53 protein-coding genes, 7 tRNA genes and 1 pseudogene (1 of these 61 cut by a window edge) are annotated in these 56326 nt (G+C 71.7%); 15 read left to right on the top strand and 46 right to left on the bottom strand.

Annotation, left to right across the window (positions count from 1 at the left end; all coding sequences use genetic code 11):
* The 15 genes from aroB to ABZ899_RS03900 form a co-directional block, all read right to left on the bottom strand.
* Positions 1 to 528, bottom strand: the 5' end (the start) of a protein-coding gene (gene aroB / locus ABZ899_RS03970; protein WP_361340306.1) for a 3-dehydroquinate synthase. 564 nt of this gene lie to the left of the window's left edge; 528 of the gene's 1092 nt are visible here — the first part of the coding sequence; its start codon is at positions 526 to 528; its stop codon lies off the left edge, out of view.
* Positions 525 to 1043, bottom strand: a complete 519-nt coding sequence (locus tag ABZ899_RS03965; protein ID WP_361340304.1) for a shikimate kinase — start codon at positions 1041 to 1043, stop codon at positions 525 to 527. Before ABZ899_RS03965 ends, aroB begins: the two co-directional genes overlap by 4 nt.
* Positions 1040 to 2224 carry a chorismate synthase gene (aroC, locus tag ABZ899_RS03960; RefSeq protein ID WP_361340301.1) on the bottom strand — a complete coding sequence of 395 codons (1185 nt, stop codon included), beginning with the start codon at positions 2222 to 2224 and terminating at the stop codon, positions 1040 to 1042. Before aroC ends, ABZ899_RS03965 begins: the two co-directional genes overlap by 4 nt.
* Before the next feature lie 182 nt (positions 2225 to 2406).
* Positions 2407 to 2745: a hypothetical protein gene (locus ABZ899_RS03955; RefSeq protein WP_361340298.1), complete on the bottom strand. Its 339-nt coding sequence runs from the start codon at positions 2743 to 2745 to the stop codon at positions 2407 to 2409.
* A 55-nt stretch (positions 2746 to 2800) separates the two neighbouring features.
* Complete coding sequence (locus tag ABZ899_RS03950; RefSeq protein ID WP_361340295.1) at positions 2801 to 3637, bottom strand: shikimate dehydrogenase; 837 nt, start codon at positions 3635 to 3637, stop codon at positions 2801 to 2803.
* A 29-nt stretch (positions 3638 to 3666) separates the two neighbouring features.
* Entirely contained in the window at positions 3667 to 5403 is a 1737-nt protein-coding gene (gene mltG, locus ABZ899_RS03945) for an endolytic transglycosylase MltG (RefSeq protein WP_361340292.1), read from the bottom strand.
* Between the two features lie 544 nt (positions 5404 to 5947).
* Positions 5948 to 6412, bottom strand: coding sequence for a Holliday junction resolvase RuvX (ruvX, locus tag ABZ899_RS03940; protein WP_361340573.1), 465 nt, complete (start codon positions 6410 to 6412; stop codon positions 5948 to 5950).
* Positions 6413 to 6447: 35 nt separating this feature from the next.
* Positions 6448 to 9120 (bottom strand): alanine--tRNA ligase, encoded by a 2673-nt coding sequence (gene alaS / locus ABZ899_RS03935; RefSeq protein ID WP_361340289.1) that lies wholly within the window; start codon positions 9118 to 9120, stop codon positions 6448 to 6450.
* A complete protein-coding gene (locus ABZ899_RS03930; RefSeq protein WP_361340287.1) occupies positions 9120 to 9470 on the bottom strand; it encodes a hypothetical protein in 351 nt (116 codons plus the stop codon). The genes alaS and ABZ899_RS03930 overlap by 1 nt, the downstream gene beginning before the upstream one ends.
* Before the next feature lie 8 nt (positions 9471 to 9478).
* Positions 9479 to 9928 (bottom strand): DUF948 domain-containing protein, encoded by a 450-nt coding sequence (locus ABZ899_RS03925; protein WP_361340284.1) that lies wholly within the window; start codon positions 9926 to 9928, stop codon positions 9479 to 9481.
* A gap of 202 nt (positions 9929 to 10130) precedes the next feature.
* Complete coding sequence (gene rpsD / locus ABZ899_RS03920; protein ID WP_055623782.1) at positions 10131 to 10745, bottom strand: 30S ribosomal protein S4; 615 nt, start codon at positions 10743 to 10745, stop codon at positions 10131 to 10133.
* 300 nt (positions 10746 to 11045) lie between these two features.
* Positions 11046 to 12401 carry a replication-associated recombination protein A gene (locus ABZ899_RS03915; RefSeq protein WP_361340281.1) on the bottom strand — a complete coding sequence of 452 codons (1356 nt, stop codon included), beginning with the start codon at positions 12399 to 12401 and terminating at the stop codon, positions 11046 to 11048.
* A gap of 44 nt (positions 12402 to 12445) precedes the next feature.
* The gene (locus ABZ899_RS03910) at positions 12446 to 13102 is read right to left on the bottom strand and encodes a vitamin K epoxide reductase family protein (protein ID WP_361340278.1); all 657 of its coding nucleotides are present in this window, start codon (positions 13100 to 13102) and stop codon (positions 12446 to 12448) included.
* 198 nt (positions 13103 to 13300) lie between these two features.
* Positions 13301 to 14563 (bottom strand): histidine--tRNA ligase, encoded by a 1263-nt coding sequence (hisS, locus tag ABZ899_RS03905; protein WP_361340276.1) that lies wholly within the window; start codon positions 14561 to 14563, stop codon positions 13301 to 13303.
* Between the two features lie 10 nt (positions 14564 to 14573).
* Positions 14574 to 15281 carry an MBL fold metallo-hydrolase gene (locus ABZ899_RS03900; RefSeq protein WP_361340273.1) on the bottom strand — a complete coding sequence of 236 codons (708 nt, stop codon included), beginning with the start codon at positions 15279 to 15281 and terminating at the stop codon, positions 14574 to 14576.
* Between the two features lie 180 nt (positions 15282 to 15461).
* Here ABZ899_RS03900 and ABZ899_RS03895 point away from each other — a divergent pair, with 180 nt between their 5' ends.
* Both ABZ899_RS03895 and ABZ899_RS03890 read left to right on the top strand, forming a co-directional pair.
* Positions 15462 to 16286, top strand: a complete 825-nt coding sequence (locus tag ABZ899_RS03895; protein WP_361340271.1) for a peptidylprolyl isomerase — start codon at positions 15462 to 15464, stop codon at positions 16284 to 16286.
* Positions 16287 to 16422: 136 nt separating this feature from the next.
* Positions 16423 to 17652, top strand: coding sequence for a DUF349 domain-containing protein (locus ABZ899_RS03890; RefSeq protein WP_361340269.1), 1230 nt, complete (start codon positions 16423 to 16425; stop codon positions 17650 to 17652).
* Between the two features lie 76 nt (positions 17653 to 17728).
* Here the strand turns inward: ABZ899_RS03890 and relA are convergent, their stop codons facing one another.
* The 15 genes from relA to pgsA all read right to left on the bottom strand — a co-directional run bounded on the left by relA (position 17729) and on the right by pgsA (position 33483).
* Entirely contained in the window at positions 17729 to 20260 is a 2532-nt protein-coding gene (gene relA / locus ABZ899_RS03885) for a GTP pyrophosphokinase (RefSeq protein ID WP_361340267.1), read from the bottom strand.
* A 226-nt stretch (positions 20261 to 20486) separates the two neighbouring features.
* The gene (locus ABZ899_RS03880) at positions 20487 to 21026 is read right to left on the bottom strand and encodes an adenine phosphoribosyltransferase (RefSeq protein WP_361340264.1); all 540 of its coding nucleotides are present in this window, start codon (positions 21024 to 21026) and stop codon (positions 20487 to 20489) included.
* Positions 21023 to 22147 (bottom strand): protein translocase subunit SecF, encoded by a 1125-nt coding sequence (gene secF / locus ABZ899_RS03875; protein ID WP_361340262.1) that lies wholly within the window; start codon positions 22145 to 22147, stop codon positions 21023 to 21025. The genes ABZ899_RS03880 and secF overlap by 4 nt, the downstream gene beginning before the upstream one ends.
* Position 22148: 1 nt before the next feature.
* Positions 22149 to 23864, bottom strand: a complete 1716-nt coding sequence (gene secD, locus ABZ899_RS03870) for a protein translocase subunit SecD (protein WP_361340259.1) — start codon at positions 23862 to 23864, stop codon at positions 22149 to 22151.
* Positions 23865 to 23995: 131 nt separating this feature from the next.
* A complete protein-coding gene (gene yajC, locus ABZ899_RS03865) occupies positions 23996 to 24490 on the bottom strand; it encodes a preprotein translocase subunit YajC (RefSeq protein ID WP_361340256.1) in 495 nt (164 codons plus the stop codon).
* Positions 24491 to 24664: 174 nt separating this feature from the next.
* Positions 24665 to 25738: a Holliday junction branch migration DNA helicase RuvB gene (gene ruvB / locus ABZ899_RS03860; RefSeq protein WP_361340253.1), complete on the bottom strand. Its 1074-nt coding sequence runs from the start codon at positions 25736 to 25738 to the stop codon at positions 24665 to 24667.
* 73 nt (positions 25739 to 25811) lie between these two features.
* Positions 25812 to 26417 carry a Holliday junction branch migration protein RuvA gene (gene ruvA / locus ABZ899_RS03855; protein ID WP_361340250.1) on the bottom strand — a complete coding sequence of 202 codons (606 nt, stop codon included), beginning with the start codon at positions 26415 to 26417 and terminating at the stop codon, positions 25812 to 25814.
* Positions 26414 to 26953, bottom strand: coding sequence for a crossover junction endodeoxyribonuclease RuvC (gene ruvC / locus ABZ899_RS03850; protein ID WP_361340247.1), 540 nt, complete (start codon positions 26951 to 26953; stop codon positions 26414 to 26416). Before ruvC ends, ruvA begins: the two co-directional genes overlap by 4 nt.
* 112 nt (positions 26954 to 27065) lie before the next feature.
* Positions 27066 to 27818, bottom strand: coding sequence for a YebC/PmpR family DNA-binding transcriptional regulator (locus ABZ899_RS03845; RefSeq protein WP_361340244.1), 753 nt, complete (start codon positions 27816 to 27818; stop codon positions 27066 to 27068).
* A gap of 48 nt (positions 27819 to 27866) precedes the next feature.
* Positions 27867 to 28472, bottom strand: coding sequence for a pyridoxal 5'-phosphate synthase glutaminase subunit PdxT (gene pdxT, locus ABZ899_RS03840; RefSeq protein ID WP_361340243.1), 606 nt, complete (start codon positions 28470 to 28472; stop codon positions 27867 to 27869).
* Positions 28472 to 29377: a pyridoxal 5'-phosphate synthase lyase subunit PdxS gene (pdxS, locus tag ABZ899_RS03835; protein ID WP_062674254.1), complete on the bottom strand. Its 906-nt coding sequence runs from the start codon at positions 29375 to 29377 to the stop codon at positions 28472 to 28474. Before pdxS ends, pdxT begins: the two co-directional genes overlap by 1 nt.
* A gap of 126 nt (positions 29378 to 29503) precedes the next feature.
* A complete protein-coding gene (locus tag ABZ899_RS03830) occupies positions 29504 to 30046 on the bottom strand; it encodes a hypothetical protein (protein WP_361340240.1) in 543 nt (180 codons plus the stop codon).
* A gap of 670 nt (positions 30047 to 30716) precedes the next feature.
* Positions 30717 to 31895 carry a glycosyltransferase family 4 protein gene (locus ABZ899_RS03825; RefSeq protein WP_361340237.1) on the bottom strand — a complete coding sequence of 393 codons (1179 nt, stop codon included), beginning with the start codon at positions 31893 to 31895 and terminating at the stop codon, positions 30717 to 30719.
* Positions 31892 to 32800: a phosphatidylinositol mannoside acyltransferase gene (locus ABZ899_RS03820; protein ID WP_361340234.1), complete on the bottom strand. Its 909-nt coding sequence runs from the start codon at positions 32798 to 32800 to the stop codon at positions 31892 to 31894. Before ABZ899_RS03820 ends, ABZ899_RS03825 begins: the two co-directional genes overlap by 4 nt.
* A complete protein-coding gene (pgsA, locus tag ABZ899_RS03815; RefSeq protein WP_361340232.1) occupies positions 32797 to 33483 on the bottom strand; it encodes a phosphatidylinositol phosphate synthase in 687 nt (228 codons plus the stop codon). The genes ABZ899_RS03820 and pgsA overlap by 4 nt, the downstream gene beginning before the upstream one ends.
* Positions 33484 to 33787: 304 nt before the next feature.
* Here pgsA and ABZ899_RS03810 point away from each other — a divergent pair, with 304 nt between their 5' ends.
* Together ABZ899_RS03810 and ABZ899_RS03805 are read left to right on the top strand one after the other, a co-directional pair.
* A complete protein-coding gene (locus ABZ899_RS03810; protein WP_361340229.1) occupies positions 33788 to 35986 on the top strand; it encodes an elongation factor G-like protein EF-G2 in 2199 nt (732 codons plus the stop codon).
* A gap of 290 nt (positions 35987 to 36276) precedes the next feature.
* A complete protein-coding gene (locus tag ABZ899_RS03805; RefSeq protein ID WP_361340227.1) occupies positions 36277 to 37938 on the top strand; it encodes a hypothetical protein in 1662 nt (553 codons plus the stop codon).
* A gap of 56 nt (positions 37939 to 37994) precedes the next feature.
* Here the strand turns inward: ABZ899_RS03805 and ABZ899_RS03800 are convergent, their stop codons facing one another.
* A complete protein-coding gene (locus tag ABZ899_RS03800; RefSeq protein WP_361340225.1) occupies positions 37995 to 38543 on the bottom strand; it encodes an HIT domain-containing protein in 549 nt (182 codons plus the stop codon).
* A gap of 78 nt (positions 38544 to 38621) precedes the next feature.
* Here ABZ899_RS03800 and ABZ899_RS03795 point away from each other — a divergent pair, with 78 nt between their 5' ends.
* On the top strand, positions 38622 to 39281 hold the full coding sequence (locus ABZ899_RS03795; protein ID WP_361340223.1) for a potassium channel family protein: 660 nt from the start codon (positions 38622 to 38624) through the stop codon (positions 39279 to 39281).
* 29 nt (positions 39282 to 39310) lie between these two features.
* Here ABZ899_RS03795 and thrS read toward each other — a convergent pair whose 3' ends face one another.
* The 3 genes from thrS to ABZ899_RS03780 form a co-directional block, all read right to left on the bottom strand.
* Positions 39311 to 41287 carry a threonine--tRNA ligase gene (thrS, locus tag ABZ899_RS03790; RefSeq protein ID WP_361340220.1) on the bottom strand — a complete coding sequence of 659 codons (1977 nt, stop codon included), beginning with the start codon at positions 41285 to 41287 and terminating at the stop codon, positions 39311 to 39313.
* Between the two features lie 127 nt (positions 41288 to 41414).
* Entirely contained in the window at positions 41415 to 42644 is a 1230-nt protein-coding gene (locus ABZ899_RS03785; RefSeq protein WP_361340217.1) for a hypothetical protein, read from the bottom strand.
* On the bottom strand, positions 42641 to 43207 hold the full coding sequence (locus tag ABZ899_RS03780; protein ID WP_283289814.1) for a DUF4365 domain-containing protein: 567 nt from the start codon (positions 43205 to 43207) through the stop codon (positions 42641 to 42643). Before ABZ899_RS03780 ends, ABZ899_RS03785 begins: the two co-directional genes overlap by 4 nt.
* A 167-nt stretch (positions 43208 to 43374) precedes the next feature.
* Between ABZ899_RS03780 and ABZ899_RS03775 the strand changes: the two genes are divergently transcribed.
* Positions 43375 to 44100: a 3'-5' exonuclease gene (locus tag ABZ899_RS03775; RefSeq protein ID WP_361340570.1), complete on the top strand. Its 726-nt coding sequence runs from the start codon at positions 43375 to 43377 to the stop codon at positions 44098 to 44100.
* Positions 44101 to 44146: 46 nt separating this feature from the next.
* On the opposite strand, the gene ABZ899_RS03770 is transcribed toward ABZ899_RS03775, so the two are convergent.
* Positions 44147 to 44218 (bottom strand) — tRNA-Val (locus ABZ899_RS03770).
* A 39-nt stretch (positions 44219 to 44257) separates the two neighbouring features.
* Positions 44258 to 44716 (bottom strand): SRPBCC family protein, encoded by a 459-nt coding sequence (locus ABZ899_RS03765; protein ID WP_361340214.1) that lies wholly within the window; start codon positions 44714 to 44716, stop codon positions 44258 to 44260.
* A 104-nt stretch (positions 44717 to 44820) separates the two neighbouring features.
* On the opposite strand from ABZ899_RS03765, the gene ABZ899_RS03760 reads away from it, so the two are divergent.
* Positions 44821 to 47205, top strand: a complete 2385-nt coding sequence (locus ABZ899_RS03760) for a hypothetical protein (protein WP_361340211.1) — start codon at positions 44821 to 44823, stop codon at positions 47203 to 47205.
* Between the two features lie 49 nt (positions 47206 to 47254).
* Here the strand turns inward: ABZ899_RS03760 and ABZ899_RS03755 are convergent.
* From ABZ899_RS03755 to ABZ899_RS03745, 3 genes and pseudogenes are all read right to left on the bottom strand, one after another.
* Positions 47255 to 47651, bottom strand: a pseudogene (locus tag ABZ899_RS03755) (extracellular solute-binding protein); the annotation flags it as partial.
* Between the two features lie 249 nt (positions 47652 to 47900).
* Positions 47901 to 47972: transfer RNA gene (locus ABZ899_RS03750), tRNA-Val, on the bottom strand.
* 85 nt (positions 47973 to 48057) lie between these two features.
* A complete protein-coding gene (locus ABZ899_RS03745) occupies positions 48058 to 48516 on the bottom strand; it encodes a TIGR02611 family protein (protein WP_361340208.1) in 459 nt (152 codons plus the stop codon).
* Positions 48517 to 48707: 191 nt separating this feature from the next.
* Here ABZ899_RS03745 and ABZ899_RS03740 point away from each other — a divergent pair, with 191 nt between their 5' ends.
* The gene (locus ABZ899_RS03740) at positions 48708 to 49121 is read left to right on the top strand and encodes an SsgA family sporulation/cell division regulator (RefSeq protein ID WP_004002642.1); all 414 of its coding nucleotides are present in this window, start codon (positions 48708 to 48710) and stop codon (positions 49119 to 49121) included.
* 322 nt (positions 49122 to 49443) lie between these two features.
* Positions 49444 to 50004 (top strand): CGNR zinc finger domain-containing protein, encoded by a 561-nt coding sequence (locus tag ABZ899_RS03735; protein WP_361340205.1) that lies wholly within the window; start codon positions 49444 to 49446, stop codon positions 50002 to 50004.
* Positions 50005 to 50069: 65 nt separating this feature from the next.
* Here the strand turns inward: ABZ899_RS03735 and ABZ899_RS03730 are convergent, their stop codons facing one another.
* Both ABZ899_RS03730 and ABZ899_RS03725 read right to left on the bottom strand, forming a co-directional pair.
* On the bottom strand, positions 50070 to 50363 hold the full coding sequence (locus tag ABZ899_RS03730) for a hypothetical protein (RefSeq protein WP_361340584.1): 294 nt from the start codon (positions 50361 to 50363) through the stop codon (positions 50070 to 50072).
* 14 nt (positions 50364 to 50377) lie between these two features.
* Positions 50378 to 50821, bottom strand: coding sequence for a hypothetical protein (locus ABZ899_RS03725; RefSeq protein ID WP_361340202.1), 444 nt, complete (start codon positions 50819 to 50821; stop codon positions 50378 to 50380).
* 179 nt (positions 50822 to 51000) lie between these two features.
* On the opposite strand from ABZ899_RS03725, the gene ABZ899_RS03720 reads away from it, so the two are divergent.
* Complete coding sequence (locus ABZ899_RS03720) at positions 51001 to 51534, top strand: DsbA family protein (protein WP_361340199.1); 534 nt, start codon at positions 51001 to 51003, stop codon at positions 51532 to 51534.
* Here the strand turns inward: ABZ899_RS03720 and ABZ899_RS03715 are convergent.
* The 3 genes from ABZ899_RS03715 to ABZ899_RS03705 are packed head-to-tail and all read right to left on the bottom strand — an operon-like array spanning position 51531 to position 54269.
* Positions 51531 to 52355, bottom strand: coding sequence for a GNAT family N-acetyltransferase (locus ABZ899_RS03715; RefSeq protein WP_361340196.1), 825 nt, complete (start codon positions 52353 to 52355; stop codon positions 51531 to 51533). The genes ABZ899_RS03720 and ABZ899_RS03715 overlap by 4 nt on opposite strands.
* 49 nt (positions 52356 to 52404) lie before the next feature.
* On the bottom strand, positions 52405 to 53226 hold the full coding sequence (locus tag ABZ899_RS03710) for an aminodeoxychorismate lyase (RefSeq protein WP_151783093.1): 822 nt from the start codon (positions 53224 to 53226) through the stop codon (positions 52405 to 52407).
* Positions 53223 to 54269: a chorismate-binding protein gene (locus ABZ899_RS03705; protein WP_361340193.1), complete on the bottom strand. Its 1047-nt coding sequence runs from the start codon at positions 54267 to 54269 to the stop codon at positions 53223 to 53225. The genes ABZ899_RS03710 and ABZ899_RS03705 overlap by 4 nt, the downstream gene beginning before the upstream one ends.
* Before the next feature lie 179 nt (positions 54270 to 54448).
* On the opposite strand from ABZ899_RS03705, the gene ABZ899_RS03700 reads away from it, so the two are divergent.
* The 5 genes from ABZ899_RS03700 (at position 54449) to ABZ899_RS03680 (ending at position 54918) form a co-directional block, all read left to right on the top strand.
* Positions 54449 to 54521, top strand: a tRNA-Gly gene (locus ABZ899_RS03700).
* Positions 54522 to 54559: 38 nt separating this feature from the next.
* A tRNA-Cys gene (locus ABZ899_RS03695) sits at positions 54560 to 54633 on the top strand.
* Position 54634: 1 nt separating this feature from the next.
* Positions 54635 to 54706 (top strand) — tRNA-Val (locus tag ABZ899_RS03690).
* 34 nt (positions 54707 to 54740) lie between these two features.
* Positions 54741 to 54812 (top strand) — tRNA-Val (locus tag ABZ899_RS03685).
* Between the two features lie 34 nt (positions 54813 to 54846).
* Positions 54847 to 54918 (top strand) — tRNA-Val (locus tag ABZ899_RS03680).
* Between the two features lie 51 nt (positions 54919 to 54969).
* On the opposite strand, the gene ABZ899_RS03675 is transcribed toward ABZ899_RS03680, so the two are convergent.
* Both ABZ899_RS03675 and ABZ899_RS03670 read right to left on the bottom strand, forming a co-directional pair.
* Positions 54970 to 55260 (bottom strand): zf-TFIIB domain-containing protein, encoded by a 291-nt coding sequence (locus tag ABZ899_RS03675; RefSeq protein WP_361340190.1) that lies wholly within the window; start codon positions 55258 to 55260, stop codon positions 54970 to 54972.
* 81 nt (positions 55261 to 55341) lie between these two features.
* The gene (locus tag ABZ899_RS03670) at positions 55342 to 56286 is read right to left on the bottom strand and encodes an aminoglycoside phosphotransferase family protein (RefSeq protein WP_361340187.1); all 945 of its coding nucleotides are present in this window, start codon (positions 56284 to 56286) and stop codon (positions 55342 to 55344) included.
* Between the last annotated feature and the right edge of the window lie 40 nt (positions 56287 to 56326).

Raw genomic sequence — 56326 nt, 5'->3', positions numbered from 1 at the left:
GGACTCCAGCGCCGCCAGGTCGCACAGGACCCCGGCGGGCGGGTGGAAGGCGCCGACGAGGTTCTTGCCCTCGGCGGTGTTGATGCCGGTCTTGCCGCCGACCGCCGCGTCCACCATGGCCAGCACGGTGGTCGGGACGGCGATCCAGCGCACCCCGCGCAGCCAGGTGGCGGCCACGAAGCCGGCGAGGTCCGTGGTGGAGCCGCCGCCGACGCCGACGACGACGTCGGAGCGGGTGAAGCCGGACTGGCCGAGGGCCTTCCAGCAGTAGGCGGCGACCTCGACGGTCTTGGCCTCCTCCGCGTTCGGGACCTGGATGGCGACCGTCTCGAAGCCCTGGTCGGCCAGGTCGGCCCGCAGCGCCTCACCGGTCTCGGCCAGCGCCTCCGGGTGGATCACCGCGACCCGCTTGACCCGGTCGCCGATCAAGCCGCCCAGCTCGCCGAGGAGCTGACGGCCCACCAGGACCTCGTAGGGGTCACTGCCCGCGCTGCCGCCGACCTGGATCCGCGTCACTGCCTCGGTCATGCGTCCTTCAACTCCAGTGCGTCCAGCGCGGCTCGGGTCACTTCTTCGGGGGTACGGCCGTCGGTGGCCACGACGGCCGTCGCGACCTCCTCGTACAGGTGGCGGCGGGCCTCCATGAGCTCGCGCCACTGCTTGCGCGGGTTGACCGCGAGCAGCGGGCGGGCGGCGTTGAGGCCGGTGCGTTTCACGGCTTCCTCGACGTCCATCGAGAGGTAGACGACCCGCTGTCCGGCGAGCAGGGCCCGGGTGCCGGCGTCGAGGATCGCCCCGCCGCCTAGCGCCAGGACGCCGTCGTGCTCCCCGAGCGCGCGGCGGACGGCCTGCTTCTCGATCTCCCGGAAGGCGGCCTCGCCGTCGTCCACGAAGATCTCGGCGACGGTCCGGCCCTGCTCGGCCACGATGTCGTCATCGGTGTCGCGGTAGCCGACGCCGAGCCGCCCGGCCATCAGCTCGCCGACGGTGGACTTGCCCACACCCATTGGCCCGACCAGCACTACGACGGGCGCCCCGCTCATCGGATGGCCAGGTTGTCGAGGTACGAGCGGACGTTGCGGCGCGTCTCGGCGACCGAGTCGCCGCCGAACTTCTCCGCGACCGCGTCCGCGAGGACGAGGGCCACCATGGCCTCGGCGACGATGCCGGCGGCCGGGACCGCGGAGACGTCGGAGCGCTGGTGGTGGGCCTGGGCGGCCTCGCCGGTGGTGACGTCGACCGTCTTCAGGGCGCGCGGCACGGTGGCGATCGGCTTCATCGCGGCGCGGACCCGCAGCAGCTCACCGGTGGTGAGCCCGCCCTCGGTGCCGCCGGAGCGGCCGGAGGTGCGCCGGATGCCCTCGTCGGTCCGCACGATCTCGTCGTGGGCCTTGGAGCCCGGCACGCGGGCCAGCTCGAACCCGTCGCCGAGCTCGACGCCCTTGATGGCCTGGATGCCCATGAGGGCCCCGGCGAGACGGGCGTCCAGCTTGCGGTCCCAGTGCACGTGCGAGCCGAGGCCCACCGGCACGTCGTAGGCGAGCACCTCGACGACGCCACCGAGGGTGTCGCCGTCCTTGTGGGCCTGATCGACCTCCGCGACCATCGCCTTGGAGGTGTCGGCGTCCAGGCAGCGCAGCGGGTCGGCGTCCAGCCGCTCGACGTCGGCCGGGGTCGGGTAGACGCCCTGCGGGGCCTTCACCGCGCACAGCTCCACGACGTGCGAGACGATCTCGATGCCCGTCGTCTCCTTGAGGTACGACCGGGCCACCGCGCCGAGCGCCACACGGGCGGCCGTCTCCCGGGCCGAGGCCCGCTCCAGGATGGGCCGGGCCTCGTCGAAGCCGTACTTCTGCATCCCGGCGAGGTCGGCGTGGCCGGGGCGGGGCCGGGTCAGCGGGGCGTTGCGGGCGAGCCCGGCCAGGATCTCCGGGTCGACCGGGTCGGCCGCCATGACCTGCTCCCACTTGGGCCACTCGGTGTTGCCCACCATGATCGCGACCGGGGAGCCGAGCGTGAGGCCGTGCCGGACGCCGCCGAGGAAGGTGACCTCGTCACGCTCGAACTTCATGCGCGCACCGCGTCCATAGCCGAGGCGGCGCCGGGCCAGGTGGTCCGCCACCATCTCCGTGGTGATCGGCACGCCGGCGGGAAGGCCCTCCAGCGTCGCGACGAGTGCGGGGCCGTGGGACTCCCCCGCGGTCAGCCAGCGCAACCTGCTCAACGGTGCTCCTCGATGCTCGCGCCCTGGTACTGCACTGCGTGCACGCGTCAGCGCGTACCGCGTCGGCGGCCAGGTGCGCGGCCCGGGCCCGCCACCTCCGATCCTCCCACGTCCGGGCCCGGCCACCGGCCGCCGGTCCATCTGGCGGACGGCAGGTGGACGTCCTGCGGCCGGGGCGGGGCTCAGGAGGAGGGGTCGCCCTGGCCCCGCGGCGGGGCGTAGGAGCCGAGGAAGTCGGCGCCGCTCGGCTGCCCCGCGGGCTGCGGCGGCTGCTGCGGGGCGTAGGGGCCGAGGAAGTCGGCGCCCCTGGCCTGCGCCGGCTGGGGCGCGACGGTGGGCGTCCGGCCCTGGCGCCGCGCCCGCCGCTGGTCGAGCTTGCGCTTGGCCTTGTAGACCCAGGACCCCACCACGAGGAGCAGGATGAGGACCAGGACGGGAATCTGGATCCAGTCCGGCATGAACTGGAGGACGATCTCGAATATCTCGCTCTTGCCGGACGCGATCGGCACGCCTGTGGACACGGTGTCGTGCTCCCCCTGTGAAGACTGCTCCGCCCCCTGCGGAACTCAGCGGATCTTAGCGGTCCGCGAGGGCGCGCTCGCCCGCTTTTCGCATCGCCTCCAGCGGCGCCGGGGCGCGGCCGGTCATCTGCTCGACCTGCAGCACGGCCTGGTGCACGAGCAGGTCGAGGCCGCTCACGACGGCCCCGCCGAACATCGACCAGCGGGCCGCGAGCGCGGTGGGCCAGGGGTCGTAGAGCACGTCGAAGAGGGTGGCGGGCCGCTCGGGCACGGCGTGGGCGAGGGCGTCGGTGGTGCCCGCGGGGGTGGTCGCGATCACCAGCGGGGCGCGCAGCGCCTCGGCGGCGTCGGCCCAGTCCGCCGTACGGACGTCGATGCCGAGCCGTTCGCCCCACTGCCGCATCTCGGCGGCGCGCGCCTCGCTGCGGACGTACGCCACGACCTCGCCGGTGCAGACGCGGGCCAGCGCGGCCAGCGCCGAGGACGCGGTGGCGCCGGCGCCGAGCACGGCGGCCGAGCCGACCTCCTCGATGCCGCGCTCGCGCAGGGCGGCGACCATCCCGGGGATGTCGGTGTTGTCGCCGACGCGGCGGCCGTCCCCGGTGACGACGACGGTGTTGACGGCCTCGACCGAGGCGGCCGTCTCGCTGATCTCGTCGAGCAGCGGGATGACGGCCCGCTTCAGCGGCATGGTCAGCGACAGGCCGGCCCACTCGGGGCCGAGCTCGGCGAGGAAGCCGGGCAGGGCCGCCTCGTCGACGTCGAAGCGGTCGTACGACCAGTCGGTGAGCCCCAGTTCGGCGTAGGCGGCCCGGTGCAGCACCGGGGACAGCGAGTGCTGGATGGGGGAACCGAGCACCGCCGCCCGGCACCGCCTGTCCGTCGCGGCCATCGCGGAATCGTTCACTGCGTCCGTGGTCCCTAGCTCTTCTTCCTCGACGCGTTGAACTGCTCGACCAGCTTCTCGTGGTCCTTCAGCGTCTTGGTGAACTTGCTGGTCCTGCCGTCCAGCGAGATGAAGTAGTACCAGCCGTCCTTCGTCGGGTTCAGCGCGCCCTTGAGCGCTTCCTCACCCGGGTTGTCGATGGGGCCGGGCGGCAGGCCCTTGACGAAGTACGTGTTGTACGGGCTGTCGTAGCGCCGCAGCTCGGCGATGCTCAGGTCGATCTCGCTCTGGTTCTTGATGTAGTTGTACGTGGAGTCGAACTCCAGGGACCCGTAGGTCTCGGGGTTCCCGGGCTTGAGGCGGTTGTAGACGACCTCGGCCATCTTGCGGTAGTCGTCGTGGCTGGTGCCCTCGGCCTGGGCCAGGCTGGCCACGGTGAGCACCTCCCAGGGGCCGTCGAGACCGAGGCCGGCGGCCTTCTTCTCCAGCCCCATCTCCTCGTACTTCTCCGTGGCCCGGCCGACCATCTCCTTCAGCACGGCCGCCGGCTTCTGGCCCTTGCTGGCCGCGTAGCTGGACGGGTAGAGGAACCCTTCCAGCGGGTCCTTCACATTGGGGTGGTCCAGCGCCCAGTCGGGCAGGCCGAACTTCTTGTACTGCTTCTTCGCGACCTCGGCCGTGGTGCCGTCGGCGACGCCGAGGCGCTTGTCGATCAGCGCGTACACGGCGACGTTCCGGGAGCCCTCGGCGATGATCAGATTGGACCGGCTCTTGGGGCTGAGCATCAGCTCGACGGCGCTGGCCGCCGACATCTGCTTCTGCATCGTGTAGACGCCGTCCTGGATGGAGCGGCCGTCCGCGTTGTCGTTCTGCGCGGAGACGAACGCCTCGACGCTCTCGACGACCCCGGCCGCCTTGAGCTTCTGGCCGATGACCCAGCCGCCGGCGCCCTTGGGGATGACGACGGTGACCTGCTCGCCGTTGCCGTCGCCCGCGTAGTCGGGCGCCGGGCCGAAACGGTCCTGGTAGAACTGGTAGCCGAAGTAGCCGACGCCGCCGACCGCGCCCACGAAGATCAGGGTGAGAACCAGGCAGGCGGGTCCGCCGCGACGTTTCTTCGGTTTCTTGCCGCCGCGCCCCGACCGGTCGCCACGCTCGCCCGTGTCGTCGTCATCGTCCTGGTCGCCGCCCGCGAAGAAGGCGTGTTCGCCCTGGTCCGGGCCCGGGTCCCAGCCGGTGTCCGGCTCGGGCTCGGCGGCGCGCCGGGTGGGCGGCTCCGGGGGCGGATAGGAGTCCCGCGTGCCGTAGTAGTCGGGCTGCCCTCCCCCGTAGGCGGCCTGCTGCTGCCCGTATGGGTCCGCCGGGTCGCCGTACGGGGCCTGCTGGTGCCCGCCCGTGGCCCAGCCGCCGTCGTAGGGCTGCTGCCCGTGGTCCTGCTGCCGGCCGTGGCCCTGCTGCTGCCCCTGGTCCGCGTACTGCTGGGGGTGGTTCTGCTGCGGGTACTGCTGCTGGCCGTACCCGGTGTGCTGCCCGTCGTTCCACTCGCCGTACTGCTGCTGCGCCTGCTGGGCGTAGTACTGCTGGTCGGCGTACTGCTGCTGGTCGTACTGCTGCTGGTCGTACTGCTGGTGACCGTGCTGCTGGTGCTGCGGGTCGGCGTACTGCTGCTGCCCGTAGCCCTGCTGGTCCCGCTGGGCGTCCCATCCGCCGTCCCCGAGCAGCGGATCGTCCTGCCATCGATCGGAGCCGTCGCCCCGGCCATATTCAGTCATCGGAGCGGTCGGCACGCCGGAGTCCGCCGTGGGGGGCGAGGCCGTGCGTGCCTTCCTCCTCTCGGGTGAGGTGGCCGTAGCCGTCGGCCCGTCGCGGCAGATGGGTCCCGTGGTGTCGCCCGACGGTGGCGGGGCCTGGCCCCGTAGCACCGTTCATGACAGCCGTGTCCGTGCGCCCCGCGCGCTCGGGCACGGCTCGCCGCAGCATTGCCTGGTGGATGTGCGCCCCTAGAACTCGTGGTCCGACCGGCACCGGGCCATGCACGGGCAACGGGCCGGCCTGTCCGGCCCGGCCCGCATGGGTCCGTCCACGCACCTGAAGCGTGGTCACCGATCGCACCTCCTCCACGCGGTGACCGGGACCGGTCACCTCGTTTCCGCCGTCCGCGGCGGGTCCGGCCGGCAGGCCGGGGGCGGGTGACCGGTTCCCTGGAACCGCGAGACGGTCGGTCCCTGAGCGATCGGCTCAGATGCCGTCCGGTCTCCGTCAGTACAACGGCTGTTCGACTGCCGCCGTATCGCGCGGAACGTTACCGTATCGCGATCAGATAACCACTTCGACGCCCTCGCCGGGTGCTGTGCCTGACACCCGTTCGGATTCGAGCGCCTGTTGCAGGATGATCACCGCGGCGGCCTGGTCGATGACCGAACGGCCCTTCTTGGACTTCACGCCGGAGGCGCGCAGCCCCTGACTGGCCGTCACGGTCGTCATCCGCTCATCGACGAGTCTGACCGGAACGGGCGCGATCATGCGGGCGAGTTCCTGGGCGAAGCCCCGGACCTTCACCGCGGCCGGGCCCTCGCCGCCCTTGAGGGAGCGGGGCAGCCCGACGACGACCTCGATCGGCTCGTACTCCTCGACGAGCTGCCGGAGGCGGCGCTGCGCGGCCGGGACGTCCCGGCCCGGGACCGTCTCCACGGGGGTGGCGAGGATGCCGTCCGGGTCGCACGAGGCGACGCCGATCCGGGCGTCGCCCACGTCGACGGCGAGGCGGCGGCCGCGGCGCATGCCCCGGCCGTCACCGCTCGCTTGTGTGTCGGAACTCACTTGGCGGTGTCCGCCACGAGCCGCTCGACCGCGTTGACGGCCTCGCCGACGGCGGCCGGGTTCTGGCCGCCGCCCTGGGCCACGTCCGGCTTGCCGCCACCGCCGCCGCCGAGGGTCTTGGCAGCCGTACGGACCAGCTCACCGGCCTTGAGGCCCCGGTCGCGGGCGGCGTCGTTGGTGGCGATGACCGTCAGCGGCTTGCCGTTGGTCACGGCGAACAGGGCGACCACGGCGGCGCGTCCGCCCTGGATGCGGCCGCGGACGTCGAGGACGAGCTTGCGCAGGTCGTCGGGGGTGGTGCCGTCGGGGACCTGGCCGGTCACGACCGCGACGCCGCGGACGTCCTTGGCGGACTCGGCGAGCCCGCCGGCGGCCTGGAGCACCTTCTCGGCGCGGAACTTCTCGATCTCCTTCTCGGCGTCCTTCAGCTTGGCGAGCATGGCGGACACCTTCTCCGGGAGCTCCTCGGGACGTCCCTTGACCAGCTCCTGGAGCTGGGCGACGACCGTGTGCTCACGGGCCAGGAAGTTGTAGGCGTCGACGCCGACCAGGGCCTCGATCCGGCGGACGCCGGAGCCGATGGACGACTCGCCGAGCAGCTTGACCAGGCCGAGCTGGGCGGTGTTGTGGACGTGCGTGCCGCCGCACAGCTCCTTGGAGAAGTCCCCGATGGTCACCACGCGGACCCGATCGCCGTACTTCTCGCCGAACTCGGCGATGGCGCCCTGCTTCTTGGCCTCGTCGATGCCCATGATGTCGGCGCGCACGTCGAGGTCGCGGGCGAGCACCTCGTTGATCCTCTGCTCGACGTCGGTCATCACGGCCGTCGGGACGGCGGACGGCGCCCCGAAGTCGAAGCGGAAGCGGCCGGGCTGGTTCTCGGAGCCGGCCTGGGCGGCCGTCGGGCCGAGGGCGTCGCGCAGGGCCTGGTGGGTGAGGTGCGTGGCCGAGTGGGCGCGGGCGATGGCGGTACGGCGGCGGGCGTCGATGGAGGCGTGCGCGCGGGCGCCGACGGTGACCTCGCCGACCTGGACGACGCCCTTGTGGACGTAGACGCCCGGGACGGGCTTCTGGCAGTCACGGATCTCGATGAGGGCGCCGGCGTCGGTCCTGATGCGGCCGGTGTCGCCGATCTGACCGCCGCCCTCGGCGTAGAACGGGGTGCGGTCGAGGACGATCTCGACCTCGTCGCCCTCGGAGGCGGCCGGCGAGGAGACGCCGTCGACCAGGATGCCGACGACGGTGGACTCGCCCTCGGTCTCCGTGTAGCCGATGAAGTCGGTCGCACCGGCCTTGTCGGCGATCTCGCGGTAGGCGCCCGCGCCGGCGTGACCGGTCTTCTTGGCCTGGGCGTCGGCCTTGGCGCGCTCCCGCTGCTCCTTCATCAGCCGGCGGAAGCCGTCCTCGTCCACCGAGAGGCCCTGCTCGGCGGCCATCTCCAGGGTGAGGTCGATCGGGAAGCCCCAGGTGTCGTGGAGCAGGAACGCCTTGTCGCCGGCGAGGACCTTGCCGCCGCCGGCCTTGGTCTCGCTGACGGCGGTGTCGAGGATGTTGGTGCCGGCCTTCAGCGTCTTGAGGAAGGCGTTCTCCTCGGCGACGGCGACCTTCTCGATGCGCTCGCGGTCGGTGATGAGCTCGGGGTACTGCTGGCCCATCATCTCGATGACGGTGTCGATGAGGTCCAGGACGACCGGGCCGGTGGCGCCGAGCAGGCGCATGTTGCGGATGGCGCGGCGCATGATGCGGCGCAGCACATAGCCGCGGCCCTCGTTGCCCGGGGTGATGCCGTCGCCGATGAGCATCACGGAGGTGCGCATGTGGTCGGTGACCACGCGCAGGGACACGTCCGACTCCTGGGAGTCGCCGTAGGCCACGCCGGTCAGCTCGGTGGCCTTCTTGATGACGGCCATCGAGGTGTCGATCTCGTAGATGTTCTGCACGCCCTGCAGGATCATGGCGAGGCGCTCGAGGCCGAGGCCGGTGTCGATGTTCTTGCTGGGCAGTTCGCCGAGGATCTCGAAGTTGTCCTTGCCGGTGCCCTCGCCGCGCACGTACTGCATGAAGACGAGGTTCCAGATCTCCACGTACCGCTCGTCGTTGACGGCGGGGCCGCCCTCGACGCCGAACTCGGGGCCGCGGTCGTAGTTGATCTCGGAACACGGGCCGCAGGGGCCGGGGACCCCCATGGACCAGAAGTTGTCCTTCATGCCGAGGCGCTGGATGCGCTCCTTCGGCACGCCGATGACCTCGTGCCAGATCCGCTCGGCCTCGTCGTCGTCCTTGTAGACGGTGATCCAGAGCTTCTCCGGCTCCAGGCCGTAACCACCCTTGTCCTGGGGGGTGGTGAGCAGCTCCCAGGCGTACTCGATGGCGCCTTCCTTGAAGTAGTCGCCGAAGGAGAAGTTGCCGCACATCTGGAAGAACGTGCCGTGCCGGGTGGTCTTGCCGACCTCTTCGATGTCGGGCGTGCGCACGCACTTCTGCACGCTGGTGGCGCGGCGGAAGGGCGGCTTGACCTCACCCAGGAAGTAGGGCTTGAAGGGCACCATGCCGGCGGGGACGAGGAGCAGAGTCGGGTCGTCCGCGATGAGCGACGCCGAAGGGACGACGGTGTGCCCGCGCTCCTCGAAGAAGCTCAGCCAGCGGCGGCGAATCTCGGCCGACTCCATCAGTGGTCCTCATTCCGGTTGTTCGTGTACGTCGTGCTGTCGATGACGTATGACTTCGGCTGCTTGTGGTTCTCGATGGCGGTGTACCGCCGGGACGCGGGGAGCTCGGGGCGTTCGTCGATGCCCAGGGCCTCCTGGAGCTCGGCCTCCCGCCGGGCCATGTTGTCCCGGACGTCGAGGGCGAAGCCCACAGCTCGGTCCTTGATGCGGTGACCCGCCTCGAGCGCCTTGTTCGCCGCGGTCGCGGCGAGGCTCTCGGGGGTCAGCTGCTTCAGCTTCCGGTTGACCTTGGTGGTGGCCCAGACACCGGCGGCGACGCCTGTGCCGAACCAGAACGTACGGCGGAACATGCTGGGTCTCAGTCCCTCTTCCCGCGGTTTCGCTTCTCGCGCCGCGCGGCCGGCACGGTACGGCCGACGATCACGGTGCCTCTGGAGGCCCGGGCGGGCTCGCCGTCCTTGCGGCCGAGCGCCCGGCGCACCCCGTAGCCGAAGGCCGCCACCTTGACCAGGGGGCCGCCGAAGGTGGAGGCGACGGTGGTCGACAGCGCGGAGGCGTTCGACGTGACCTCCTGCACGTCGGAGGCGATCGCGTCGACCCGGTCGATCTGGGTCTGCGCGGAGCGCACCGCCGAGGAGGCGTCTGCGAGGAGCGGCACTGCCTGGTCGGTCACCTCCGCGACCAGCTTGGTGGTCGCCTTGAGCGTCTGGGCCAGCCTCGCCAGCGCTACGGCGAGGAAGGAGACCAGGATCGCCCAGAAGACTGCCACCAGAATCCCGGCTACCTCTCCACCGGACACTGTGTGCACCCGCTCCCTGATACGTGCCTCTGCATCGGTCTGCATCGAAAAAGTCGTGCACCGAGCCTATCGCGCCGGTGATGTGCAGCCGTACCGGATTACCCCCGGGCGCACGGCCGAGTCGCCGCGGACGCGAAAGCCCGCCGCCGCCCCACCGGGAAGGTGGGGAGACGACGGGCTCCGGTGCCAGGGTGCTACGGCCGCCGAGGGATCAGCGGGCGTAGTACTCGACGACGAGCTGCTCGTCGCAGATCACCGGGATCTCCTTGCGGTTCGGCTCGCGGTCCAGGCGGAACGCCAGGGCCTTGAGGTTCACCTGGAGGTAGCGCGGGATCTCACCGTCGGGGGCGAAGCCACCCTCGCGGGCGATGGAGAAGAGGGTCTTCTCGCGGCTGCGCTCACGGACCATCACGACGTCGTCGGGCTTGACGCGGAAGGACGGCTTGTCGACCTTCTGGCCGTTGACCTCGATGTGGCCGTGGACGACCATCTGACGGGCCTGGTAGATGGTGCGGGCGATGCCCGAACGCAGGACCAGGGCGTCGAGACGGCGCTCGAGCTCGATGATCAGGGCCTCACCGGTCTTGCCCTGAACCTTGGAGGCACGCTCGTAGGCGCGGACGAGCTGGCGCTCGGACACGTCGTACTGCGCGCGCAGACGCTGCTTCTCCAGCAGACGGACCTTGTAGTCCGAGTTCTGCTTGCGGCCGCGGCCGTGCTCACCCGGCGGGTAGGGACGGGCCTCGAAGTACTTGACGGCCTTCGGGGTCAGCGCGATGCCGAGGGCACGCGACTTCTTGACCTTGGGGCGGGACTGGTTCGCCACTGCTTTTCCTTTTCTCATTCGGCTGCCTCAGGGTTACGGGAGGTCGCAATCCGCAGCCCGGGAATCCCGGCAGGTCCACGAGGGACGAGCCAGGCAGCCGCTCCCTGGTCTGGGCACATACGTGCAGCACACGAACGGCCCACCGACCGGTCCCGGAACTCACGGGTGGTGGTGGGCTGCCCGCGACACCTACGACGGTGCGCGACGCTCCTGGATCGAAGATCCGGCTGGATGTCCCGCCTGAGGCGCCGACCGAGGCCGGACACGGGACGCAGCACTTCGCGACATTCTACAGGGTGCTCAGGACCGTCTGCGACCGAGCCGCTTCCTGGTCCACTCGACGGCGTCCGCGTACCGCGCCTCGGTGCCGTGCCGGGTCGGGGTGTAGTACTCGCGGTCCTTGAGGGCGTCGGGCGCGTACTGCTGCTCGGCGATGCCCTCCGCCAGGTCGTGCGGGTACACATACCCCTGGGCGTGCCCCAGCTTGGCGGCGCCCTTGTAGTGCCCGTCGCGCAGATGGGGCGGCACGGAGCCGGCCAGGCCCTTGCGCACGTCGTCCAGCGCGGCGCCGATCGCGGTCGTCGCGGCGTTGGACTTCGGGGCGAGCGCGAGGGCGATCGTGGCGTGGCTGAGCGTGAGGGCGGCCTCCGGGAAGCCGATCATGGCGACGGCCTGGGCGGCGGCGACGGCGATCGGCAGGGCGTTGGGGTCGGCGAGGCCGATGTCCTCGCTGGCGGAGATCATCAGGCGCCGGGCGATGAAGCGGGGGTCCTCGCCGGCCTCGATCATCCGGGCCAGGTAGTGCAGGGCGGCGTCCACGTCGGAGCCGCGGATCGACTTGATCAGGGCGCTGGCCACGTCGTAGTGCTGGTCGCCGTCACGGTCGTACTTCACGGCGGCCCGGTCGACGGTCTGCTCCAGGGTCTGGAGGCTGATCTCGCTCTCACCCTGGTCGAGGGCGGCCCCGGCGGCGGCCTCCAGCGCGGTCAGGGCGCGGCGGGCGTCGCCGCCGGCGATGCGCAGCAGGTGCTCCTCGGTGTCCCCGGGGAGGGCGACGGCGTCCTTCAGGCCGCGCTCGTCGCTCAGCGCGCGGCGCAGGAGGCTGCGGATGTCCTCGTCGGTGAGGGGTTCGAGGGTGAGCAGCAGGGAGCGGGAGAGCAGGGGCGAGATGATCGAGAAGTAGGGGTTCTCGGTGGTGGCCGCGATCAGGGTCACCCAGCGGTTCTCCACGGCGGGCAGGAGGGAGTCCTGCTGGGCCTTGCTGAAGCGGTGGATCTCGTCGAGGAAGAGGACGGTCTCCTGGCCGTAGCCGCCGGTGGCGCGGCGGGCGCCGTCGATGACCGCCCGGACCTCCTTCACCCCGGCGGTGATGGCGGACAACTCGACGAAGCGCTTGTTGGTGGCCTTGGAGACGACGTAGGCCAGGGTGGTCTTGCCGGTGCCGGGCGGGCCCCAGAGGATCACCGAGGAGGGGCCGGCCGGCCCCCCGGCGCCCTCGCCGACGAGTCTGCGCAGCGGGGAGCCCGGCTTGAGCAGGTGCTGCTGGCCCACGACCTCGTCGAGGGTGCGCGGACGCATGCGGACCGCCAGGGGACTGCTCGTCGGGTCCTTCTCCTGGCGCTCTTCGGCTGCGGCGGTGAACAGATCGGGCTCCACGACAGAAACCCTAAAGCACCGCACTGACAATCCCCTCGGGGCTGTCAGCTCGTCCAGAAGTCCCACCAGCGGGTCAGGACCAGCATGCCGATGATCCCGATGTGGAGCACGGGCATGACCCAGGTGAACTCGCCGAAGAAGGACTTCAGCCAGGTGGGCGCGGGCAGCAGGCCGTTGCGCACGTTGAACGAGGTGACGTACCAGAACATGACGATGGTGGCGACCCACGCGAGGCTGCACCACAGGCACAGGGCGTTGATCCGGTACAGGGACTGGAACATCAGCCAGGCGCAGAAGACCACGCCGAAGAGGGTGCCGGCGTTGAAGGTCAGCCAGTACCAGCGCGGGAAGCGGGCGCGGCCGAGCAGGCTCACGCCGACGCAGACGACGATGCCGTAGGCGACGAGGCCGAGCATCGGGTTGGGGAAGCCGAAGACGGCGGCCTGCTTGGACTCCATGACGCTGCCGCAGGAGACGACGGGGTTCAGGCTGCACCCGGGGGTGAACGTCTTCCCCTCGGCCTTGGCCTCGAGCAGTTTGAACTTGTCGATCGTGATGACCCAGGCGGCGAGCAGGCCCGCGGCGCCGGTGATCACCAGCAGCAGGGCGAGCGCCCGGCTGCCGCCGACCGACCGCGCGGCGGACGGTGCGGGCTCCGACTCGGGCTCGGTGGAGACGTCTTTGACTGTCGTCTTGCTCATCACGCCGATTCCGTCACTTGAGGCTTGGAGTTTCCCCGGACAGGGCACATTGTGCCGCACACGCACGCGTTCCCACCGTTCGCTGCGCATAAGGAAGTACGCAGGAGCGCAGGCTTGCGTTCGGTTCGGGACACCCCCGGAACAGCGGAAAGGAGGGGGACCCGGCCGGTCCCCCTCCTCCCCGGACGGCCCGCGGAATCAGCCCAGACGGGATTCCAGCTCCGCGACGATCTCGTTGACGCCGACGGCGATCTGATCGCCGGACTGCATGTCCTTGAGCTGGACGACGCCTTCGGCGAGGTCGCGCTCACCGGCGACGATCGTGTAGCGGGCGCCGCTGCGGTTGGCGTTCTTCATCGCGCCCTTGAGGCCCTTGCCGCCGTAGGCGAAGTCCGCCGCGATGCCGAGCTTGCGCAGCTCGGTGACCTTGGTGAACAGCACCCGGCGGGCCTCCTCGCCGAGCGGCACCGCGAACACGCTGGTGGTGGAGGGCAGTTCGAGCTCCACGCCCTCCGCCTCCAGGGCGAGGACCGTGCGGTCGACGCCGAGGGCCCAGCCGACGGACGGCAGCGCGGGGCCGCCGATCATCTCGGACAGGCCGTCGTACCGGCCGCCGCCGCCCACCGCGGACTGGGAGCCCAGACCGTCGTGGACGAACTCGAAGGTCGTCCGGGTGTAGTAGTCCAGGCCGCGCACCAGCTTGGGGTCGTCCTCGAAGACGACGCCCGCGGCCGTGATCAGCTCGCGGACCTCCTCGTGGTACGCCTTGCAGGCGTCGCACAGGTAGTCCCGCAGCAGCGGGGCGCCGCCGAGCTGCTTCTGGACCGACTCGCGCTTGTCGTCCAGCACGCGCAGCGGGTTGATGTCCGCGCGGCGCAGGGTGTCCTCGTCGAGGTCCAGGCCGCGCAGGAAGTCCTGGAGCGCGGCGCGGTACACCGGGCGGCACTCCTGGTCGCCCAGGGAGTTCAGCAGGATGCGGAAGTTCCGCAGGCCCAGGGAGCGGTACGCCTGGTCGGCCAGGATGATCAGCTCGGCGTCCAGGGCGGGGTCCTCGGCGCCGATCGCCTCGGCGCCGACCTGGGAGAAGTGCCTGTAACGGCCCTTCTGGGGGCGCTCGTAGCGGTAGTACGAGCCGGAGTACCAGAGCTTGACCGGGAGGTTGCCCGTCTTGTGCAGGTTGGCCTCCAGGGCGGCGCGCAGCACCGAGGCCGTGCCCTCGGGGCGCAGGGCGAGCCGGTCGCCGCCCTTGGTCTCGAAGGCGTACATCTCCTTGGTCACGATGTCGGTGGACTCGCCGACACCGCGCGCGAACAGTTCGACGTTCTCGAAGCCGGGCGTCTCGATGTAGCCGTAGCCGGAGTTGCGCAGGGGCGCGGCGATCGCCTCGCGGACCGCGAGGTACTTCGCGGACTCGGGCGGCAGCAGGTCGTACGTGCCCTTGGGGGCCTTGAAGGTGCTCACGGAAGTCTCGTCACATTCCTCGTCGGGGAGCGGGCTTGGCTCCCTGCCCGGCGGCCACCTGCCGCAGATACGGGTTGGTGGCGCGCTCCTGGCCGATGGTCGTCTGGGGGCCGTGGCCGGACAGCACCACGGTCGAGTCGTCGAGCGGCAGGCACACGCGGGCCAGCGAGTCGAGGATCTCGGCCATGTCACCGCCGGGCAGGTCGGTGCGTCCGATGGAGCCGGCGAACAGCAGGTCGCCCGAGAAGAGGATCGGCGGGATGTCCGCCGCCTCGGGCAGGCCGAAGGTCACCGACCCCTTGGTATGGCCCGGCGCGTGGGCGACGGTGAGCTCCATCCCCGCCAGCTGCAGCGTGGCACCGTCGGTCAGCTCCTTGACGTCGTCCGGTTCCCCGACGGTCAGCTCGCCCATGAGCTGCGCGCCGATGGACCGGCCGAGCGCCTTCTCGGGGTCGCTCATCATGTACCGGTCCTCGGGGTGGATCCAGGCCGGTACGTCGTGCGCACCGCACACCGGGACGACCGAGGCCACATGGTCGAGGTGGCCGTGGGTGAGGACGACGGCGACGGGCTTGAGCCGATGCTTCTTCAGTGCTTCCTCGACTCCGGGGGCCGCTTCGTGGCCCGGGTCGATGATCACGCACTCCTCACCGGCGGCGGGGGCGACGAGATAACAGTTCGTCCCCCAGGCCCCGGCGGGGAACCCGGCAATGAGCACGATCGTCCTTCGTTTGTGTCGACACGAGTGGTTTGTCGGCGGGCTCCGCCTGTGGTCAGAGCCTACCGGCGCTGCCGAACACTCAGCGAACCCATATACGGTACGGGTCACACGCAGACGGTCGACTCACTGAGCACATGTGTACCGGTCGACACACACGACGCATGAGGAGAGAACCCGGTGGTCAGCCAGGAACAGCGGCGGCGTCAGCTCGCCCGGGAGAAGTTCTTGCGGCAGCAGCAGCGGCGTACGGACGCCCGCCGCAAGGCGCGCATGCGCAACTCGGTGATCGCGTCGGTGCTCGCGGTGGTCGTCATCGGCAGCGTCGCGCTGTACACGACCGGTGTCCTCAAGGGCGACGACGACACCAAGCAGAACGCGGGCTCGGAGGTCACGCCGACCGAGAGCGCGCCGAGCAAGGCGCCGGACCCGTGCGAGAAGCCCGCCGAGGGCAAGGTGAAGACGGCGACCTGGAAGAAGGAGCCGGAGCTCACCGTCGACAAGTCGGCGAAGTACACCATGAAGCTCGCGACGACGTGCGGTGACATAGACATCGCGCTGAATGCGTCGGCCGCGCCGCACACCGTCAACTCGTTCGACTTCCTGGCCGGCAAGGGCTACTTCGACCACTCCAAGTGCCACCGGCTCACCACCAACGGCATCTACGTGCTGCAGTGCGGCGACCCGACGGGCACCGGCACCGGCGGCCCCGGTTACACGATTCCGGACGAGAACCTGAAGGACAAGAGCCTCAAGGACAACGTGTATCCCGCGGGCACCGTGGCGATGGCCAACACCGGCCAGAAGCACACCGGCGGCAGCCAGTTCTTCCTCGTCTACCAGGACAGTCAGCTTCCGCCCAGCTACACACCGTTCGGTACCGTTTCCGAATCCGGCATGAAGGTGCTGAAAAAAATCGCCGACGCCGGTGAGAGCACCGGAGCCGGTGACGGTGCGCCGAACGCGACGGTCGTGATCAACAAGGCGACGGTCACGGAATCCTGACCCTCCTCCTGCGTAATTTCGGTCGCGCGGGATGCGGACAGGCCACCCGCCGGTCGCCTATGTTGGCCGTGACGAAACTGTGGACGATGCCCGGGGGGACACCAGCCCCTCGCAGGCATCATGTGGAGGAGGCGCTGTGAGCAGCGACCCGTGGGGCCGCGTCGACGAGACGGGGACCGTGTACGTGCGTACGGCCGACGGCGAGCAGGTCGTCGGTTCCTGGCAGGCCGGCTCTCCCGACGAGGCGCTGGCCTATTTCGAGCGCAAGTACGAGGGCCTGGTTGTCGAGATCGGCCTCCTCGAGAAGCGAGTGAAGACCACCGACCTGTCGGCGAAGGACGCCCAGGCGGCGATCGACCACATCCGCGAGCAGGTCGACGCGCACCACGCGGTAGGCGACCTGGACGCCCTGCGGGTGCGCCTCGACAAGCTCGTCGAGCTGGTCGACAAGCGCCGCGAGGAGCGCAAGCAGCAGCGGGCGAAGCAGTCCGACGAGGCGCGCCACCGCAAGGAGGCGCTGGTCGTCGAGGCGGAGGAGCTGGCGCAGTCCGACCAGTGGCGGGCCGCCGGTGAGCGGCTGCGGGCGCTGGTCGACACGTGGAAGGGCCTGCCGCGGCTGGACCGCAAGTCGGACGACGAGCTGTGGCACCGCTTCTCGCACGCGCGGTCGGCCTTCTCCAAGCGGCGCAAGGCGCACTTCGCGCAGCTGGACGCGCAGCGCGAGGAGGCCCGCCGGATCAAGGAGCGGCTGGTCGCCGACGCGGAGTCGCTGTCCGGTTCGACGGACTGGGGTCCGACGGCCGCGCGCTACCGCGAGCTGATGGCCGAGTGGAAGGCCGCAGGACGGGCCCAGCGTGAGCACGAGGACGACCTGTGGAACCGCTTCCGCGGCGCCCAGGACGTCTTCTTCGCCGCCCGCAGCTCGGTGTTCGCCGAGCGCGACGCCGAGCAGGCGGAGAATCTCAAGCTGAAGGAGGAGCTGGCCGAGGAGGCCGAGAAGCTGCTGCCGATCGGCGACCTGAAGGGCACGCGCGCCGCCTTCCGCTCGATCAACGAGCGCTGGGAGGCCATCGGCCATGTGCCGCGCGACGCCCGGCCGAAGGTCGAGGGCCGGATGCACGCCGTGGAGCGGGCCATCCAGGAGGCCGAGGAGGCCGAGTGGCGCCGGACCAACCCGGAGGCGCGCGCGCGTGCCGAGGGGCTGACGGGTCAGCTCCAGGCCGCCGTGGACAAGCTGAGGGGCCAGATCGAGCAGGCCCGCGCCCAGGGCAACAACGCGAAGGCCGACAAGCTGGAGCGTGAGCTGGAGGGCCGTCAGGCGCTGCTGGACCAGGCTCTGAAGGGGCTGCAGGAGTTCGGCGGCTGATCCGCCGCCCGAGCCGAGACGAGAGGGGCTCCCGTACGCGATGTACGGGAGCCCCTCTCGCGTTCCTCGGTCGGCGTTACGACCGGTTGCGTGCCGACGTCACGCGGTAGACGTCGTAGACGCCCTCCACTCCCCTGACGGCCTTCAGGACGTGGCCCAGGTGCTTCGGGTCGCCCATCTCGAAGGTGAAGCGGGACGTGGCGACGCGGTCGCGGGAGGTCTGGACGGCCGCCGACAGGATGTTGACGTGCTGGTCCGACAGGACGCGGGTGACGTCCGACAGCAGGCGCGAGCGGTCGAGTGCCTCCACCTGGATGGCGACCAGGAAGACCGAGGACTGCGTCGGCGCCCACTCGACGTCGAGGATGCGCTCGGGCTCACGGGACAGCGAGTCGACGTTCACGCAGTCGCTGCGGTGCACCGAGACCCCGCTGCCGCGGGTCACGAACCCGATGATCGGGTCGCCGGGCACGGGCGTGCAGCAGCGGGCCAGCTTGACCCACACGTCCTCGACGCCCTTGACGATGACGCCCGGGTCGGCGCTGGCACGGCGCTTGCGGCGGCTGCGGGTGGGCGGGACCGACTCGTCGATCTCCTCGCTGGCCGCCTCCTCGCCGCCGAGCGCCTGGACCAGCTTCTGCACGATGTTCTGCGCGGAGACATGGCCCTCGCCGATCGCCGCGTACAGCGCGGAGATGTCCGCGTAGCGCATCTCGTGGGCGAGCGTGACGAGCGAGTCGCCGGTGAGGATGCGCTGGATCGGCAGGTTCTGCTTGCGCATGGCCCGGACGATGGCGTCCTTGCCCTGCTCGATGGCCTCGTCGCGGCGCTCCTTGGAGAACCAGGCCCGGATCTTGTTCCGGGCGCGCGGCGACTTGACGAAGCCCAGCCAGTCGCGGGAGGGGCCCGCGCCGGCCGCCTTGGAGGTGAAGACCTCGACCAGGTCGCCGTTGTCCAGGGTGGACTCGAGCGGGACCAGACGGCCGTTGACCCGCGCCCCTATGGTGCGGTGGCCCACCTCGGTGTGGACGGCGTACGCGAAGTCGACGGGGGTGGCCCCGGCCGGCAGCGCTATGACGTCGCCCTTGGGCGTGAAGACGAAGACCTCGTTGCGGGACAGGTCGAAGCGCAGGGACTCCAGGAACTCTCCCGGGTCCTCGGTCTCCTTCTGCCAGTCCAGCAGCTGGCGCAGCCACGCCATGTCGTTGAGGTGGTCGTCCTTGCCCTTGCCGGACGTCTTCGGGGCGTCGGTACGGATCTTGGAGGCGCCGGCGACGGCCTCCTGCTTGTACTTCCAGTGCGCGGCGATGCCGTACTCGGCGCGGCGGTGCATGTCGAACGTGCGGATCTGCAGTTCGACCGGCTTGCCGTTGGGGCCGATGACCGTCGTGTGCAGCGACTGGTACATGTTGAACTTGGGCATCGCGATGTAGTCCTTGAACCGGCCGGGGACCGGGTTCCATCGCGCGTGCACGGTGCCGAGGGCGGCGTAGCAGTCGCGGACCGTGTCGACGAGGACACGGATGCCCACCAGGTCGTAGATCTCCGCGAAGTCACGGCCGCGGACGATCATCTTCTGGTAGACGCTGTAGTAGTGCTTCGGGCGGCCGGTGACGGTCGCCTTGATACGGGCCGCGCGCAGGTCCTGCTGGACCTCGTCGGTCACTATGGCCAGGTACTCGTCGCGCTTCGGGGCACGCTCCGCCACCAGCCGTACGATCTCGTCGTACATCTTGGGGTAGAGGATCGCGAAGGCGAGGTCCTCCAGCTCCCACTTGATGGTGTTCATGCCGAGGCGATGGGCGAGCGGCGCGTAGATCTCGAGGGTCTCGCGCGCCTTCTTCTCCTGCTTCTCGCGCTTGAGGTAGCGCATGGTGCGCATGTTGTGCAGGCGGTCGGCGAGCTTGATGACCAGGACGCGCGGGTCCTTGGCCATGGCGACGACCATCTTGCGCACGGTCTCGGCCTGCGCGGCCTCGCCGAACTTCACCTTGTCCAGCTTGGTGACGCCGTCGACGAGCAGCGCGACGGAGTCGCCGAAGTCGCGGCGCAGCTGGTCGAGGCCGTACTCGGTGTCCTCGACGGTGTCGTGCAGCAGGCCCGCCATGAGGGTGGCCGGATCCATGCCCAGCTCGGCGAGGATGGTGGTGACCGCCAGCGGGTGGGTGATGTACGGGTCGCCGCTCTTGCGCTTCTGGCCGCGGTGCCAGCGCTCGGCGACCTGGTAGGCCTTCTCGATCTGGCGGAGGGTGGCGGTCTCGATCTTCGGGTCGTTGCCGCGGACTATGCGCAGCAGGGGCTCCAGGACCGGGTTGTACGGATTGGAGCGCTGGACGCCGAGCCGGGCGAGCCGGGCCCGGACGCGGTTGGAGGAGCCGGAGCGCGCGGGCTGGCCGGTGTTCGGGCGGACCGACGGGGTGGAGTGCTCGGGCGGGGCCGGCTTGGGACGCGCCTGCTCGGCCGGCTTGTCGACCGGGGCCGACTGGGCATGCTCGACCGTCCCGCGCGAGTCGTTCTTGGCGTGCGGTGCGTTCGGCGCGGGCTTCGCCGCGGCGGCCGAGGCGGACTCGGGCTTGGCTGCGGTCAGGTGCTGGGCCTCGTCTGGCAAGAGGACTCCTCGTGCGCGATCCGGGTCGCCCGGTCAGGCTCCGGAGACCCCATGGTAGCGATCCCGCGCCGCAGGATCGCCTTCAGGCCGATGTGAGGGCCGTCTACGGGGGAAACACGAGAGGTGTCCGGTGGATTCCGCGGCTCCGCTCACGTGCGCCGGTCGGTGCACGACGATGCCGCGTGCCCGTCGGCGCGGGCACGCGGCATCGGATGCTGCTCGGAGGTCAGACCGTGAGGAGCGAGGTCAGCGGGGCTCCCTCCAGCACGGGCTCCAAACGGGCCCGGCCGGAGAGGAAACCCAGCTCCATCAGGACGGCGAGGCCGGACACCTCGGCGCCGGCCCGGCGGATCAGCTGGATGGAGGCCTCGGCGGTGCCGCCGGTCGCCAGGACGTCGTCGACGACCAGGACCCGGTCGCTCGCGGACAGGTCCTCGGCGTGGATCTCGATCTCGGCCGAGCCGTACTCCAGGGCGTACGCCTGGCTGAGCGTCGCTCCGGGGAGCTTGCCCGCCTTGCGCACGGGGACGAAGCCGACACCGGCCCGGACCGCGACCGGCGCTCCGAGGATGAAGCCGCGGGCCTCCAGGCCGACGACCTTGGTGGCCCCGGTGTGGGCCGCGACCTCGGCGAGCGCGTCGGTGAGGGCCGTGAAGGCCGCCGGGTCCGCCAGGAGCGGGGTGATGTCCTTGAACATCACGCCCGGCTCCGGGTAGTCCGCCACGTCCCGGATACGGCTGAGCAGCAGCTCGCTGATGTCGGTCATCGGCGCTTCCCCGAGGGGCGGTTCCGGCCGCGGTTGCGGGACGCGGGCTGGCTGCGCGGGCCGACGACCGCCGCGGCGGTGTCCTCGGGTCCGTCGTCGTACACCTCGTCCTCGGTGTCGACGTCCGCGGCCGGGCCCTGCGCGGCGGTCTGGGCCCGCTTGGCGAGCACCCGCTTCTTCAGGGCCTTCATCTGCGGCTCGCGCTCCTTGAGGTCGGCGACGAGCGGGGTGGCGATGAAGATCGAGGAGTACGCACCGGCCGCGAGGCCGACGAACAGCGACAGGGAGATGTCGTTGAGCATGCCGGCGCCGAGGAAGCCGCCGCCGATGAACAGCAGGCCCGCTACCGGCAGCAGCGCGACCACCGTGGTGTTGATGGAGCGGACCAGGGTGCCGTTGATCGAGCGGTTGGCGATCTCGCTGTACGTCCAGCGGGTCTGCTTGGTGATGTCCTTCGTCTGCTCCTTGAGGCTGTCGAACACGACGACCGTGTCGTAGAGCGAGTAACCGAGGATGGTCAGCAGACCGATCACCGTGCCGGGCGTGACCTCGAAGCCGACGAGGGCGTAGATGCCGACGGTGATGGTGATGTCGTGGATCAGGGCGACGAACGCGGCGAGGGCCATGCGCCACTCGAACGCGATCGCCAGGTAGATCACGACCAGGAACAGGAAGATGCCGAGGCCCTGCCAGGCCTTGTTGGCGATCTGCTCACCCCAGCTCGGGCCGACCAGCTCGCCGGTGACGTCGTTCTCCGAGACGCCGAGCTTGTCCGCGAGCTCCGCCGAGACCTTGTCGGCCTGCTTGGTGTCGATGCCCGCGACCTGGATGCGCAGGGTGGCCTTGTCGCCGCTGCCGAGCTTCTGGACGATCGCGTCGTGGCCGGAGGCCTCTTCCGCGTACTCCTGGGCCTGGGCCACCGAGACGGTGGTCTTCGGGGTGTTGAAGACCGCGCCGCCCTGGAACTCGATGCCCATGTTCAGGCCGCGCACCGCCAGGCCGACGATGGCCGTGATGGTGATCAGGATCGAGATGCCGTACCAGATCTTGCGGTTGCGGACGAAGTCGTAGCCGACCTCGCCACGGTGCAGTCGGGCGCCGAGGTTGCCGAGCTTCGACATCTCACGCCTCCTTCGTCTCGATGGGGGCGGAGGGGCGGCGGGTGCGGCGCAGCGGAGGCTGGGCGCCCAGTCGCTTGGGATCGAGGCCGGACCACGGGTGGCCGCCTCCGTAGAACTTCGTGCGGGCCAGGAGCGTCAGCAGCGGCTTGGTGAAGAGGAACACCACGACCACGTCGAGCAGGGTGGTCAGGCCCAGCGTGAACGCGAAGCCCTGCACCTTGCCGACGGTCACGATGAAGAGCACCGCGGCGGCGAGGAACGACACGAAGTCGGAGACCAGGATGGTGCGCCGGGCACGCGGCCAGGCCCGCTCGACGGCGGGGCGCAGGGTGCGGCCTTCGCGGATCTCGTCGCGGACGCGTTCGAAGTACACGATGAACGAGTCCGCCGTGATGCCGATGGCGACGATGGCGCCGCAGACGGCCGGCAGGTTCAGCGCGAAGCCGATGGTGGGGCCGAGCAGCGACATGATCGTGTAGGTCAGGGCCGCGGAGACCAGCAGCGACAGGATCGCGATGACCGACAGGCCGCGGTAGTAGACCAGCAGGTAGATCACGACGAGCGCGAGGCCGATGGCGCCGGCGATGAGGCCGGCCTGGAGCTGCTCGCCGCCGAGCGCGGCGGTCACCGTGGTGACGCTGTCCTCGCTGAAGGTGAGCGGCAGGGCGCCGTAGGACAGCATGTTGGCGAGGCTCTTGGCCTCCTCCTGCGTGAAGCTGCCGGAGATCTGCGCGTTGCCGCCGGTGATGGCCTGCTGGACGTACGGGTGGGAGACCACCTCGTCGTCGAGGACGATCGCGAACTCGTTCTGCGGGGAGCTCTGCTTGGCCAGCTCACCGGTGATGTTCGAGAACTTCTTGGAGCCGCTGCCGTTGAAGGTCATGTCGACCTGCCAGCCGGCGGCGCGCGTGGTGTCGAAGGAGGCCTTGGCGTCCTTGACCTCGGTGCCGTCGACCGCGACCGGGCCGAGCAGGAACTTCGTCCAGACGTCGCCGTCCTTGCCGCAGGCGACGGTGGTCTCGCCGGCCTTCGCGTCCTTGCCGGCCTGGGCGCGCTGGGCGGGCTTGGAGCAGTCGAGCGCCGTGTACGCCGCCTGGAGCTTGGCGGTGTCGCCGTCGGCGGAGGCGGACGGGGAGGGCGAGCTGTCCGCCTTCAGGCCGTCGGTGACGGCGCGGCCCTGGGTGGTGGCCGTCGCGGAGGGAGTGGCGGAACCGGTGGCCTTCGGGTCCGTCGCCTTCGAGGAGCCGCTGGGGGACGCGCTCGGGGAGCCGCTGGGGGACGCGCTGGGCTCCGGCTGCGCCGGACCGCCGGAGGCCTCGCGCTGGAGGACGGGGCGGAAGTAGAGCTTGGCGGTGGTACCGACCTGATCCCGGGCCTGCTTGGAGTTCGTGCCCTTGGGGATGTTGACGATGATGTTCTTGTCGCCCTGGGTCTGTACCTCGGCCTCCGAGACACCAAGACCGTTGACGCGGCGCTCCATGATCTGGACCGCGGTGTCCATGTTGGTCTTGTTGATCGCGGATTCCTGACCGGGCTCGGCTTCCGCACGCAGCGTGATGCTCGTGCCGCCGGCCAGGTCGATGCCGAGTCGCGGAGTGGTGTGCCCCGAGGCGAACATCCCTCCGGTGAGCGCCGCGATGGCGATCAGGATGAGGGCCAGCGAGCGCCCTGGCTTGCTCTGGGCGCTCGCCTTACGGCCCTTCTTAGGTGCTGCCACCTTCTCGTACTCCCTCTCGGGCCGCCTCGCACCGGTCTACGGGCGGGCAGCCATGACATGGTGTCGGGATACCGTGCGAGCTCCGCACGCCCGGGGGCGCGCAGGCGTGGCCCGCGCGCCCCGGAACGTGGCTACTTCGCGTCGGCGTCGCCCTCGGACTTCTTCGGCTCGTCCTCCGTCTTGGCCTCGGCGGCCACGGTCTCGGACGGCTCCTCGGTCTTGTCGGTCTCGTCCTTCTTGGCGAGGTCGACGGACTTCTCGTCGGAGGCGGCGGCAGCGGGCTCGTCGGTCTCGGTGAGGGAGGAGGCGTCGTCGGGGACGACGTCGGACTTCAGGTCGTGCTCGATGCCGTGGACGATGCGGTTGTACTCGTCGTCGGAGAGGACGGCACCGATGGCGTTCTTGGCGAAGAGAAGCTCCACGCCCGGGCCCGCGTCGAGGAGGACGGTTTCGTCGCTGACCTCCTTGACGGTGGCGTACATGCCACCGATGGTGCGGACACCGGAACCGGGCTGCATCTGGTTCCGCATGTCGGCGGCCTGCTGCTGCTTCTTCTTGGCCGACCGGGTCATCAGGAACATGGCCCCGATGAGCACGATGAACGGGAGGAGGGTCACGAGACTCACGGGTCGGAACTTCCTTCACACGACCGCGATGGTGAGCGGCCTGATGGTTGGGGATTTTCTGCCGCCGACAGGGGCGGCATCGGCGGAGTCTAAGCGAGTCTCCGCGCAGGGAACAACGCTCAGCATGGCACCGGGGTTCCTGCTCCGGCCACAGAGCTCGCCGTGACCGGGGCATCACGCCCCGAACAGGTCCCCTTGTCCGTTTCCAGCAGGCGACGTGCGGGGTGGGGTGAGGCCGAGATGCGACCATGCCGCGGGCGTGGCCACCCGGCCGCGAGGTGTGCGGGCGAGCAGCCCCTCCCGGACGAGGAAGGGTTCGGCCACCTCCTCCACGGTCTCACGTTCCTCGCCGACGGCGACGGCGAGCGTGGACAGGCCGACCGGGCCGCCGCCGAAGAGCTTCAGCAGCGCCTCCAGGACGGCGCGGTCGAGGCGGTCCAGGCCGCGGGCGTCGACCTCGTAGACGGCGAGGGCGGCCGCCGCGATGTCCCTGGTGATGATCCCGTCCGCCTTGACCTGCGCGTAGTCCCGGACGCGGCGCAGCAGGCGGTTGGCGATCCGGGGCGTGCCGCGGGACCGTCCCGCGATCTCGGCGGCACCGTCGGCAGCGATCTCGACGTCGAGCAGGCCGGCCGAGCGGTGGATGACGCGTTCCAGTTCGGCGGGCTCGTAGAACTCCATGTGCGCGGTGAAGCCGAAGCGGTCGCGCAGCGGGGGCGGCAGCAGGCCGGCCCGGGTGGTGGCGCCGACCAGGGTGAACGGCGGCAGCTCCAAGGGGATGGCCGTGGCGCCCGGGCCCTTGCCGACGATCACGTCGACGCGGAAGTCCTCCATGGCCATGTACAGCATCTCCTCGGCGGGCCGGGACATGCGGTGGATCTCGTCGAGGAAGAGGACCTCGCCCTCCTGGAGGGAGGAGAGGATCGCGGCGAGGTCGCCGGCGTGCTGGATGGCGGGGCCAGAGGTGATGCGGATGGGGGCGCCCATCTCGGCCGCGATGATCATGGACAGGGTGGTCTTGCCGAGGCCGGGGGCGCCGGAGAGCAGCACGTGGTCGGCCGTGGCGCCGCGCGCGCGGGCGGCGCGCAGCACCAGGTCGAGCTGTTCGCGGACCTTGTGCTGGCCGATGAACTCGTCCAGGTCCTTCGGGCGCAGCGCGGCCTCGACGGCCTGGTCCTCACGGTCGGCGACCGAGCCCACCAGCCGCTCGGGGGCGGGGGTGCCGGTGGTGTCGTCGTCCCAGTTCATTGCGTGTGCCTCGCGGGTCGCGGTGGAGGGCGTACGCGGGTGCGCCGTACGCCGGTGTCGTCGGGTGGGGCGGTCAGCGCGCTCTGTTGAGGGTCTGCAGCGCCGCCTTCAGCAGGCGGCCGACCTCCGGGGCGCCCTCGGCGGCCTCGGCCTGCGGGGCGACGGCGCTCACGGCCTCGTCGGCCTCACGGGTCGCGTAGCCGAGGCCGATCAGGGCGGCGTGCAGCTGGTCGCGCCAGCCCTGGGTGACGGGGGCGCCGACGGCGGGCGCGCCGACCGGTTCGCCGAGGCGGTCCTTGAACTCCAGGAGGAGCTTCTGGGCGCCCTTCTTGCCGATGCCGGGGACGGCGGTGAGGGCCTTCTCGTCGGCCGTCGCCACGGCCCGGCGCAGCGCGTCGGGCGTGTGCACGGCGAGCATGGCCTGGGCGAGGCGGGGGCCGACGCCGCTCGCGGTCTGCAGCAGCTCGAAGGTCTGCCGTTCGTCGTCGTCGGCGAAGCCGTAGAGCGTCAGGGAGTCCTCGCGCACCACGAGGGAGGTGTGCAGCTTGGCGGGCCGGCCGACGCGCAGCGCGGACAGCGTGTTCGGGGTGCACTGGACGGCCATGCCGACGCCGCCGACCTCGACGACCGCGGTGTCCGGGGCGAGGGCGGCGACCGTGCCGCTGACGAAGGCGATCATGCCGTACGGCCTTTCGATGCGGTGGCGGTGTGCAGGGCGACGGCCTGCTGGAGCCGGTTCTGCGCGGGGGCGCGCCAGATGTGGCAGATGGCAAGGGCCAGGGCGTCGGCGGCATCGGCCGGCTTGGGCGGCGCGCTGAGCCGCAGCAGCCGGGTGACCATGGCACCGACCTGTGCCTTGTCGGCGCGGCCCGAGCCGGTCACGGCGGCCTTGACCTCGCTGGGCGTGTGCAGGGCGACGGGGATGCCGCGGCGGGCGGCGCAGAGCATGGCGACGGCGCTGGCCTGGGCGGTGCCCATCACGGTCCGGACGTTGTGCTGGCTGAACACCCGCTCCACGGCGACGAATTCGGGCCGGTGCTCGTCCAGCCACTGCTCGATGCCCCGCTCGACGGCGACCAGGCGGTGGCCCAGCTCGGCGTCCGCGGGTGTGCGGACGACTCCGACGCCCAGCATGGTCAGCGGCCGGCCCGCGACCCCCTCGACCACGCCCACGCCGCAGCGGGTCAGTCCGGGGTCCACCCCGAGTACGCGCACCGCCCCTCCCTTCGCTCACCTGTTTGTGCAGGCTATCGGGTGCCGCTGACAATGCGACGGGCCGACGGGTGTGTCCCGTCGGCCCGTTGAGCGCGTGCGGCGCGCGTCCGCGTCAGGCGTCGACCTTCTCCATGATCTCGTCGCTCACGTCGAAGTTGGCGAAGACGTTCTGCACGTCGTCGCTGTCCTCGAGCGCGTCGATCAGCTTGAAGATCTTCTTGGCGCCCTCCTCGTCCAGCTCGACCTGCATGGTCGGGACGAAGTTGGCGTCGGCGGACTCGTAGTCGATGCCGGCGTCCTGCAGCGCGGTGCGGACCGCGACCAGGTCGGTGGCCTCGCTGATCACCTCGAAGGACTCACCGAGGTCGTTGACCTCCTCGGCGCCCGCGTCGAGGACGGCGCCGAGGACGTCGTCCTCGGTCAGCTCGCCCTTGGGGACGATCACCACGCCCTTGCGGTTGAACAGGTACGACACCGAGCCCGGGTCGGCCATGGAGCCGCCGTTGCGGGTCATCGCGACCCGGACGTCGGAGGCGGCGCGGTTGCGGTTGTCGGTGAGGCACTCGATGAGCACCGCGACGCCGTTCGGGCCGTAGCCCTCGTACATGATCGTCTCGTAGTCGGCGCCGCCGGCCTCCAGGCCCGCGCCGCGCTTGACCGCCGAGTCGATGTTCTTGTTCGGGACCGACTGCTTCTTCGCCTTCTGGATGGCGTCGTACAGGGTCGGGTTGCCCTCGGCGTCGGCTCCGCCCATCCGGGCCGCGACCTCGATGTTCTTGATGAGCTTCGCGAAGAGCTTGCCGCGCTTGGCGTCGATCACGGCCTTCTTGTGCTTCGTCGTGGCCCATTTAGAGTGGCCGGACATCTGCCTGTCTCCTTCGCGTAACCCATCTCTGCAACGAACGCAGGAATCCTACAAGGACTCGGTCGTCCGGTACGCGCGCACCATCGCGACGAACAGCCCGTGCACCCGGTGGTCACCGGTCAGTTCCGGGTGGAACGACGTGGCCAGCGCGTTGCCCTGGCGGACCGCCACGATGTGGCCGCCGTGCTCGGCGAGCACCTCGGCGGCGGCGCCCACGGACTCCACCCAGGGGGCCCGGATGAAGACGCCCTCCACCGGATCGCCCGGGATCTCCTTGACCTCGACGGCCGCCTCGAACGACTCGTTCTGGCGCCCGAAGGCGTTGCGGCGCACGATCATGTCGATGCCGCCGACGGTCTCCTGGCCCGAGCGCGGGTCGAGGATCTTGTCGGCGAGCATGATCATGCCGGCGCAGGTGCCGTAGACGGGCATGCCGTCGCGCACGCGCGCGCGGAGGGGTTCCATCAGCCCGAAGAGGGCGGCCAGCTTGGAGATCGTGGTGGACTCCCCGCCGGGGATGACCAGACCGTCGACCTCGGCCAGTTCCTCGGGGCGGCGCACCGGCCTGGCCAGGGCGTCGGCCGCGGCCAGGGCGACGAGGTGCTCGCGCACGTCGCCCTGGAGCGCGAGCACTCCGATGACGGGTGAGGTCATCACCAGCCCCGGTTCGCGTAGCGCTCGGTCTCGGGCAGGGTGTCGCAGTTGATGCCGACCATGGCCTCGCCGAGGTTGCGGGACGCGTCCGCGATGATCTTGGGGTCGTCGTAGAAGGTGGTGGCCTTCACGATGGCGGCGGCGCGCTTGGCCGGGTCGCCGGACTTGAAGATGCCGGAGCCGACGAAGACGCCCTCGGCGCCGAGCTGGCGCATCAGGGCGGCGTCGGCCGGGGTCGCGACGCCACCGGCGGAGAACAGCACGACCGGGAGCTTGCCGAGCTCGGCGACCTCCTTGACCAGCTCGTACGGGGCGCGCAGCTCCTTGGCGGCGGCGTACAGCTCGTTGTTGTCGTAGCCGCGCAGGCGGGCGATCTCGTTCTTGATCTGGCGCAGGTGGCGGACGGCCTCGACGACGTTGCCGGTGCCGGCCTCGCCCTTGGAGCGGATCATGGCCGCGCCCTCGGCGATGCGGCGCAGGGCCTCGCCGAGGTTGGTGGCACCGCACACGAACGGCGTGGTGAAGGCCCACTTGTCGGAGTGGTTGACCTCGTCGGCCGGGGTGAGGACCTCGGACTCGTCGATGTAGTCGACGCCGAGGGACTGCAGGACCTGGGCCTCGACGAAGTGGCCGATGCGGGACTTGGCCATGACGGGGATCGAGACGGCGTCGATGATGCCCTCGATCATGTCCGGGTCGGACATCCGGGCCACGCCGCCGTCCTTGCGGATGTCGGCGGGCACCCGCTCGAGGGCCATGACGGCGACCGCGCCCGCGTCCTCGGCGATCTTCGCCTGCTCCGGCGTGACGACGTCCATGATCACGCCGCCCTTGAGCTGCTCGGCCATGCCGCGCTTCACACGGGCGGTGCCGGTCTCGGGAGCCTGGTTTTCGGAGATGGACACGGGTGACCTCACACGGTGGAGAAGGGTTGCTGCGAGCATCGAGGTAACGGCAACGGACCAGTCCACAGCAAGGGCCAATGAGGAGCCGGTGGCTCGTTTTCGCGTCCCGCTGGTGGCGCGTTCCGGTCAGGAGGCCCGTTCGACCAGTGCGGCGGGCGGCTCGTCGTCCATCTCGAAGGCCAGCGGGAAGGGGGCGTGGCCGGCCAGGCGGAACCAGCGGACCTTGCGGTGCCGGCGCAGCGCGCGGGCCGCGCGGACGGCGTCGTTGTGGAACCGGCGGGCCATCGGCACCCTGCGGACCGCCTCGGTCAGCTCGCGGGCCGCCTCCTCGCCACCGGGCGCCTCCCGGACCGCCTCCACCTGCTGCGTCTCGGCGAACACGGCCCGCAGGGCCTGGCTCAGTTCGCTCTCGGCGACCTCACGCTGCTCCTCCTCGGCCTGCCGGGCCGCGTGCGCCGCCTCGTACAGCACGATCGAGGCGGCCGGGTCCAGCACACCGGAAGTGGCCAGCTCCTGGGCGACGGAGGCGCGGCGCAGCAACTGTGCGTCGAGCGCGGCGCGCGCCGCGTCGATCCGGGCGTGCAGCCGGTCCAGCCGGCCGGCGGTCCAGCTGAGGTAGAGGCCGATCGCCACGAGGACGACGAGGATCCAGATGAGTGTCGCGGTCACGGGCGCAGACTAGCGGCGCCGCCCCTGCCGCCCCGCGCGCGGGGCGGGCCCCCGCGACTTCTGGAGGCCGGTCAGTCGCGTGCCGGCCCTCCCGGGCAACGGCCGCTGTCCCGCGCGTGGGGCGTCCTCCGGGGCCTTCCGGGAGCCCCCTCAAGACCCCGCCGCGCTGGACAATGGACGTCGACGCCGCCTGCCGCGCGGGGCGTCCCCGGCGACTTCCGTCAGCCAGTCGGTCCCGCCGCCCCCACGGGCATGGACGCCGTCCCGCGCGCGAGGCGCCCTCCGGAGGCTTCCAGAAGCCCCCACAAGGCCCCCGCACCGGCCGCGCGGGGCGTCCCCTCCGACTTCCGTCAGCCAGTCGGTCCCGCCGCCCCCACGGGCATGGACGCCGTCCCGCGCGCGAGGCGCCCTCCGGAGGCTTCCAGAAGCCCCCTCAAGGCCCCCGCACCGGACTCGCCGGGCGGCGGACGTCGACGCCGCCTGCCCCGCGGGCGTCCCCCTGCGACTTCCGTGAGCCAGTCGGTCCGGCCGGCCCCACGGGCATGGACGCCGTCCCGCGCGCGAGGCGTCCTCCGGAAGCTTCCAGGGGCCCCCGCACCGGCCTCGCCGCGCGGTGGACGTCAACGCCGCCTGCCGCGCGGGGCGTCCGTCCGACTCCCGGGTGACCGCGTCAGTCCCGCGCCAGCCCCAGCCGGGCCCTCAGCCCGCCCACGGTGCCCGAGCCCGAGCCCTCGTCGGTGGCCACCGCCGCCGCGCCCGCCGTCACCGTCTCGTAGACCGACATGATGTCCGCGCCGACGGTCGACCAGTCGAAGCGGCGCACGTGGGCGCTCCCCCGCTTCTGCAGCTCGGCCCGCCGGGCGGGATCCCCCAGGAGGCGTACCGCGGCGTCGGCGAGGGCGTCCGCGTCCTCGTTGGCGAAGAGTTCGCCGGCCGCGCCCTGGTCCAGGACCTGGGCGAAGGCGTCGAGGTCGGAGGCGAGGACGGGGGCGCCCGCCGACAGGGCCTCGACCAGGATGATCCCGAAGCTCTCACCGCCGGTGTTGGGGGCCACGTACAGGTCGACGCTGCGCAGCAGCCTGGCCTTGTCCTCGTCGCTGACCATGCCGAGGAACTCGACGCGGGACCGCAGCTCGGCGGGCAGGGCCTCGACCGCCTCCTCCTCGTCGCCCCGGCCGGCCACCAGGAGCCGGGTCCCCGGGCGGGCCTCGAGGATCTTCGGCAGGGCCCGCATCAGCACCGGGAGTCCCTTGCGGGGCTCGTCGATGCGGCCGATGAAGCCGATGGTGCCGCCCTGCCACCGCGGGTCGGGTTCGGCCTCGGCGAAGAAGCCGACGTCGACGCCGTTGGGGATGACGACCGCGTCGCCGCCCAGGTGCTCCACCAGCGTCCGGCGGGCGTACTCGCTCACCGCGATCCGGGCGCTGATCTTCTCCAGGGCGGCCTGGAGGATCGCGTACGCCGCGATCATCGCGCGCGAGCGCGGGTTGGAGGTGTGGAAGGTGGCGACGATCGGACCCGAGGCCGCCCAGCAGGCCAGCAGGCCCAGGGACGGCGACGTGGGCTCGTGGATGTGGAGGACGTCGAAACGTCCGTCGTGCAGCCAGCGGCGCACGCGCGCGGCGGAGAGGAAGCCGAAGTTCAGCCGGGCGACCGAGCCGTTGTACGGCACCGGGACGGCCCGGCCCGCCGAGACGACGTACGGCGGGAGCGGGGTGTCGTCGTCCGCCGGGGCCAGCACCGACACCTCGTGGCCCTGCCGGACGAAGTACTCGGCGAGGTCCCGGATGTGGAACTGGACGCCGCCGGGCACGTCCCAGGAGTACGGGCAGACGATGCCGATTCTCACGAGGTCCCCTTCATGGGATCCAGGTCGGCGAGCCACAAGCGCTGGAGCATGTGCCAGTCCTCCGGATGTTCCGCGATACCCGTGGCGAAGGCGTCGGCCAGCGCCTGTGTCATGACAGACGTCTTCTCGACCCGGTTGCCTGACCCGGGTACCTGGACCGGTGGGTGGACGCGGCCCCGCATGACGGGCGAGTCGTCGTACCAGAGCGTCACGGGCATCAGCAGTGCCCCGGTCTGCTGGGCGAGCAGGGCGGGTCCCGCGGGCATCCGGGCCTTGGCGCCGAAGAAGTCCACCTCCACGCCGGAGGCGGACAGGTCGCGGTCGGCGACCAGGCAGACCAGGCCGCCGTCGCGCAGCCTGCGGGCCAGCGTGCCGAAGGCGCTGCCGCCGCTGTGCGGCAGGACCTCCATGCCGAGGCCCTCGCGGTAGGCGACGAAGCGGTCGTAGAGCGTCTCGGGCTTGAGTCGCTCGGCGACCGTGGTGAACGGTGTCTTCAGTTCGGTGGTGACCCAGGCGCCCGCCAGGTCCCAGTTGGCCAGGTGCGGCAAGGCCAGTACCACGCCCTTTCCGGCGGCCAGCCCGTCGGTGAGGTGGTGGATGTCCTGGGGCGCGAAGCCGTCGCGGATCCGGTCCTCGCTCCAGGCGGGGAGCCGGAAGGACTCCATCCAGTAGCGCAGGTACGAGCGCATGCCCGCGCGCGAGAGCTCGGCCAGGCGCTGCGGACTCGCGTCCGGCACCACGCGCGCGTAGTTGCTCTCCAGCCGCCGCACGCCCTTGCCCCGCTTCTTCCAGGCCAGGTCGGCGATGGTGCGTCCGAGGCGCACGGCGGCCGGCTCGGGGAGCTTCTTCACGGTGGTCCAGCCGAGCCCGTACAGCCCGTCGGTGAGCCGGTCCCGGGCGGTCACGTGGCGGCCTCGCTCCCGTGCGAGGCGCTCTCCGGCTTGTCCCGCGCCTCGGCGGCCTCGACCTCGGCGGACTCCCGGCGGACGGTGACGACCCGCTGGATCAGCGTGACGAGGCTGCCCACCGCGACGATCCACAGGGCCACCGGCAGCAGGTACTGGATGCCGGGCACGCCGAACTTGTGCAGGCCGGCCAAACCGGCCGCGACCAGGGAGATCACCAGGCGCTCGGCCCGCTCGACCAGGCCGTTGACCGCGACCGGCAGGCCGATCGACTCGCCGCGGGCCTTGGTGTACGACACGACCTGGCCGCTGGCCAGGCAGAAGATCGAGACGGCGCACAGCACGAGGTCGTCGCCGCCACCGGCGTACCAGAGGGCGAAGCCGCCGAAGATCGCGCCGTCGGCGACCCGGTCCAGGGTGGAGTCGAGGAAGGCGCCCCAGCGGCTGGAGCGGCCGAGCTGGCGCGCCATGTTCCCGTCGACGAGGTCGGAGAACACGAACAGCGTGATCACGATCGTGCCCCAGAAGAACTCGCCCATGGGGTAGAAGACCAGCGCGCCCGCGACCACGCCGGCGGTCCCGATCAGGGTGACGGTGTCGGGGCTGACGCCCCGTCTGATCAGAAATGAGGCGAACGGCGTGAGAACACGCGTGAAGAAAGCACGCGCGTACTTGTTCAGCATGGCCTTCCCGAGGGTCGGTGTGGCGCCGCGCGGCCCTTGCTGGCCACCGGCTGGCCCATCGTAGCCACGCGCGCGTGCGGGCGGCCGCCGGGCACTCGTCCGCGGGCACCGCGGCACGTGGGGTCCGGCCGGCGGGCGCGGTCGGGTCCGTCGTATGGACGCGCCGTGTGGGGAGTGGAAAGCTCGAAGGACCGCGGGCGTCGTCGCAGCCGCCATCGCTGGGGGCGCCTTCCGGGCCGGAGCCCGGGAGAGGGACCGTACGTCCGCGCCCACAGTGACCTCACCGTGCACGGGAGGCAGGATCATGGGCGACAAGGCGAACGCACACCCTGGAGCCGCCGGCAGGGCTACGGCGGCCGACCACCCCACGTCCGTACGGAATGTGGTGCTGGTCGGCCACAGCGGTTCGGGCAAGACGACTCTGGTCGAGGCCCTCGCGCTGGCGGCGGGGGCGGTGAACCGGGCGGGCCGCGTGGAGGACGGCGGCACCGTCTCCGACTACGACGAGATCGAGCACCGGCAGCACCGCTCGGTACAGCTGTCCCTGGTGCCCGTCGAATGGGACGGCATCAAGATCAATCTGCTGGACACCCCCGGCTACGCCGACTTCGTCGGGGAACTCAGGGCCGGTCTGCGCGCCGCGGACGCGGCCCTCTTCGTCGTCTCGGCCTCGGACGGCGTCGACGGCTCCACCCGCATGGTGTGGGACGAGTGCGCGGCCGTCGGCATGCCGCGCGCGATCGTCGTGACGCATCTGGAGGCGGCGCGGGCCGACTACGAGGAGATGACGCGGATCTGCGCGGAGGCGTTCGGCGGCGACGACCCCGACGCCGTGCTCCCGCTGTACCTGCCGCTGCACGGGGAGCCGGGCCCGGACGGGCACGCGCCCGTGACCGGTCTGATCGGCCTGCTGACGCAGAAACTGTTCGACTACTCCACCGGGGAGCGCAAGGAGTCCGAGCCGGGCGGCGACGAGCTGCCGCTGATCGAGGAGGCACGCAACCGGCTGATCGAGGGGGTCATCGCGGAGAGCGAGGACGAGACCCTCATGGACCGCTATCTCGGCGGCGAGCAGATCGACGTCAAGACGCTCATCCAGGACCTGGAGCGGGCCATCGCGCGGGGCACGTTCTTCCCCGTCCTGGCGGCCGCCCCCGCCGCCGAAGGCGCCCGGCAGGGCCTCGGCACCGTCGAGGTGCTGGAGCTCATCACCCGCGGCTTCCCGACCCCGCCGGAGCGCCCGGCGCCCGCGGTGACCACGCTCGACGGCCGGCCGCGCGAGCTGAACCCGTGCGACCCGGACGGTCCGCTGGTCGCCGAGGTCGTGAAGACCGCGTCCGACCCCTACGTCGGCCGGATCTCGCTGGTGCGCGTCTTCTCCGGCACGCTGCGGCCCGACCAGACGGTGCATGTGTCCGGGCACGGGATGGAGGACCGCGGCCACGAGGACCACGACGTCGACGAGCGCGTCGGCGCGCTGTCGGCGCCGTTCGGCAAGCAGCAGCGCACCCTCAGCCACTGCATCGCGGGCGACCTCGCGTGCGTGGCGAAGCTGAGCCGCGCGGAGACCGGGGACACCCTGTCGTCGAAGGACGACCCGCTGCTCATGGAGCCCTGGCAGATGCCGGACCCGCTGCTGCCGCTGGCCATCCAGGCGCACAGCAAGGCCGACGAGGACAAGCTGTCGCAGGGGCTGGCCCGGCTGGTCGCGGAGGACCCGACCATGCGCCTCGAGCAGAACCAGGCCACCCACCAGGTGGTGCTGTGGGCTCTCGGCGAGGCGCACGCCGACGTCGCGCTGGAGCGGCTGCGCAGCCGGTACGGGGTGCAGGTCGACGTGGTGCCGTACAAGGTGTCGCTGCGGGAGACGTTCGCGGGCAGGGCTGCGGGCCGCGGCCGGCATGTGAAGCAGTCCGGCGGGCACGGGCAGTACGCCATCTGCGAGATCGAGGTCGAGCCCCTGCCCGGCGGTTCGGGCATCGAGTTCGTGGACAAGGTCGTCGGCGGCGCGGTGCCGCGCCAGTTCATCCCGTCCGTGGAGAAGGGCGTGCGGGCTCAGGCGGCCAAGGGGGTCGCGGCCGGTCATCCGCTCGTCGACGTCCGGGTCACCCTGCTCGACGGCAAGGCGCACTCGGTCGACTCCTCCGACGCGGCCTTCCAGACGGCCGGCGCCCTCGCGCTGCGCGAAGCCGCGGGCGATACGAGGATCCACCTGCTGGAGCCGGTGGCGGAGGTGTCCGTGCTGGTCGGCGACGACTATGTCGGGGCCGTGATGAGCGACCTGTCCGGGCGGCGGGGCCGCGTCCTCGGCACCGAGCAGACCAGCGGCGGCCGCACACTGATCAAGGCCGAGGTGCCCGAGATCGAGATCGGCCGGTACGCCATCGACCTGCGGTCGCTGTCGCACGGCACGGCCCGGTTCAACCGGCGGTACGCGCGCCACGAGCCGATGCCGCAACAGATCGCGGAGAAGGTACGGGAGGAGGCGCGCGCGGCCTCCTAGCGCGTGGCCTCGTGGCGCGTGGTCGCGTGGCCTCATGGCGCGTGGCCTCGCGGCGCGCGCCCGGCGCAGCCCGGTCGCTCCCTCGGCGCGCGTCGCGTCACGGCCCGCGCCGGAGCCTTCCGTTCGCCACGTGAAGCGCTCCCTCCCCCGGCGGGCGGCTTCGGCCGTCCGCCGACGGATGTCGGTGGCGGGGGATACGCTGATCATCGATCGGCGACCGATCAACAGGTGTGCGCCGTACGGAAGTCGGGAAGGCCGCAGGAGCGACAGTGCGGCGAGTGGGGGCGGGAATGACCGTTGAAGGCGGTTACGCGGACATCTTCGGTCCGCAGGTGCCGCGCACGGCCGGTGAGGGGCAGACGGCGACCTTCGCGCTGGCCTCGGCGGCCTATCGCGACAATCCGTACGAGGACATCAAGAAGGCCGACAACGAATGGCACAAGACGGATGTCAAGGCGGGCCGCGCCTGGGCGAGGATCTTCCGGCCGAACCTCGGTGAGGCGTTCTCGCGGGCCGTGGTCGACCGCATGCTCGGCGACGACCGCAAGCCGCTGATCCAGTCCTTCGGCACCGAGCCGCAGGTCGTCGTCGAGCACTGCCTCGCCGCCAACAACATCCGCAAGGCCCGGGACCGGACCCTCAGCGCGATCATGGTGGTCTGCGGTCTGCTGTTCCTGCCCGGACTCCTGGTGTGGCTGCTGGTCTTCACGCTGCGCACCACCATCGTCAAGCGGGACGCCAAGCGGGGCGGGGCGCTCGCCTCCGTGCTCCTCGTCGCGATGGGCGCGCTGGCCGTGCTCTTCCTGCTCAAGATGCCGTTCACCGGCATCTGGGCGTGGTACGCGCGCGCCTCGGTGGTGATGCCGGTCCTCGGCTGGTTCTGGGCCAAGCAGGTGTGCGAGCGCACCGCGCGGGACCTGCGGGAGCGCTGGGACAGCCTGCTCGCCGGCAGCAGCGTCGGCGCGAAGGTGCCGGAGGCGGTGCCGACCAGTCCCAACGAGGTCCAGGCCGAGCGTCTGCGCCAGGCCCTGGCCAGGCTCAGCGCCGAGCAGCAGTCCAACTCGGTCTTCTACGCCGGGCCCAAGGGCATACTCGGCATGGGCACCCGCTGGGGCAGCTGGCAGCTGGCCGAGGAGCTGGTGCCCGCCGACCCCGACCGCGAGATCCATCCCTTCCGCAGCTGGGACGTGATCCGCGCGATCCACCACCAGCTGAGCATGCTGGAGCGCGGCCCGCTGAACACCGGCGGTTTCCCGAAGCCCTCGATACGCCACTGGATCGTCACGCCGATCGCCGAGGGCGCCTCGGCGGTGTCCCGGCCGGAGGGCACGGACGTCGAGGCGTACCAGGTCAAGCCGCACGCGATACAGGAAATCTGCAACAAGCAGCAGTTCGGCAGCGGTGACCGGCACTACCTGGGCGTCCAGTGGACCCTGTGGGACGGCCAGCTGATCATCACCATGCTGATCACCGTGACCGTCCTGCACGAGACGCTGCGCATCGAGGTGACGGGCCACGCCCTCGGTCCGGTCAACGGGCTCTTCCAGGAGAAGCCCGAGGCGCCGACCAGGGAGGTCGCCAAGTCGCTGAAGCCGTGGGAGACCCGCTCGGTGAAGCTGCCGCTGGTCGGCACCGACGAGGTGGTGCGGCTGGCGGTGCGGGCCCCGCTCTCCTGGTATCCCCCGGCGCTGAACTGGCTGGGCGGGACGATCGCCCTGCCCGAGCCGTTCGGGCTGCGGCACGCCTGGGCCGACCAGCCGTGGCGGCACCGCTTCATGGCCGACGACGCGCTGCGCGCCGCCACCCCGGTGCTGCGGGCCGTGCACGCCTCGGCGATCAGGGTGCTCGCGGAGAACGGCGTGGACACCGAGAAGTTCGGTACGCGCTCGGCGTTCCTGAGCACGGCCGTACAGGACCCCTCGCCCCGCAAGGCGGACGTCTACGACGCGTAGGCGCTCCGGCGACGGGCCACTGGAGGGGGGCCGGGACCCGGCCCCCTCCCCCGCGGTCAGGCCGTCGGCCAGGCCTCCGCCAGCATCTTCCGCGTGTCCGCGAGGAGCTGCGGCAGCACCCGGGTGTGCCCGACGACCGGCATGAAGTTCGTGTCCCCGCCCCAGCGCGGCACCACGTGCTGGTGGAGGTGGGCGGCGATCCCGGCACCGGCGACCGTGCCCTGGTTCATGCCGATGTTGAAGCCGTGGGCGCCCGATGCGGTGCGCAGGGCCGTCATGGCCTGCTTGGTCAGCGCCCCCAGCTCGGCGGTCTCCGGCTCGGTGAGGTCGGTGTAGTCGGCGACGTGGCGGTAGGGCACGACCATCAGGTGCCCGCCGTTGTACGGGTACAGGTTGAGGACCGCGTACACCTGCTCGCCGCGGCGGACCACCAGCCCGTCCTCGTCGGACTTGGCCGGAATCGCGCAGAAGGGGCAGCCGTCGTCCGCTCCGGGACCGGTCGGCTTGTTCTCACCCTGGATGTAGGCCATCCGATGGGGCGTCCACAGGCGCTGGAACGCGTCCTGGATGCCCACTCCCCACTGCTGCTCCGGCTCACTCGTCATACGTGCAGCATATGGCTTCGGCCGTTCCCGGCGTGTCGCCGGGGCGTCCGGGCGGCGGCCACCGGCCAAGCTGGGCCCGTGGACGACGACAGCCCTCCCGCCCGCTGGGAGCAGCGCACCGAGATCCCGCTGTTCCTGGCGTCGCTCCTCTTCCTGGCCGCCTACGCCGTCCGCGTCCTCGCGGTGAGCGTGCCGCCGTTCTGGAAGGACGTGTGCGTGTACACGATGGCCGCGCTGTGGCTGCTGTTCGCGGTCGACTTCGTGGTGCGCCAGCAGCTCAGCGGGGAACGCTTCCTCCGCTTCGCCAGGACGCACTTCCTGCACACGGTCGTGGTGCTGCTGCCACTGCTGCGCCCGCTGCGGATCGTGCCGCTCTACGACGCCATCCAGCACCGGCAGGGAGGGCCCCGGCTGTCCCTGCACGCCCGGGTGGTCGCCTACGCGAGCCTGTCCACGCTGCTCCTCGGCTTCGCCGGGGCCCTGGCCGTCTTCCAGCAGGAACGCGGAGCGCCCGGCGCCACCATGCGGACCTTCGGCGACGCGGTGTGGTGGACGGCGGCGACCCTCAGCACGGTCGGCTACGGCGACATCGCGCCGGTGACGGCGGGCGGCCGGGCGATCGCGACGGTCATGATGGCCGGCGGGCTGGCCCTGCTCGGCGCGGTGACCGGGTCGTTCTCCTCCTGGCTGCTGCAGGTCTTCGCCCGGGAGGGCGACACGAAGCCCCCGGAGGGCTGAGCCTTCCGGGGGCCTCCTGAGCCGGTGGATCAGACCTGCGCCCGCTCCTCGACGACCTTCGCGATCTTGGCGATGGCCTCGTCGAACGGGATGCCGTTCTCCTGGGAGCCGTCGCGGTAGCGGAAGGAGACGGCGTTGTTCGCCATGTCCTCGTCGCCCGCGATGACCATGAACGGCACCTTCTGCTTCTGGGCGTTGCGGATCTTCTTCTGCATCCGGTCCGAGGACGAGTCGACCTCGACGCGCAGGCCCTGCTTCTTCGCTGCGGCGGCGAACTTCTCCAGGTACTCGACGTGCGCGTCGCCGATCGGGATGCCGATCGCCTGGACGGGCGCGAGCCACGCCGGGAAGGCGCCCGCGTAGTGCTCCAGGAGCACGGCGAAGAACCGCTCGATCGAGCCGAACAGGGCACGGTGGATCATGACCGGACGCTGCTTGGAGCCGTCGGCGGAGGTGTACTCCAGGTCGAAGCGCTCCGGCAGGTTGAAGTCGAGCTGGATCGTCGACATCTGCCAGGTGCGGCCGATGGCGTCCTTGGTCTGGACGGAGATCTTCGGGCCGTAGAAGGCGGCGCCGCCCGGGTCCGCGACCAGTTCCAGGTTCTGCTTCTCGGCGACCTGGCGCAGCGTCTCGGTGGCCTCCTCCCACGCCTCGTCGGTGCCGACGAACTTCTCCGGGTCCTTGGTGGACAGCTCCAGGTAGAAGTCGGTCAGACCGTAGTCGCGCAGCAGGTTCAGGACGAAGGTGAGGGTCCGGTCGAGCTCCTCGGCCATCTGCTCGCGGGTGCAGTAGATGTGCGCGTCGTCCTGGGTGAAGCCGCGTGCGCGGGTCAGGCCGTGCACGACGCCCGACTTCTCGTACCGGTACACGGTCCCGAACTCGAAGAGGCGCAGCGGCAGTTCACGGTAGGAACGCCCGCGCGCGTCGAAGATCAGGTTGTGCATCGGGCAGTTCATGGGCTTGAGGTAGTAGTCCACGCCCTCGTCGAGCTGCATGGGCGGGTACATGCCGTCGGCGTACCAGTCCAGGTGACCCGAGGTCTCGAAGAGCTTCCCCTTCGTCGCGTGCGGGGTGTAGACGAACTCGTAGCCCTCCTCCTCGTGCCGGCGGCGCGAGTAGTCCTCCATGACCCGGCGGATGATGCCGCCCTTGGGGTGGAAGACGGCGAGGCCGGAGCCGATCTGCTCCGGGATGGAGAAGAGATCGAGTTCGCTGCCGAGCCTGCGGTGGTCGCGCTTCTCGGCCTCGGCGAGGAACTCCAGGTACTGCTTCAGCTCGTCCTTGGACGGCCAGGCGGTGCCGTAGATGCGCTGGAGCATCGGGTTCTTCTCGCTGCCGCGCCAGTAGGCGGCCGCGTTGCGCATGAGCTTGAAGGCGGGGATCGCGCGGGTCGACGGCAGGTGGGGACCGCGGCAGAGGTCCTTCCAGCACAGCTCGCCGGTCTTGGCGTCGAGGTTGTCGTAGATCGTCAGCTCGCCGGCGCCGACCTCGACGTCCGCGCCGTCGTCGTGCGACGCCGCGCCCTTGAGGCCGATCAGCTCCAGCTTGTACGGCTCGTCCGCCAGCTCCTCGCGGGCGTCCTCTTCGGTGACGACGCGGCGCGCGAACTTCTGGCCACGCTTCTGGATCTCCTGCATCTTCTTCTCGATGGCCTTGAGATCCTCGGGGGTGAACGGCTTCTCGACGTCGAAGTCGTAGTAGAAGCCGTCCTGCACGGGCGGGCCGATGCCCAGCTTGGCCTCGGGGAAGAGCTCCTGCACCGCCTGGGCCATCACGTGCGCGGTGGAGTGGCGCAGGATGTTCAGACCGTCCTCGGAGGAGATCTCGACGCCCTCGACCTCCTCGCCGTCGGAGAGCACGTACGACAGGTCCTTGAGCTCGCCGCCCACGCGCGCGGCGATGACGGAGCGCTCGCCGGCGAAGAGGTCGGCGGCCGTAGTGCCCGTCGTCACCACGCGCTCTTCCCGCTCGGAATCGCGTTGGATGATCACACGGACGTCTGACACCGGTCTCTCCTGACTGAAGGTGGGGTGCGGCGCCATACCAGGAGCGCGCGCATGACTGCGATCGTACCGACCCGCGACCTCCGATCGCGAAACGGTTGCCCGCGGCCCCCTCCGGCTCCGGCCGCCGTCAGTCGCCGGTGTCCTCGCCCGCGCACACCTCTTCGAAGAAGTCCAGGTCCTCCTGGAGCGCCTTCATCAGCCGGTCCCGCTCGGCGTCGTCGACCTGGACCGGGACCACCTCCGAGGCCCCGGCCAGCCTGCGGAAACCGCCCCGGCTCTCCAGCCGGCCGCGCACCCGCACCGGCAGTCCGACGAGGTGCGCGTGACCGGCGATGCGGTACGCCTCCTCGTCCAGCGTCAGCCGGACGTGCGAGACCTCGGCGCCCGCGATGACGCGCAGCCGGACGGTGCCCTCCCCGCGGGTGCCGGTCCGGCGCATCCGCACCACGGCGCCGGTGATCCGGACCGGCACCGACGGCTCCTCGCGCAGATAGCGGGCCCCGGCCGCCCGCAGGACGGGCAGGTCGCCGGGCGAGAACTCGACGGGCTCGCCGTCGGCCGCGCAGTCCTCTGGGACGCCGGCGGCCGGCGCCCACGCCACGGCGACCCGCGCGCCCTCCGTGCCACGCACCAGGGCGATCAGTCCCTCGACCAGCTCCCGGCTGACGCCCGCCTCGACGGCCCCGTCGAAGGCGTCCATGGCACCGGTGGCCCGCTGGTAGTCGACGGCCTCGCGGGCCGCGTACAGCGCTTGGTGGAGACGTACGGCGAGGGGGCGGCCGGTGGCCACGGGCACGAAGGCGGTGAGGCCCCGGCCGTCGGGCGCGGAGCCGACGAGGACGTCCTCCAGCATGCCGACGGCCGCGCGGCGGTGCCGGGTGCCGTGGTATCCGGCCCGTCCGCGGGTGGCCAGTGCGGCGGCGAGCAGGGTGCGGCGGGCGGCGGTGCGCAGCTCCTCCTCGGCGGTCCAGGGCGCTGCCCCGGCCGGGCCGGCCGGGGCGTCCCGCCACCAGCGGACCTCGTCGCTGGGCACGGCGAGGCAGACCAGCACCTCGCGGGCGGCGGGCGTGCCGCTGCGGGACAGCGCGGTCAGCGCCTCGGCGAGCAGGTCGTCGCTGTCGGGGAAGGCGCGGGACTCCGGGACGAGCAGGCTGGTGCCGCCGCCCCCCGGTCCGGGCGGGGTCCAGCGGCCGTAGCGGCCCGCCGCTCCCCCGCGCCGCTGCCAGCCGTGCCGGCGCAGCAGGGCCGCGAGGACGGCGGGGTCGACGTCGCCGGGCTCGGGGGGCCGGTCCCAGGCCGCGTCGACGGGGTGGGGCCGGACCGGCCGGGCGGGCTCCTGGAGCGGGCGGTGCGTCATGGTCTGCCTCCGGTCCCGACCCGCGTCATGATCTCGCAGAGCGCCCGGTCGTCGAAGATGCGGGAGGTCGGTATCCGGACGGTGGTGCGGCGCCGGCCGGTGATCGCGTGACCGGCGAGATTGACCCAGTAGCAGCAGTGCCTCAGGTCGAGCCGGTCGTGTCCGGCGCGCAGCCACTGCTCCTGGGACCGGGGCACGATCATCACGACGAGGATCTTGTGCACCGAGACCGGGGTGCGGGCGAGCTTCGCCAGATGGGCGTTGTCGAGCGTGAAGGAGAAGAAGCGGCCGGGCGGATCGGGCGCCACCTGGTACGTCGCCTTCAGCTGCACCTTGATGGTGACCTCGTCGTCGACGGTGTGGCCGGGCGCGCTGTGGCTGACGTGCCAGTCGATGCCGTTGTCCGGGAACGGCTGGGACAGGGAGCATCCCGCCGCCGCGGCGACCGCGTGCAGATAGCCCACCTGCAGTGTCTCCATGCACGCGGTGGTGGCGAGTGAACCGCGAGGGGGGCCCGTCCGTTCGGGCAGCAGCCCGCCCCGCTCGGGCTGCGCAATCGCCATGACGAACAGCCTTCCAGGCAGTGTGAATCCCCGTGGCGGGTCGCTGAACTGCAAGGACCCGCACTCCTGTTGTGTCCTTCCGGCGTACGTCGCAAACGGCCCGGGTATCACCAAACGGGCAGAAGACGGTACGTCAGCTGCCATGGACGGACGAGGGGTTGAGCGGTATGGCGTGCTGGTACGAGGGCCCGCTGGCGGCATTCGACACGGAGACGACAGGCGTGGACGTCGAGACCGACCGGATCGTTTCGGCGGCCGTCGTCGTCCAGGACGCCCCGGGGACCCGGCCCCGGGTGACGCGTTGGCTGGTGAACCCGGGTGTCCCGGTACCGGAGACGGCGACGGCGGTGCACGGGCTGACGGAGGATCACCTCCAGCGCAACGGCCGCTGGCCGGCGCCGGTGATGCAGGAGATAGCCGAGGAGCTGGCGGTGCAGGCCGCGGCGGGCCGGCCGCTGGTGGTGATGAACGCGCCGTTCGACCTGACGCTGCTGGACCGCGAGTTGCGGCGGCACCGCGCCTCGTCGCTGTCCCGCTGGTTCGAGACGGCGTCGCTGACGGTGCTCGACCCGCGCGTCCTCGACAAGCATCTGGACCGCTACCGCAAGGGGCGCCGCACCCTGACGGACCTGTGCGCGCACTACGAGGTCGAACTGGCGGACGCGCACGACGCGGCGGCCGACGCCCTGGCGTCGCTGGAGGTCGTCCGCGCGGTGGGCCGCCGCTTCGCGGCCCGCCTGGAGCGGCTGTCCCCTGCGGAACTGCACACCCTCCAGGCGGTGTGGCACGCGGCACAGGCACGCGGTCTCCAGGCGTGGTTCGCGCGCAGCGGCACGGAGGAGTCGGTGGACCCGGCCTGGCCACTGCGCCCCGATCTGCCGGCGGCGGCCTGAACAGCGGAAAAGCCGGCCCGCGTCAAGCGGACCGGCTTTCTCCCGGTGGGCGATACTGGGTTCGAACCAGTGACCTCTTCGGTGTGAACGAAGCGCTCTCCCACTGAGCTAATCGCCCGGGAACGCACTGAACGATACAGGTCCCCGCGCGGTTCCTTCAAACCGCTTGCCCGCACTCGGCCAGGAACGCCAGCAGACCGCGGCGGCCCGCGCGCATCATCAGCCGGTGGTTGGCCCGGAAGACCGGCCGGCCCGGCACCGCGAACCGGCGCAGCAGCGGCTTGTTCACGTCGACGACCTGGTCGTAGCGGGCCAGGCACCCGGCGCCGTGGGGAGTGACCGTCCAGCGCGCCCAGCCGTCGAGGTCACCGGAGATGGCGATCTCCAGGACGCCGGCGGCGCGGTCGCGCCGGACCTCGCGGGCCGTGAAGGTGAGGTCGTAGGGCAGGAGGGACCTCACGGTGAGCACGCCGGTGGTGTCGTCGATCCGGTGCACCTCGCGGACCTGCGGCCACCAGCGCGGGTAGTCCTCGGCCCGCTCCAGCACCTCGTGGACGACGGCGGGGGGCGCGGGGAGTTCCCACAGGCTGCGGAAGCGGTAGTGGCTCCAGTCCATGGCCCGAGTGTGCCCCGTGGGAGCGGGTCCGCACCGGATCTGAGTACGTCCTCTGAGTACCCGCACTCATGCCGGGCGGGCGTGACGCGGATCACACTCCCGCCATGACGCACATTCCGCCACCCGCCGAGGAGTTGCGGCTCCTGGATCTCGAGCTGCGCCGACTGGACGCCCGCCGTGCCCAGTTGCTGCACCGGCGGGCCTGGCTGGTCACGGCCCTCAGCGCGGCCGCACCGCCGGCCCCGGCGCCCACCGCACCGCAGCGCCCGGAGGCCTCGGCGCCCCGCGTGCAGAACGTCCTGCTGCTGCTCGGCGGTGTCCTGCTCACCGTCGCGGCGATCGCCTTCACCCTGGTCAGCTGGGGTGAACTCGGCATCGTGGGGCGTGCGCTGGTGCTGGGCGCCGTCACCGCGGGGGTGCTCGCCGCGCCGGTGCCGCTGCTGAAGCGGGGGCTGCGCTCGACGGCCGAATCGGTGGCCGGCCTCGGGCTCGCCCTGACCGTGCTCGACGCGTACGCGCTGCACGAGGCGGCGCTGCCCGGCACGGACGCCACGGGGTACTCCGCCGCCGCCTCGGCGGCGCTCGCCGCCCTGTGGGCGGCGTACGGTCTGCTGCCGCGCGCCTCGGCGCTGCGACTGCCCCTGCCCGCGGCCCTGGTGGCCGCCCAACTGCCGCTCGTGCTCGGGGCGGTGGCCGTCGACGCGGGCCCGTTCGGCGTCACCCTGGCCGTGTTGGTGACGGCGGCCTGCGACACGGCGGTGGCGCTGCGGGGGTCGGCCGGGCCCGTCCGGCGGACCGCCGTCGTCGGTGCCTACGGCCTGGGTGCCTGGGGAGCGTGGGCCGCCGGCTGGCTGTCGTGGACGGCCACCGGCCCGAGCGCCGCCGCCCGTGCGGCGGCGCTCCTTCTCCTCGCGGCGGGCGTCGCGCTGACGGCGGCCCGGCATCCGTCGGCCGAGCGGCAGGCGGGCGGCCTGGCCGTCGCCGCCGGGCTCCTCATGGTCGCCGCGGCCGGCGGTGCGGTCCGGCCCGCGCTGCCCGCCGTGTGGACGGTGCCGGCGTATCTGGCCTGCGGGATCACCCTGCCGGCCGCGGTCCGGTCGGCCCGGCTGCCGCAGGCGGTGCGCCAGGGCCTGGTGCATGCCTCCGCCGCCGTACAGGGGCTGGCCCTGCTGTGGACGCTGCCGCTGGTGGGGGTCGCGCTCACGGGTCCGGTCGCCTGGGTCGAGCAGGTGTGGTCCGGGGCGCCCGGAAGTCTGCGTGCGGCGGTCACCACCGCTGTGCCGTGGCCCCCGTACTCCGAGACGGCGCCCGTCGTCCTGGTGGCGGTCGCCGGTGTCCTGGTCCTGGCGCGCGAGGCGGTGGGACGCGTCCGCGCACTGACCGGGGCACTGGTTCTCGGCTGGGCGACGGCGCTGGTGCTGCCGGCGGTGCTCGACGTCCCGTACGCCGTGGGCCTGGCGGCGCTCGGATGCCTCACCGCCGGGGCGCTCGCGGCGGCCACCTGGCCCCGGACGTCCGAGCGGCCCTTGTCCCTTCACATGACCGCGACGGTGCTCGCGCCGCTGACCACCGTGCCTCTCGTCCTGCTGTCCCTGGCCCGCCAGGACGCCACCCTCACCGTGACGGCCGCCCTCACCGCGCTGTTCGCGGCGGCGTCCCGGACGCCGCGTCTCGCGCCGGTCACGGCTCCGGCCGCCCTCGCGTACGCGACCGCGCTCGCCTGCGCGTCGGGGGCCGCGGCCGGCTGGCGTCCGCAGGACACCGCCGTGCTGGTCCTGGTCGTCCCGTTGGCGGCGGCCCTGCTCGCGGCCCGGCTCGGGGACATCCCCCGGGTGACGGTCCCGGTCGAGGTCACGGGTGCGGCGGCCGCCCTTCTCGCGTTCGGCCTGGCCGTCGTCTCCGGCGATCTGCCGATGCTGGCCCTCGTGCTGGCGCTGTGCGGGGTGATCGCGTCCGGGACCGCGCTGCGCCCGGACCGCCGTCCCGTCGCCTTCGCGGGCACCGCGCTGTTCGTGCTGGCCGCGTGGGTGCGCCTGGCGGCGTGGGACGTCGGCACACCGGAGGCGTACACGCTGCCGGTCACCGTCGCCGCCCTGCTCGTCGGCGCCCTCGGCAGGCGACGCGACCCGCGGGTCCCGTCCTGGACGGCCTACGGTCCCGGGCTCGCCGCCACGCTCGTGCCGAGCCTGCTGGCCGCCTGGGGCGACACGCACTGGGCGCGCCCCCTGCTGCTGGGCCTGGCCGCGCTGGCGGTCACCCTGCTGGGCGCCCGTCACCGTCTGCAGGCACCGCTCCTGCTGGGCGGCACGGTCCTCGCCCTGGACACCCTGCACGAACTCGCCCCGTACATCGTCCAGGTGACCGACGCGCTGCCGCGCTGGGTGCCGCCCGCGCTCGCCGGCCTCCTGCTGCTGGCCGTCGGGGCGACGTACGAGCAGCGCCTGAGGGACGCCCGGCGGGTGCGGGAGTTCCTGGGCACCATGCACTGACGAAGGAGTGGCGCAGGTACACGTCGCAGAGGTGACGCCGTGCATGCCGAAGATCTTGCAGCACATTCTCCGCGCCGTATTTGCGCAGGAATCCGATCGCATTCTGGAAGACGTCCGGCGGATTCCCTCCGCATGCCCGGGTGTTGAACTTCTTCCAGAAGTCCGTGTACGGCCGAAAGTCCACCTTGACCTTGATCTTCGGATACGTCTTCACGAAGATCGCGATGGTCCTGTCGATCCTTTCGGCGCGGTCCTCGACACCCGACGACGCATAACGGATCGTCACCATCCCCTCCGCGGCGGGCCCTCCGTCGCCGCCGGAGCCGGCGATGGCGGCGAGCCCCAGGACCATCCATGGCGCCCGCCGCCTTCAGGACGGTGCGCTGGCCGACCTTCTGGTTTCCCCACCCGGGCCTCCCCGCAGCGTCGCCGCCGTCATGAATCATTTTCAGCAAGCGCTCGCCGGCACGAGGCACGGAGGGCCGACGGCGCGTCGATGATGCGGACGGGAATTTCCGCGCGGCCCGGGAAGGCGGCCCGGGGGTTGTCCGGGGTACGACCGCACCGGACGGCCGGAGCCGCAGACGGAGCACGCGGCGGCGGCCGTCCCGGAAGGCGCCGGGCGGGGCCGGGAACCGCGCCCTCTCACGCCGACGGCCCGCCTGTGGTCTCACAGGCGGGCCGTCGGATCCGGGTGGGCGATACTGGGTTCGAACCAGTGACCTCTTCGGTGTGAACGAAGCGCTCTCCCACTGAGCTAATCGCCCCGGCGCAGGAAGAACATTACCCCATGTCAGGGGGTGCGGGTGACCGCCCCGGAACCGGCCAAGAGGGCATCCGCACCCCGCGCGCTCACTGGTCCTGGATCTTCCACGGCATGACGGCGCCGAACTTCCACACGTAGATCCCCACCAGCACGGCCATGATCACCAGGCCGATCGAGGTCAGAACGATGTTGCGCCGGCGCACCCTCGGGTCGAGCGCCTTATGCGCCGCCTCGGTGACCTTGCGCTTGGTCCAGCGCAGCACCAGCTGGGCCCAGACGAACTCGGTCGCCCAGACCGCCATGCCGCCGAAGATCACCACCCAGCCGGGACCGGGCAGGGGCAGCATGATGATGCCGGCCGCCACGATCGCGAGGCCGATGACGAAGACGCCGACCTGCCAGCTCAGGTGCAACAGGCGGCGCGCCTTGACGAACTCTGGCGCCCGGGACCCGAGGGCCGGCTCTCCATCGTCGCGCGCCTTGCTCACCCGCGCCCCTTCGGACGCCAGCACGGCGCCACCCGACTCGTCACTCCCCGTATTCATACGGCCAAACCCTACCGGACCGAATCCGGTCACCGAAATGGTCGTACCGCACGAACGGGTTCTCGGCCGGAAGAGTTACGTAATCCCACGCAAAACACTCAGAGGGGTTTACAACGGCACCGTAGGTGGCATGTCGATTTCGCCGACGTGCGAATCCCCGAGCGCACACTGAGCGAAAGGCCCTGGCGCTTATGAACACCACGGTCAGCTGCGAGCTGCACCTGCGCCTCGTTGTGTCGAGCGAGTCCTCCCTGCCTGTCCCCGCAGGCCTGCGGTACGACACGGCCGACCCCTACGCCGTGCACGCCACCTTCCACACCGGAGCCGAGGAGACCGTCGAGTGGGTGTTCGCCCGCGACCTCCTCGCCGAGGGCCTCCACCGGCCCACCGGTACCGGCGACGTCCGTGTCTGGCCGTCGCGCAGTCATGGTCAGGGGGTCGTCTGCATCGCCCTGAGCTCTCCTGAGGGCGAGGCACTGCTGGAGGCCCCCGCGCGAGCCCTGGAGTCCTTCCTGAAGCGGACGGACGCCGCCGTGCCCCCCGGCACGGAACACCGCCACTTCGACCTCGACCAGGAGCTCTCGCACATCCTGGCGGAAAGCTAGGGCGAGATCCCCGCAAGCCGCCCGGCGCCGTCGACTCGGGGTGACGGCTCGGGCCAGGACAACCGCATAGGCAGGCCACCGGCGCCGTCCTCGCTGTCGCGAGGGCGGCGCCGGTGTTCTCGGGGCCTGTGGGCGGTCCGAGGGCCGTGGTGCGCCGCCCGGGGCCCGAGGGCCGGTCCGCCGCCGTGGGAACCGTGAGCGCTCCTCGGGCGTTCTATTCGAAGCCGTGTGCGGACGACGGCGGTGTGCCGGCTGTGCGAGCCACTACCATCGGCCAGCATCGGCGGGCGCCCACGCCCACCTCCAGGCCAGGGAGCAGAACGTGCTGATCACCCATGACGCCCGGTGCGCACTCGATGTCGTGGTGGACCTGGTGAACACCGCGCCGGACGAGGACGGCGCCGCGGACGGGCTGTCGGACATCACTGCCCTCGCCGACTTCGTGCGAAAGCACGACATCAGCGATGTGGGGGTGCTGTCCGAGTTCGACCTGTCGGCGGTGCGCAAGGTGCGCGGACGGTTCGCGTCGATCTTCGCGGCGACGGATCCGCGGGCCGCGGCCGGGCAGATCAACGAACTCGTGGCGGCGGCGGGCACCACACCGCGTCTGACCGACCACGACGGCCACGGCTGGCATGTGCACTACTTCGCCCCCGGCGCCTCCGTGGCGGACCATCTCGCGGCGGACTGCGGCATGGCGCTGGCCTTCTTCGTGGTGGCCGGGGAGCAGGAGCGGCTGCGGCGCTGCGAGGCACCGGACTGCCGGCACGCCTTCGTGGATCTCTCGCGCAACCGTTCCCGCCGCTACTGCGACAGCCGTACCTGCGGCAACCGGCTGCATGTGGCCGCCTACCGGGCGCGCCGCAAGGAGGCCACCGGCTGAGACGCCGGCCGGGCGGAGTGTCGACGCGGGCCCCGGCGGGTGGCGCCGGGGACCGCGGGTACGGCTCAGAGCAGCAGCAGATCGTGCAGCGCAGCCATGAGCAGCAGACACCCGATCACCGCAAGGAAGATCATCAGCGGTGGCTGGGAAAGGGCGAAGAGGCACCCACGAGGCTCGTCCTGAGGTGGCGCGGCCTCGCTCTGTGTCGTGTCCAGCATCTCGCGGGCGATGATGGCGCAGATCAGCCCCGCTTCGCGATCACCGCGCCCGGAATGAGCGGGTGTTCGCCGTAATCCGTGATGTCCGGTCCGATTGGTGATCGTTCCGGGCCGGAGGGCGACCCACTGTGTCGCTTCCACCCGGTGTGCCCGGGTCAGATGCCGTGCTTCTTCAGGATGGCCTCGATGTCGCTGAAGTCGTCGGTGGGCTCCGCGCGCGGGGCGTTCGCGGGCCGCTTCGCCGGCTTGGACCCCTCCCCCAGCGAGGGCGCGGAGGCCGCCGGGGCCACCGCCTCGCGGCGCTCCGCCGCACGGGCCTCCTTGCGCTCCGCGCGGGTGCCGCCCCGGCGGCGCTCCACCGCACGGGTGCTCGCGAACAGCACCCAGGCCAGCCCGAGGACCCCGAAGCCCGCCCAGGCCGTCGGACTGAAGGCGGTGCCGGCCAGCCACTCCACGACACCGGTCATCACCAGCCCCAGAGGCACCAGCGCGTAGGCCGCGATGCGCGTGGCCGCGAGGAACCGCTTGCGGTACGCCGTGACCGCCGCGATGCCCAGGCCGGCCGCGGCGACGGCGGAACAGACGGTCTCGGCAATCATCCGGTCCTCCAGGCGGGCTGCGTGCGACAGGGCACTTCGTCCCTTCCATCCTGCACCGTCGCCACCTCGCGCGGCCACGGCTCGAGCCGACATCAGGGAGAACTCCGGGTCGTCTCCTCCGCAGGTGCCGGTCACGGGCCGGATTGGGCCCGCCCGGGCGGGGCTGGGAGACTGGCACCATGAACGACTCCTCCACCGAGCGCACCGCCGTCGTCCTCGACTTCTGGTGCGAGCTCCAGTGCCCCGACTGCCGCGGCGCCCTGGACGATCTGCGCGCCCTGCGCTCCCGCTACGGCGACCGGCTGGAGGTGCGGCTGCGGCACTTCCCGCTGGAGAAGCACAAGCACGCCTTCGCCGCCGCGCAGGCCGCCGAGGAGGCCCTGGAGCAGGGGCAGGGGTGGCCGTACATCGAGGCCGTGCTCGGCCGGGTCGAGGAGCTGCACCGCAAGGGCGAGCCCTTCCTGATCGAGGTGGCCCGGGAACTGGGCCTGGACGCGGAGGAGTTCGACACCGCGCTGGTCGACGGACGGCACATCCTGATCGTCGACGCCGACCAGGCCGAGGGCAAGGCGATCGGCGTGACCGGCACCCCCACGTATGTGATCGGCGGCGAGCGCCTCGACGGCGGCAAGAGCCAGGAGGGGCTGCGCGAGCGCGTCGAGGAGATCGCGGACCGGCTGCTGGAGGAGCAGGCGGGGCCTGACGGCCGCTAGAGCAGCGCCTTGTAGAGGGCGTAGACCGTCGTCTCGTAGCCGAGCGAGTCGTACAGCCGCTCGGCGGCGGTGTTGCCCGCGAAGACGTTGAGGCCGATCATCCGGTGCCCGGCGGCGATCGCCCGGCCCTCGGCCTGGAGCATCAGCGAACGGCCGTGGCCCCGGCCCCGGTGCTCCGGGCGCGTCTCGATGTCGTACACATAGGCCCGGCCCTGCCGGGTCCCGACCCACACGGTGCCCACCGGGGTCCCCGCGTGCTCCAGGACGTCGATGGTGGTGCCGGGCGTGCGGAGCCCCTGGGGCAGGAGTGCCTGGTGGTCCCGCCGCGACTTGGCCCGGGCCTCGTCCTCGGGGACGCCGCGCTCGACCCAGCTGCGGACGTAGTCCTCGTCGCTCTTGACCAGCCACGTCTCGTACTCGGACTCGGTCATGCGGCGCGCCCGGATGCCCGCCGGGAGCGCGGGCGGGGTCTCGCCGAGCGCCTTGGCCATGCCCCGGTTGCGCAGGAGGTAGCCGAGGGCGGTGACCAGGCGCAGCGCCGGGACGGCGTCCCCGGGGACCGTCACCTCGATGCGGTGGCAGCCCCAGCCGCGCGCCACCTCCTCCGCGGCGAGGGCGGCGACGGTGGCCCGCCCACGCCGCCGGTCGGCCTCCTCGATGCGCAGCTCCGTCATCCGGGCCACTCCCTCGCCGAAGACGGGGTGCGTGCCCAGGAGGAGGACGCCCACGGGGCGCCCGTTCACACACACCTGGAAGCGGCGCGAACGGGTCCCGTCGGCATGGTGCTGAAGCGGCTCGGTCGGCCGCAGGGTCGTGGTCATCCTGTGAGTTCTACCCAGCGGACCGGGCCCGCGGCAGCCGAATTCCCGGTCACGGGTCGAGGTCGTCGCCGGAGCGCTCCTCGAAGATCCGCATGGCCTTGGCGGTCACCGGCCCTGGCGCGCCCGGCAGTTCGCGGTCGTCGACGCGGTGCACGGCCTGCACGTCCCGCAGGGTGGAGGTGAGGAAGACCTCGTCGGCCCGCTCCAGGACGTCCAGCGGCAGGTCGGTCTCCTTGGCGCCGGTCCACTCGACGGTGAGGGCGCGGGTGATGCCCGCGAGACAGCCCGAGGCGACCGGCGGGGTGTGGATCTCCCCGTCCAGGACGACGAAGACGTTGGAGCCGGTGCCCTCGCAGAGCTGCCCGACGGTGTTGGCGAACAGCGCCTCGGAGGCGCCGCGTTCATGGGCGCGGGCGAGGGCGACGACGTTCTCGGCGTACGAGGTGGTCTTCAGGCCGGTGAGCGCGCCCCGCTCGTTGCGGGTCCAGGGGACCGTGATCACGGCCGTGCTGTCGGGGCGGCGGCTGGTCTCGCCGAGGGCGACGACGAGCGTGGGCCCGTGCTCGCCGCGGTCGGAGCCGAGCGGGCCCTGACCGCCGGTGTAGGTGATGCGCAGCCGGCCGAGCGGCATCGGGTTCGCCTCCAGGACGGCGGCGCAGGCCCGGCGGACCTCGTCGTGGTCGGGGGCGGGCAGGCCGAGCCCCAGCGCCGAACGCGTCAGCCGGTCGAGGTGCCGGGTCAGCGCGAACAGCCGGCCGTCCACCGCCTTCACGGTCTCGAAGATGCCGTCGCCCACGGTCAGACCGTGGTCGAAGACGGAGACGCGGGCGGTCTCGATGTCCTTCAACCCGCCGTCGAGCCAGATCTTCACGGTTGCAGTCCCTCTCCACTCACCTCGTACGTACCCGACGCTACCCCGAGCAGCCGGGACGCCTTCAGTTCGGTCTCCCGCCACTCGCCCTCCGGGTCCGACCCCCAGGTGATCCCCGCGCCGGTGCCGAAACGCAGCTCGCCCGCGTCCCGGTCGATCCAGAAGGTCCGTATGCCAACGGCCAGCTCGCCGGTGCCCCGGTCGGCGTCGACCCAGCCGACGCCTCCGCAGTACGGCCCGCGCGGCGCCGTCTCCAGCGCCTCGATGATCCGCAGCGCGCTGGACTTGGGCGCGCCGGTGACCGAGCCGGGCGGGAAGGCGGCGCCGAGGAGTTCGGGCCAGCCGGTGCCGGGGCGCAGTTCGCCGCGGACCGTGGAGACGAGGTGCACGAGCCCCGGGTGCTTCTCCACGGCGCACAGGTCGGGGACGGACACCGAGCCGGTGGCGCAGACCCGGCCGATGTCGTTGCGCACGAGGTCGACGATCATGACGTTCTCGGCGTAGTCCTTCTCCAGCAGGTCCGCCTCGGTGCGGCCGGTGCCCTTGATCGGCCCGGACTCCACGACACGCCCGTCGCGGCGCAGGAACAGCTCGGGCGAGGCGGTGGCGATCTCCACGCCGTGTCCCGGCAGCCGAATCGTTCCCGCATACGGCGCCGGGTTGCCGCGCGCGAGGAGGGCGGTCAGCGCGTCGACGTCGGCGTCCGCTCCGACGGGCGCGCTCAGCACGCGGCAGAGGTTGGCCTGGTAGACCTCGCCGGCCGCGATGTGCTCCCGGATGCGCCGCACCCCGGCCGTGTACGCGGCGCGGTCGAGGGACGACGTCCAGTCACCGGCCGCCGGCCCGGCCCAGGCGCCCGGCACCGGGGCGGGCACCTCCTCCCGCCGTACGTCGCGGAAGCGGGCGCAGGTCAGAGCGCCCTCGAAGTCGGCGCAGACGGCCCAGAAGCCGCTGGAGTCGAGGGCCGCGGGGTCGCTGGTGACGTCCAGGAGACCGGTGGCGACGCGGTCGCCGAAACGGGCGAGAGGCGGGAGGTCGTGCACGCCGTCGAGTCTATGGCCGGTGCTTCCGCGGCGACCTGGCCCTGTCCGCTGCGGACGGTTCCCCGGCTCGCCGAGCAGGTGAGGCGCAGCACGCTGCGCAAACGCGTTTTTGTGCTGGCCCCGGAATCCGCTAGAGTTCAACTCGTCGCCGGGCCGCGCGAGCGGAACGGAAACGTCAAGCGGACGTAGCTCAGTTGGTAGAGCGCAACCTTGCCAAGGTTGAGGTCGCGAGTTCGAGCCTCGTCGTCCGCTCGAAGGAACAAGGGGATCTTCCCGACCCCCTCACTCCTGGTGGAGTGGCCGAGAGGCGAGGCAACGGCCTGCAAAGCCGTCTACACGGGTTCAAATCCCGTCTCCACCTCCAAGGACGATTAGCTCAGCGGGAGAGCGCTTCCCTGACACGGAAGAGGTCACTGGTTCAATCCCAGTATCGTCCACTGGATCTTCGACGGAACGCCGAGGGTCTGACCCGCGCGATTAGCTCAGCGGGAGAGCGCTTCCCTGACACGGAAGAGGTCACTGGTTCAATCCCAGTATCGCGCACGCAGTGCCCACGGCCCCCGGGCCGTGGTCCCGAGGACGATTAGCTCAGCGGGAGAGCGCTTCCCTGACACGGAAGAGGTCACTGGTTCAATCCCAGTATCGTCCACACACCGAAGCCCCCGGTCGACGACCGGGGGCTTCTTCGTGGCCCGGCGGCTCAGCTGGAGAACAGCATGTGGCCGAAGCTCTTGTGGCGGCCGTGGCCGTAGTGGGCGCCGTGGCCGCCGTGCGGGGCACCCCACGCCGGGGCCTGCGGGGCCGCGGCCGGGTACGCCTGCGGAGCGGCCGGGGGCGGCGGGGCCGGCTGGGCCCACTGGGACTCCAGGCGGGTCAGGGCCTCCAGCTCGCCGTAGTCCAGGAAGATCCCACGGCAGCCACTGCACTGCTCGATCTGGACGCCGTTGCGGTTGTAGGTGTGCATCGGCGCATGGCACTTCGGACACTGCATCGTTCGGCTCAACTCCTCGCCGGTCGGTCCTGCTTCGCGTCTCGCCAGGACAGACTCTGCCCGGCTGCGGTCGGTTGCACCCTACTTCGCCTCTTCTCGGGCCAACTCCGCAGGGACGGAAGCCATTCGGTCACAGGCGTCCACCAGGCACTGCTCGACCTCGTCCAGCGGACGGCCCCCGGCCCGGGCCTTGGTGATCGCCCTGGCGGCCGTCTGCACGGTGAGGGCGCGGGCCGGGACGTCCAGCGCGGGCCAGGGGTCGCCCGCGTCGGGGACCGCGGTTCCGCCGGCGGCCCGGTAGGCGGTCAGAAAGCGGCTCCACTCGTCGGGCGGGAGCAGTCCGCAGGCGTACCAGGCGGCGGGGCGGCCCAGGTCCCAGGCGGGTACGCCGGTGCCGAGGTCGTCGACGTCGATCAGCAGCCATGGCCCGTCGGGCGCCGGGTGCCGGACGAGCTGGCCGAGGTGGAAGTCGCCGTGGCACAGGGCGCCCGGGGCCGGCTGCGGGGCCTCGGCGCGGGCCCAGGGCGGGAGGGTGTCCCAGGCGCGCAGGACGGCGGTGACCGCCGCGCGCGGGGCGGCGGTGGCGGAGCGGAGCCGGGTCACGGCGCGGGCGGCCTTCACCGGTCCCCGCATGGCGGGCAGGCCGGCCGGGGCGGGCGTGCGGTGCAGGCCGGCGAGCAGCGCGGCCGCCTCCTCCCAGGGCGCCGCGTCGGGGTCGGCCGGGTCCACGGGGCGGCCGTACGGCCAGCAGGTGACGAGCCGGCCGTGCAGGTCGGCGGGCGCGGGGGTGAGCGGGGCCAGGAGGAGGCCCGGGAGCCGCGCTGCGGCGGTGAGGCGGGGGACCAGGTCGGCCGGGGTGCTGTCCGGGGGGTGCGCCTTGGCCACGGTGCCGGCGTGGCGGACGACCGTGGCGTCGGGGCGGTCGGCGAGGGTGACGTCCGTGCAGGCGCCGCAGGCCGGTGCGAGGGAGTGGGCCGTGGCCTCGGCGCGCGCGGCGAGGTCGGGCAGGAGGCGGTTCGGCGTCACGGGGTCCCTCGCAGGCGGGTCGGCTGGGGCGAGCGTACGC

Source organism: Streptomyces sp. NPDC046859 (assembly GCF_040645135.1).
In the GTDB taxonomy this organism is placed as follows: Bacteria; Actinomycetota; Actinomycetes; order Streptomycetales; family Streptomycetaceae; genus Streptomyces.
Note: the sequence above shows the minus strand (reverse complement) of the source record. Positions and strands in the feature narration are given on the sequence as shown.

Coding starts and splice junctions, on each gene's coding strand:
- ABZ899_RS03965 (WP_361340304.1), bottom strand. CDS start 1,043: ATGAGCGGGGCGCCCGTCGTAGTGCTGGTCGGGCCAATGGGTGTGGGC.
- ABZ899_RS03950 (WP_361340295.1), bottom strand. CDS start 3,637: ATGGCCGCGACGGACAGGCGGTGCCGGGCGGCGGTGCTCGGTTCCCCC.
- mltG (WP_361340292.1), bottom strand. CDS start 5,403: ATGACTGAATATGGCCGGGGCGACGGCTCCGATCGATGGCAGGACGAT.
- ruvX (WP_361340573.1), bottom strand. CDS start 6,412: ATGCGCCGCGGCCGCCGCCTCGCCGTCGACGTGGGCGACGCCCGGATC.
- alaS (WP_361340289.1), bottom strand. CDS start 9,120: ATGGAGTCGGCCGAGATTCGCCGCCGCTGGCTGAGCTTCTTCGAGGAG.
- ABZ899_RS03930 (WP_361340287.1), bottom strand. CDS start 9,470: ATGTTCCGCCGTACGTTCTGGTTCGGCACAGGCGTCGCCGCCGGTGTC.
- ABZ899_RS03910 (WP_361340278.1), bottom strand. CDS start 13,102: ATGAGCAAGACGACAGTCAAAGACGTCTCCACCGAGCCCGAGTCGGAG.
- ABZ899_RS03880 (WP_361340264.1), bottom strand. CDS start 21,026: ATGACCGACATCAGCGAGCTGCTGCTCAGCCGTATCCGGGACGTGGCG.
- secF (WP_361340262.1), bottom strand. CDS start 22,147: ATGTCGAAGCTCGGCAACCTCGGCGCCCGACTGCACCGTGGCGAGGTC.
- ruvB (WP_361340253.1), bottom strand. CDS start 25,738: ATGAACTGGGACGACGACACCACCGGCACCCCCGCCCCCGAGCGGCTG.
- ruvA (WP_361340250.1), bottom strand. CDS start 26,417: ATGATCGCCTTCGTCAGCGGCACGGTCGCCGCCCTCGCCCCGGACACC.
- ABZ899_RS03845 (WP_361340244.1), bottom strand. CDS start 27,818: ATGTCCGGCCACTCTAAATGGGCCACGACGAAGCACAAGAAGGCCGTG.
- pdxT (WP_361340243.1), bottom strand. CDS start 28,472: ATGACCTCACCCGTCATCGGAGTGCTCGCGCTCCAGGGCGACGTGCGC.
- pgsA (WP_361340232.1), bottom strand. CDS start 33,483: ATGCTGAACAAGTACGCGCGTGCTTTCTTCACGCGTGTTCTCACGCCG.
- ABZ899_RS03810 (WP_361340229.1), top strand. CDS start 33,788: ATGGGCGACAAGGCGAACGCACACCCTGGAGCCGCCGGCAGGGCTACG.
- ABZ899_RS03805 (WP_361340227.1), top strand. CDS start 36,277: ATGACCGTTGAAGGCGGTTACGCGGACATCTTCGGTCCGCAGGTGCCG.
- ABZ899_RS03800 (WP_361340225.1), bottom strand. CDS start 38,543: ATGACGAGTGAGCCGGAGCAGCAGTGGGGAGTGGGCATCCAGGACGCG.
- ABZ899_RS03785 (WP_361340217.1), bottom strand. CDS start 42,644: ATGACGCACCGCCCGCTCCAGGAGCCCGCCCGGCCGGTCCGGCCCCAC.
- ABZ899_RS03780 (WP_283289814.1), bottom strand. CDS start 43,207: ATGGCGATTGCGCAGCCCGAGCGGGGCGGGCTGCTGCCCGAACGGACG.
- ABZ899_RS03775 (WP_361340570.1), top strand. CDS start 43,375: ATGGCGTGCTGGTACGAGGGCCCGCTGGCGGCATTCGACACGGAGACG.
- ABZ899_RS03765 (WP_361340214.1), bottom strand. CDS start 44,716: ATGGACTGGAGCCACTACCGCTTCCGCAGCCTGTGGGAACTCCCCGCG.
- ABZ899_RS03760 (WP_361340211.1), top strand. CDS start 44,821: ATGACGCACATTCCGCCACCCGCCGAGGAGTTGCGGCTCCTGGATCTC.
- ABZ899_RS03745 (WP_361340208.1), bottom strand. CDS start 48,516: ATGAATACGGGGAGTGACGAGTCGGGTGGCGCCGTGCTGGCGTCCGAA.
- ABZ899_RS03740 (WP_004002642.1), top strand. CDS start 48,708: ATGAACACCACGGTCAGCTGCGAGCTGCACCTGCGCCTCGTTGTGTCG.
- ABZ899_RS03725 (WP_361340202.1), bottom strand. CDS start 50,821: ATGATTGCCGAGACCGTCTGTTCCGCCGTCGCCGCGGCCGGCCTGGGC.
- ABZ899_RS03720 (WP_361340199.1), top strand. CDS start 51,001: ATGAACGACTCCTCCACCGAGCGCACCGCCGTCGTCCTCGACTTCTGG.
- ABZ899_RS03715 (WP_361340196.1), bottom strand. CDS start 52,355: ATGACCACGACCCTGCGGCCGACCGAGCCGCTTCAGCACCATGCCGAC.
- ABZ899_RS03675 (WP_361340190.1), bottom strand. CDS start 55,260: ATGCAGTGTCCGAAGTGCCATGCGCCGATGCACACCTACAACCGCAAC.